Origin of the sequence: Marichromatium sp. AB31 (assembly GCF_003718685.1) — a bacterium.
GTDB lineage: Bacteria > Pseudomonadota > Gammaproteobacteria > Chromatiales > Chromatiaceae > Marichromatium > Marichromatium gracile.
In genome coordinates this window covers 1-46,600 of record NZ_RHFI01000025.1, presented here as the reverse complement: position 1 = coordinate 46,600, position 46,600 = coordinate 1, and the positions used below count along the sequence as shown (strand labels likewise).

Here is a 46,600-nt window from a genome sequence, read left to right as displayed (position 1 = left end):
GATGAGATAGAGAAGAAGATAGAAAATTATACATTAATATCCACATACTTTGAGTCAACAATTAGATCAACAGACAAAAATCTAATCAAATTCAGTATTGCATTAAATTCTGGGCTTATAAACTCATTACTTCAGAATCTTTTATCTGCGACAGATAGGACTGCCCTCGATAGAAGCACAATTGTAGGAATGTTGGTAGGCAATAAGATTAAACAAGATACGAAAAGCTACATTTATCTGTTAATTGCATTGCTAATTCATTTAAGTATGTCTGTATTTAGCGTTGTAAATATTAATGTATATCTAATAACCGGCCTAATTTTTCTGATTGGCGCACTCTCAATTAATCAAAAAATCACCGAATATAGAATTCGCAAAGGTTATTATGGCGGCACACCATATGAGGCTAGAGAAATAATTAGATATATAGAAGACCATTCCAATAAGAATGATTTCACAGATGGTGATGGTAAAAAGAAATTATTTCAGAACGCAGAGGAAAGTACAAAGAAAGAAGTAATTGTATATGGAGGCGCATATCAATGAATGAATGGAAGGATAAAGCATCTGCGATTATAAAGATTTCAACTGATATTTTATTTGTTAGAAACCCGGTCGGCACAAGCATGGGTGTTGTTTTCGGTATTGTTCTGCATGCCATTACAAGCTTATTTACACCTTTTTTGCAATCAATAGAATTCATTAAATTATCGGCATTAAATATTCTTCACTATATGGCTTTGGGGGTCTTTGGATTTAATGTTAAGCACTTTAAGAATCAGCACAAAATCAACCCAGAAATTGAAGAAGCTATAAAATTTATTGAAAATCAAGAAGCAAAAGGAAATATTTCAAAACTAGAAGCCAAGCTGCGCTATCGCGAACTAGTTTCTAAAGTAGTAGAAAATGTTCAACTAGACAAAAGCACGAAACAAGCAGTCGAAGCAATTAGAGGACTGGAGGAATAGTTATAATATGTTTGCCCTAACAAGGCGCTCGTTCGGACGCAAACTACGCTGCGCTTCGTTAGCGCCGCACAGCTAATACGTTACAGCTAGGAAGTCTGATGCAAAATAAAACGATAACCAGCTGGAGTGATTTTGATCGAATCGTCGGTAGAAAGCACTTTCGCAAGTGGATTTTTAGAGGACAGTCTTCTGCTGACTGGGCTCTTGAGAGTTCATTGCATCGCGCATTTGAAGAAGCTCAGTCAATACATAAACTGAAAAGCGGAAAAGAGAAGAGTCTTAACCGGATTGAACATGAAAAGGCAATGATAGACCGTTTCAAATGTAATGCTCATTTGTACCTAGATCATCTCCCACAACCTGAAGATCTCCTAAGTTGGCTGTCCTTGATGCAACATCATGGGGCTCCAACCAGACTGTTAGACTTTTCATTTTCTCCCTATGTGGCATTGTTCTTTGCCTTAGAGTCCGGCGAGGATGATGCTGCTGTCTATTGTATCAATCATGATGCCATTCGAAATGATGATGATGAATATTTCGGGAAGAATAGGCTCGAAGTATATTCAAGAATACTTGACCCTATAAATGGAAAAGATGACCCATGTCTTTTCGCATTTGAGCCTACGTTTTCCAACCAGCGGTTATTATCTCAGCAAGGCCTATTCGTTGCGACAAACACGCTTGACATAAGCCATGGAAAAATTTTGAATGACTACGATATTCAAGATGCTGATGTAATTAAAATTATAATACCGGCCAAGCATAGATTTGAGGGAATTAGAAAGTTGAACAAAATGAACATAAACTCTTCGAATATATATCCAGGATTGGACGGCTTCTGCAAGAGTATGCGTCGGCAACCAGTTTTCGGTCTGGAATGGCAGAAAAGAATCGGCAATGAGCTGTAACAAAGCATTGCAGCGGACAAGCCGCTGAATGCGGCGTTCGGCGTCACTGATACGATAGTGCCATGAAAATCGAATCCTCAGATCAAACGATCACCGACCTATTCAACTCTGGCTACTTTGTCATCCCCCGATTTCAAAGGCCTTACTCCTGGGATCAAGAAAACATTAGTGAATTCTGGGATGACATAGTTCGAAACAAGCCATCGGATTACTTCATCGGCTCAATGGTGGTCTACCGAATTGCAGATCGACGATTCGGTGTTGTTGACGGGCAGCAACGGCTGACCACAATTACCATTCTTCTTTGCGTCCTTCGAGATGCACTCAAGACAGAAGGTTTCGAACCGCTTGCCGACGGCCTTCACCAGCTCATTGAGCGAAAAAACATCGACAATGAAATGGAGTTTGTGCTCCAAACGCAGACTTCATACCCCTACTTTCAAGACCATATTCAAAAGCATGGTGAGCCGGAGTTAGACGCAAAAGTTCATCGTGAGGAAAGGCGCTTAGCTGCTGCGCATAGCCAGTTCAAGGAACTTGTAGCCGCCACAGTCGATTCGATTTCCTCTGACCCAAGAAACTCCGATGAAGATTTGCCGAAGCTGGTCAAGGAAGCACTCACTCAGATTCGCGACACACTCCTGAGTCTGAAAGTGATTTTCGTCCGTCTTGAGGACGAAGATGATGCCTATGTGATCTTCGAAACATTAAATACGCGCGGCAAGGACCTTGGACTAGCTGACCTAGTGAAGAATCACTTCACCAGGATGATCAAGGAAAAGAACAAAGGCCTAGACCACGCGAAAGATCAGTGGCAAAAGCTAAGGGAAACCGTAGAAGGATCGAAAATCGACCTATCCACAGATGCCTTCATCCATCATTACTGGCTGTCGAAGTATGAATACATCACGGCCAAAGCTCTTTTCAAGAGCTTCAAGAAACATGTCAAGAAGTCAAACGCCAAGTCAGAATTGACAAGGATGCTAGAGGACGCGGCGTACTACCGATCGCTTCACGACGTCGACTTCGGCAACTGGACAAAACAAGAATCTGAAATCTCAGAGGCACTGCGCGCCCTGATGCTTTTCCGCGTAAGGCAGCAGGTACCTTGCACCCTCAGCTTAGTCCGGGCTTACCGAAAGAAGATCATAAAGAAGAAGGCCCTAGAAGCAGCGCTCTGCACCATTGAGAACTTCCATTTCCAGTTTACAGCTATCACTTCGCAGCGATCGTCCGGTGGAATTTCAGGCATGTACGCCGCACTTGGTCGTCGTCTATTTTCAGCAAAAGATAGTCAGGAAGCTGCGGATATCATCAAGGATTTAAAGGATAAGCTTTCTGATAGGATTCCATCGGAAAGTGAATTTGTCGCGCTGTTCCCAGAGCTTCTGTACACCAACACGCTTTCGAAGCAGCGAGCACTGGTCAAGTATGTTCTGGTGAAGATCGCCAAATATGATCAGTTGGCGCTTCCGGGCAACTGGGATGATCTGACCATTGAGCATGTAATCCCGCAAGCAAATATTGATGATGGCACCTACGGTGAAGAAATTGTCGGGCAGATGGGCAATCTGCTCCTGGTGCCGTCAGCGCTAAATGAAAAGCTTAAGGACAAGCCTTTCAGTGAAAAGAAAAAGATACTTATCGATGCCAAGTATCCGCTGCCAGATGAGATGACTCAGGCGGCGGATTGGACACCTGAGCTTGTAGAGAAACGCACAGAGTCCCTTGCGTTGGAGGCCTTCCAGAAAGTCTGGCGCATATGACGCCGAACAAATCGCTGCAGGGGACGTTTGACCCGCTGCCCACTTTTGCTGCCGCAAACGAAGAAAAGGACACCCACTTATCGTTGACGCTCCCAAGGCGCTCTCCTACGCTTTTCCCAACCCCCAGCGGAGATGCCCCATGACTCGTCCCCGCGCCTCGCTCGTCTCCTTGTCCGATACGCCCTGGTATCACGTCGTCACGCGGTGCGTGCGCAGGGCGTATCTCTGCGGCTTCGATCGGTTGACCGGGCGGAGCTTCGAGCATCGACGCGGCTGGGTGGAGCTGCGGTTGCGTCAGCTCGCGGGGGTGTTCGCGATCGATGTCGCGGCCTATGCGGTGATGAGCAATCACGTGCATCTGGTGGTGCGGGTCGATGCCAATCGGGCGGCGGGGTGGTCGGATACCGAGGTGCTGCGGCGCTGGCGGTGTCTGTTCCGAGGGCCTATGGAGCGTAATAAAGGGACACCCACTTACCGTTGACGCTCCCAAGGCGCTCTCCTACGCTTCTCCCAACACCTCCAGCGGAGATGCCCCATGACTCGTCCCCGCGCCGCGCTCGTCTCCTTGTCCGATACGCCTTGGTATCACGTCGTCACACGGTGCGTGCGCCGGGCGTATCTCTGCGGCTTCGATCAGCTGACAGGGCGGAGTTTCGAGCATCGGCGCGGCTGGGTGGAGTTGCGGTTGCGCCAGCTCGCGGGGGTGTTCGCGATCGATGTCGCGGCCTATGCGGTGATGAGCAATCACGTGCATCTGGTGGTGCGGGTGGATGCCGATCGGGCGGCGGGGTGGTCGGATACCGAGGTGCTGCGGCGCTGGCGGTGTCTGTTCCGGGGGCCGATGGTGGTGGAGCGGTTTCTGTCGCCGTCGACGCGGGCGGGGATGACCGAGGCGGAGCTGGATGGGGTCGCAGGGTTGATCGCGACCTATCGGGCGCGGTTGGCGGATCTCTCGTGGTTCATGCGGGTGTTGAACGAGTCGATCGCGCGGGCAGCGAATCGGGAGGATGGGGTTCGGGGACGGTTCTGGGAGGGACGCTTCCGTTCGCAGGCGATCCTCGACGAGACGGCGTTGTTGGCGGTGATGGCCTATGTCGATCTCAACCCGATTCGGGCAGGGATCGCGGAGACGCCGGAGGAGAGTGCGCATACCGGGATTGCGGCACGGATCGCCGACTTGCGGGCGGGCGATGAGGGTAAGGCGACCGGGCAGCATCTCGACGTGGCGTACCGCCCGGATGTCGGGCCGGAGACACCACCAGAGGTCTCTCCCGATTCGCAACGACCGATTCTCCACCAGCGCAAGACACCAGCCAGTCACGCACCCACACCGCCCGAACCCGAGAACGACACCTCACCGGACGCCCGCAGCACCACCCTCTGGGAGACCACTCTGAACCGCCTGCCCCCTGCCCCACTACTGCCCTTCGGCAACCCCGCCGAGCTCCCGGCAACGATCCCCTTCACCTTCGACGGCTATTTGACCCTGGTCGACTCGCTCGGTCGCGCCCTGCATCCACGCAAGCGCGGGGCGATCCCGGCGGAGTTGCCCGAGATCCTCACCCGGCTCGGCATCGCGCCGGAGCGCTTCGTCGAGCACGCGGGTTTCCTGCTCAAGGGGTTCGGGTCGGCGATCGGCGCACCGCAGCGGCTGACGGCGCTCGCGGCACGGCGCGAGTGTCGTTATCTGCGGGGATTGCGGCGCGCCCGACTGTTGTTCTCGGCCGCCTGAAGGGAGGTCACACCAGCGTCTCAGGGGAGACTCGCAGCGGACCATCTTCCGCTCAAGGCCTCGGCATCACTCGACGGGGAACGCGCCCGTTCAGCCCGCGTGACCGAGGTAGCCCTCGATCATGGGCGTCCATTCCGGACTCTGGATCATGCGCAGAATCCATCGATTGACGGGCTCGCGTAGCTCGGTCTCCGGCGGAAGCGCGATGCCGTAATCCTGCCGCAGCAGAATGCCCGGCAGCACACGGAGTTCACCGGCATGCTCCGAGCTGACCAGGTGTCTCAGGATAGGCAGGTCATAGACGACGGCATCGGCCCGCCCGGCGGCGAGCGCCTCCAGTGCCTCGGAGACATCCGCGACCGACCTGTAGCGCACCAGCTTCTGGTCGAGGAAACGGGCGCTGGTGCTGTCCTCGGCCGTCACCACCCGCTTGCCGTAGAGGTCGCTGAGCCCGCTCACGTTCTGACCCAGCTCGCCCACGGTCAGCGAGCTTGCAATGGCCGCCGTGAAGCTGGAGACGACCACCACACTGGTGAACATCCAGACCAGCCCGATCAGCCGCCCGGCGAAGGTCACGGGGGCCTTGTCGCCATAGCCGACGGTGGTCATGGTGACGGCGGACCACCAGATGCCCGAGCCGATCCCCTTGGCCGGCTTGCCGGAGAACTGTTCGTTGTGGCGACGCTCGGCGAGCCAGACCAGGGCGCCGAGTAAGGTGAGGACACCCAGCAAGGCTGCCAAGGACTGCAAAAAGGCACCCGAGGCCACGCGCCTGAGCGCGGAGAACCAGGTCAGCTCGGGGCGCTGCGGGACCGCCACCCCGAGCCCGGAGGTGAAGAAGGGATGGGTGAAGTCGACCCGCTGCTCGCGCTCGGCGGTGATGGTCAGGGCGGCGGCGGCCGCATCCACCTCTCCAGCGGAGACCGCATCCAACATCTCATCGAGTCCCATTTCCTTGAACTGGACCCGGAACCCTTCCTCGTCGGCGATACGCCGGATCAGCTCGATGGTGATGCCATCCCAGCCCTTCTCCCGCTTGATGGCGAAGGGCGGCGCATCGCGCGTGGCGATGACGAGTTCGCGCTCGCCCGACGGCTCGTCGGCCCCGCCCTCTGCAGGCGTCATGAGCGACAACAACACGCTCAAGGCGATCAAGATCAGCGGTGATTGACGCCCTACGCTCTTCATGGCGGATACTCCTCGCACGCCTGTCTCGTCCGCCGCGAACCGGCCATGCGCCAGCGGTGCGGCTCTCGAACAGCAGCCATACTAACAGGAGCGTTGCAGCGATTGTCTGGCACCGGGAGAAAGGGCGCGCACGTACAGTTAGGCGCCTGCCTGATGCCGCCGTCTCGACATCGCGTCCGAGCGTTTCGTCAAGCACACCGGTTTCCCGCTCAAGGATTTTGGATCAGCGAGAGTGTTGCGATCTGGCGAGGGTTGCGGCGTGTTCGGGTGTGATTCTCGAGCACTTGAGGGGCGTCCCTGCCGGACGAGTAAGACGCCAACGCTCAGCGCAGCACGCCCTCGAGGATCGTCAAATTAAGGGACACCCATTTACCCACCGTCACCGGCGCCTACGCAACTATCGGGAGCTCATCAGCCGAGGTATCGTTGCGAAGGGCCGCCATCCACAGCTCGTAGAGCATCCTCTCTTGCTGGTCCATGAGCTTTCGGACCTGGGCAGGGGCAGGCGCTCGCCTGCTTCACGTACTCGGCCACGTCCTCCTCGTGGCGACGCGGCAAAGGACATGAATCCGCACTTGAGCAGCGCTGTTCGCGCGACATTGCTCATCAACCCGCCGAAGACGGGGGCGAACGGACTTCCCTCTCGCGCTACGGTTTCCGGAGCGAACACAGCAGCACCCCTTAAGCCGAAAAGAACTGCAGAGCTTCTTGGGCTGGCCTCCAGTCGACCTCGTCACAGGTGGCCACGAACTTCTCAATCGCGGCCAATCCCTGACCACCGGCCAGACTCAGAGGATCTTGAGCTTGCAGCGTCTGCCCCACCTCAATGGCGTTGCGAGTTGCAGCGTCGCCAACCTCGCCGACCTGCAGGCTGCCGACCTGCGCTCGCATGGCTGCCAAACGGTTGACCGCCAAGGGATGCGTGCGAGATTCGCCGGTTCGCAGCACGTCGATGTACGTGTACAGATGCAGCACAAACGCCGCCGCATGGACCATCGGCAGACGAAACCCAGCAGGGACTTGGTCAAGCGCATACTTGTCCGCGAATAGCTCCTCCTCCTGGCGCGCATCAAGCTCTTCGGCCACTGCGAACTCCCACGTGGTCGTCGACCTGGACTGCGCACGCTGGTACTCAACATGACCCAGCTCGTGCAACAGCACAAACATCAGCGCCGCCTCGACCACCACATTTGCCTTCCTGACCATCTGCGCATCGAGCGCGGCGACCGCATTCGGGACTCGGCGCGCTTCCAGGTGCGCGAGTATGGCGCTCGCGATCAGGTAGGCAATCATCTGCTCGAGCAGCTGCAACGCTTTGCCGGCAGCCTCCGCCCCCATGGCCGCCTCAAGCCTTTTCGAAGCCTTCAGCATTTCAAGCGCTGAGCGCAGTTGCCCAGCGACGCAGCTCAGCCGAAGCGCCTCCACCAGCCCGAGGCTGAGCGCCACGGTATAGCCCTGCGCCCCCGCATACAGCGCGGCGATGCTACCTGGCACCGGCAGGAAGACGAACTCAACTCCCTTGGCCTGAAAGGCGGCCTCCCCCAAGATGCCCCGCGCAGCTTGTCGCCGGTCATCGAGGAACGCTGCAGAGAGCGCCGAAAGCTCCTCTCGTGTCAGCCCGCTATGCGCGATTCGGACTTTGAGGGCAGACGCACCAAGAGGAAGCGCGCCAACCCCAGCGCTGGGCGCCGTCAAGGTGTCGATGACGGCATGGACATGCCGTGGGTCCACCGCCTTCATCGAGCAGTCCGCTACTTGGCCTTCGGAACGGCCGCCGCGCGAAGCTTGACCTCAAGGGCCGCCTTGTCCTGCGCGTCTTTGGCCGTCAAGGGGGTCTCGTTAGCCACGCACTGAGCAGATGGACTGGCCTGGAAGGCGTTGTAGACCACGTTGCCCAGAACTCCGGCGGCAACGTTCAAGGAGAACGTCAACACTGCGGTCACTACCTGCTCACGTGTGACCAACGCGTTTGTGGAGTCCAGGAAGACGTCATCCACCTCGACATCGCCTCCCTGCGCCGCAAGCTTCTTCAGCAACGCTTCGAGCACCTTCGCTTCGGCCTCGTTTGAGGTGACAAAGGTGAGTTCGATTGTCTGAACCGGTGCCATACGCCTTCCTGCTAGTTACGAACCGAGCCCAAGATTATCAACATCCCAGCAGAACCAACAATAGTCCGAGTGAGTGCTGAAATCGCGATTAAAGGCGATGGATTAAAGTGACCCCCAGAGCGCCGGGAAAAGCCGGCAAGAGATTGGAGGTGAAAGCCCTCTCCCCGGAAAGGTGTAGCGAACCGCCGGGACCCCGAGTCATGGGCCGGTCTGTCCGCGAGGGCAGCGGTTAAGCGTTGACAGGGGCATGCATAGGCTCGGTATGGAGCTCCGAAATCAAGGTTGGGAACACTGACCGCGTTGGGTGAGCGGGAAGGCAAGACGAGCGGTCGCGTCAGCGCAAGTGGCCGATCGGTTCCCCGGAGTCGAAGACCCGAAGCATGTGCGGATGTCTCTTGCGCGGAACCCGGGAGGCCTTGGTCACGGCCCGAGAAAGGGGCACGGCCCGGCGGAAGGTGAAGAACCGACACGTCAGCCGCAGTGGCCAAAGAGTCGGACAGGGTCATAGTAGTGAAGAAGCGGACGAACAACTCGACGACGACAGCAGTCGGCGCACAAGCCGCGCCGAGGCGGAGCCCGTGGAGCGAAGGACCCTGGCGAAGAGGAATTCCTGCGCACCCATCCGTGACCGGGACCCAGTGCCCGGGGCAAGCGAAGCGTGGCTGCGACAGGGTACGTAGAGCAGCACAACGGGACCGCACGCTGCAATTCACCAACCTGATGCACCACCTCAGCCGAGCCCGACTCCACGACGCCTATCTGGCGCTCAACCGTCAGGCGGCAACCGGAGTCGATGGCACCCACTGGCGGGCCTACGGGGAGGGTTTGGAGCAATGACTCGAGGCGCTCTATGTAGCCATCACACAACGCAAGGTAAGCTGGATCCTGGACGCGTGAGCTTTCCCCCGAGCACATCGACGTGAGCATCGCGATCCGCGGGGCTATGGCTTGCCCGGGTGTCGTCCTCGACCGCCTGAGTGGAGACCGCGCCGGCATCCCTGCCGAACGCGTACGCCGCCAACGCTCAGCGCAGCGCGCCCTCGAGGATCGCCCGCACCTCGGCCGAACCGATGTCGCCGCGCTCACCGAGCGGCAGCAGGTGGTTGTCCTCCAGGCCGGCGACCAGGGTGTCGATCGCGGTGGCGTCGAGCCCGGCGTCGGCGAGCGAGGTCTCGACACCCATGCGCTGGAAGAACGCTCGGGTTTGCGCGATCGCCTGATCGATACGCGCCTCCGGCTCGCCCTGGTCGATCCCGAAGACCCGCTCTGCGTACTGCAGCAGCTTGTCGCGCTTGGCCGTGCGGCGGGCCTGCATCAGCGCAGGGAGCACGATGGTCAGGCTGCGCCCGTGGTCGATGCCGAAGTGCGCGGTCAGCTCGTGACCGATGCGGTGGGTGGCCCAGTCCTGCGGCACGCCACAGCCGATCAGGCCATTGAGCGCGAGCGAGGCGGCCCACATGATGTCGGCGCGCAGCGCCAGATCATTGGGGTCGTCGAGCGCCTTGGGGCCGGTCTCGATCAGGGTCAGCAGCAAGCCCTCGGCGAAGCGATCCTGCACCCGGGCATCGGCGGGATAGGTGAGGTACTGCTCGATGACGTGGACGAAGGCGTCGACCACCCCGTTGGCGATCTGGCGCGGCGCCAGGCTGAGGGTGGTGGCGGGGTCGAGGATGGCAAAACGCGGGCGCACCAGCGGGCTGTAGAAGGCGAGCTTGCGCTCCGCCCGGGTCACCACCGCGTTGATATTGGTCTCCGAGCCGGTCGCCGGGAGGGTGAGCACGCAACCCAGCGGCAGCGCCTCGCGCACCGGCGCCTGCTCGGCGAGGATCGCCCAGGGATCGTCGCCCGGATGGCACGCGGCGGCGGCGACGAACTTGGTGCCATCGATCACCGAGCCGCCGCCGACGGCGAGCAGATAGTCGAAGCCACCGGCGCGCACCCGCTCGACCGCGCGCATCAGCGTGTCGTAGCGCGGGTTGGGCTCGATGCCGCCGAAGGCTTCCCAGTCGAAGCCGGCGAGCGCCGCTGCCACCTGATCATAGACCCCATTGGATTTGATCGAGCCACCGCCATAGAGCATCAGCACCCGCGCCCCAGTGGGGATGGCCTCGGCCAGCGCGGCGATCTGGCCGCTGCCGAAGTGGATACGGGTTGGGTTCTCGTAGACGAAGTTGTCCATCGTGACTCCTGTGGATTCGGTACAAGGGGCATGCGTTGCCCGTGACCCTATCAGCCTACCCCGCGACTATCGCGGCCTGAACCGTCGATCCTGCCGATTACTTGCCTGATCCTGCTCAATCCGGGCGGATCGTCCACAAATCATGCCCGATAAAGGATAAGATCCTGCTTCCAGGCCATCACACAATACGACACCAGCATGCCGCCAGGACTTCAGCAACCGCTCGCGCGGCTGCGCGCCGCACACCAGGCACGTGCGCGCAGTGGCACCTTCGACACCGAGATCCCCGGGGTCCGCGTGTTCTGGACCGACGCCTCTGCGGCTCGCACCCCGATGATCTACGAGCCCGGGATCGTGATCATCGCCGGCGGCCACAAGACCGTCTATCTCGGGCGCACCCGCTTCGGCTACGACCCCAATCACTATCTGATCGTCAGCGTACCCTTGCCGCTCGAATGCGAGACCCACGCCAGTCCGAGCGATCCCCTGCTCGGGTTGTTCGTCGCCATCGACTGGACCCTGCTCCACGAGTTGGTCGCACTGGTCTGCGGCGGACTCGCGCCGCAGCGGCCGCAGACCGCCGGACTGCCGCGCGGACTCGCGCCGGTGGCGCTCGATGCCGAGATGATCGCCACCACAGCTCGACTGCTGCACGCGCTCGACTCGCCGCTGGAGTCGCAGGTGCTGGGCCGGGCGCTGGTGCGCGAGCTGCACTACCGCGCCCTCCTCGGCCCTCATGGTCCGGCGCTGTGTGCGCTCACCCAGCACCAGGATGCCGATGCACGCATCGCTCGGGCACTGGCGCGCATCCATCGTGACTATGCCAAGGCGCTGAGCGTCGAATCGCTGGCCACCGAGGCGCACATGGGCGCTTCGACCTTCCATCGCGCCTTCAAGCAGGTCACCGGCGAGACCCCGCTGCGCTATCTCAAGCGCATCCGCCTCGACCGCGCCCGGGCGCTGATCGCCGCCCAGGGGGTACGCGCGAGCGTCGCCGCCACCCGGGTCGGCTACCAGAGCGCCTCGCAGTTCAGCCGCGAGTTCAAGCGTCACTTTCGGGTCTCGCCGGCGGAGGTGCGACATGCCACGGCGAGCGTCGCCGGCCCGGTCCCCGACGACTCGCGGCCCTGAGCGGACCCGCTCAGTCGCCGTTGCCGCGCCAGTCGGCGAGGCGGATACCGACCAGGCTGGCCACCAGGATGGCGAGATAGAACTGCCCCACCACCGCCTCGATGAAGGCGAAGAAGCGCGCCAGCGAGGACACCGGCACGATGTCGCCGTAACCGACCGTGGTGAGGGTGATGAAGCTGAAATAGACCAGCTCGGGAAAGCCCTGGTACCAGGGACCGGGGCGTAGACCGGCGAAGGCGCTCGGCTCGAGCAGTGCGATCAACATGTAGAGCGTCGCCCAGACCAGCCCCATCAGCAGATAGACGCAGACCGCACCGACGATCTTGTTCCAGTCGACCGAATCGCCGCGCAGCACCTGCTCCATCGCCAGCCAGCTGGTGAGGATGAGATAGCCGAGCAGGATCAGCAGCCACACCACCGCCGTCTCCAGCCAGCGCCCGAGCAGGATCACCACCAGGCTGGCGAGGATCAGCCCCAGCCGGGTGCGGAACCAGTGGGTGCGCCGGTTCATCCCCCAGACCCCGAGCGCCAGCGCGGCGACGATCGCCAGCTGCACCAGCAGCTGACCGAGCCGCAGACCGAGCTCGTCGGCCAGCGCGGTACCGAACAGCAGCACCACCAGGGCGACGGTGAGATAGCCGAAGTTGTCGTGCTCGGTGAGTCGTCGTCTCATCTTCCCTCCGAAGGTGCCCGCCTTGCCCCGTGCCCGGGCGGCGACTAGCATCGATCCCTTTTCCGCGCCCGCGCATCCTCACCACAGGAGACCCCCGAGTGGAGCCTGCCGTCGACAGCCCCGATGAATTCTGGATGCGCCACGCGCTGCGCCTGGCCGAGCGCGCGGCGCAACAGGGCGAGGTCCCGGTCGGCGCGGTGCTGGTGCGCGACGGGCAGTGCATCGGCGAGGGCTGGAACCGCCCGATCGCCGACAATGACCCCAGCGCCCACGCCGAGATCCAGGCGCTGCGCGACGCCGGACGCCGGCTCGCCAATTATCGCCTGCCCGAGACCAGGCTCTATGTCACCCTCGAGCCCTGCGTGATGTGCGCCGGGGCCATCGTCCATGCCCGTGTCGGCGCGGTGGTCTATGGCGCGACCGACCCCAAGGCCGGGGCCTGCGGCAGCGTCTTCGACCTGCTGCCCTCGGATGCGCGCTTCAACCATCGCACCGAGTGTCGCGGCGGGGTGCTCGCCGCGGACTGCGGCGAGCTGTTGCGTGACTTCTTCCGCGCCCGACGCCGGGCCGCGCGCGCCGCCCGCGACGCGCTCAGGCCGTGAAGTCGACCACCACCGCGGTGACGTTGTCGTTGCCACCGGCCTCGCAGGCGGCCCGTACCAGCGCCTGAGCGGCGACCTCCGCGGGGTGGATCTGGGAGAGGATACGGGCGATCTCGTCGCCGGCGAGGTCGCGATTCAGCCCATCGCTGCACAATAGGTATCGATCGCCCGCGCGCAGCGACTCGGTACGCCGCTCGAACTCGAGCCGGGCGTCGGCGCCGACGGCGCGCACCAGCACGCTCGAGAGCGGGTGCAGCTCGGCCTCCTCGGGGGAGAGCAGCCCCATATCGACCAGCGCCTGGACCTGGGAGTGATCGCGGCTGAGCTGCTCGAGCACGCCGGCGCGCAACCGATAGATACGGCTGTCGCCGGCCCAGCACAGCGCAGCGCGATCACCAACGGCGAGCAAGGCCGCGACCGTGCTGCCGCAGAGCGCCTCGAGCACGCCCTCGGCGCTCACCACCAGCTCGCGGTTGACCGCACGCAGCGTCCGCTCCAGCGTCTCCAGCCCCGACTCCAGCTCGAGTGCGCGCTCCAGCCGTCCCAACCGACTGACGATCAGCCGGCTCGCCTCGGCGCCGTCGCGATGCCCGCCCATGCCATCGGCCACCGCCCAGAGCCCCAGCTCCGGACGATCCAGATAGGCGTCCTGATTGTCCCGCCGCACCCGACCGGCATCGCTGATACCGCCCGAGTTCCAACACAAGCCCTTCGACCAGGGAGCCATGATTCGATCCACCTCTCGTCCGCCGACCATGGCGGTTTCGATCTTCCATTGTGCTGCCGCCGACCCACGTTGCGTCGACGACGATCAAGCCGCATAGACTGTATAGCGAACGCCATGACGTCAATGCGGATGTACGATTGCGACCGGTGGAGGCAGCGGATGGGCCAGGAGATCGCCAGTGACCGGTTCAGCGAGGCCGATCTCGCGCGCTTCACCACCCGGCTGCGCGAGGAGACCGCGCTGCTCGCGCGCTGGTTCGCCGAGGGGCGGATCGCGCGCGCGCCCCCGATGCTCGGCTTCGAACTCGAGGCCTGGCTGGTCGACACCGCGATGTGCCCGGCCCCGCGCGCCCCGGCGCTGCTCGACGCGCTCGCCGACCCCCGGGTGGTCCCGGAGCTTTCGGTGTTCAACATCGAGTTCAACGGCACCCCGCTCGAACTCGGCGCGACGACCCTCTCGCAGCTCGCCACGACGCTCGGCGAGCCACTCGAGCGCGCCCAACGGCTGGGCGAGGATCTCGGGCTGCGGGTGGTCACCATCGGCACCCTGCCGACGATCGACGCCGAGCAGCTCGACATCGAGACGATGTCGCCGCTGGCGCGCTATCGCGCGCTCAACGCCCGTATCTTCGCGCTGCGCCAGGGGCGAGCGCTGTCGCTGATCATCGACGGCGACGAACCGCTCGAGCTGCACTGGCACGACGTCATGCTCGAGGCCGCCGGCACCTCCTTCCAGATCCACCTGCAGGTCGCCCCCGAGCACGCCGCCCGGGTCTACAACGCCTCCAAGATCCTCAGCGGCCCGCTGGTGGCGATCAGCGCCAACTCGCCTTTCCTGTTCGGTCATGCGCTGTGGGAGGAGACGCGGATCGCGCTGTTCGAGCAGGCGGTCTCGGTCGGCGGCGCGATTCTCCAGGAACGGGTCAACTTCGGCCAGCGCTATGCCGCGCACTCGATCCTCGAGACCTTCGAGGCCAATCTCGCGCGTTATCCGGTCCTGCTGCCGCAGTGCAGCGACGAGCCACCCGAGACGCTCACCCACCTGCGCCTGCACAACGGCACCATCTGGCGCTGGAACCGGCCATTGATCGGCTTCGACGACGACGGCCGCCCGCATCTGCGCATCGAGCACCGGGTGATCCCCGCCGGTCCCACGGTTGCAGACGCCATCGCCAACACCGCGCTCTATCTCGGTGCGGTGCACGCGCTCAGCCACGACCCGCGCCCCCCGGAGCAGCGACTGCCCTTCCCCCTGGCGATGGCCGGTTTCTACGACTGCGCCCGCGCCGGGCTCGGCGCGCGCATCCGCTGGCTCGACGGGCGCGAGCACCAGGTCGCCACCATCCTCCGCGACGACCTGCTGCCGCGCGCCCATCGCGGGCTGGAGGCGTTGGGGATGGGCGCGGACGAACGCGGACACTGGCTCGACATCATCGCCCAGCGTCTCGCCCGGCGACGCACCGGCGCGGCCTGGCAACGCGCCTGGGTGGCGCGCCACGGCCACGACATGTACGGGTTGACCGCCGCCTATCTGGCACGCCAGCGCGCCGGTCACCCGGTGCACCAATGGAGCATCGACTGAACCAGGGACGACCATCCCGAGGACGCAGAGACCATCGCCATGCTGCAACAGCTCGACCACCTGCCGGAGGGACTGCTCGAGACCCCGGCGCCCGGACTCGAGGCCCTGCTCGGCGGCCCGACCCTGATCCATCTGCCGGGACAGCGCCGGGCGCCGCTGTTCGTCTCGGTGCTGCTCCACGGCAACGAGACCGTCGGCTGGGAGGCGGTGCGCGCCCTGCTCGCCGCGCGTCTGACCCGCTACGGCGCGCTGCGCCTGCCCCGTGCGCTGAGCCTGTTCATCGGCAATGTCGCCGCCGCCGCCCACGGTGTCCGGCGGCTGCCCGGACAACCGGACTACAACCGGGTGTGGCCGGGCGCCGCACCCGACCACGGCCCGGAGCAGCTGATGATGGCCCAGGTGGTCGAGACCATGCGTGCACGCGCGCCCTTCGCCAGCGTCGACCTGCACAACAACACCGGGCGCAACCCGCACTATGGATGCGTCAACGTGCTCGAACCCCGGACACTGCAGCTGGCGAGCCTGTTCGCCCGCACCCTGGTCTATTTCACCAGCCCCACCGGGGTGCAGTCACAGGCCTTCACCGGCATCTGCCCGGCGGTGACCCTGGAGTGCGGCAAGGTCGGCGAGCAGGGCGGCGTCGACCACGCGCGCGAGTTCGTCGGCGCCCTGCTCCAGCTCACCGAGCTGCCCGCGCGCCTGCCGGCGGCGCGTGAGTTCGATCTGTTCGAGACCGTCGCCCGCGCCCGCATCCCGCCCGGGGTGCACTTCGGTTTCCCGCCCGAGCAGGCCGATCTGGTCCTCGACCCGGCGCTCGAACGGCTCAACTTCTGCGAGCTGCCGGCGGGCATGGCCTTCGGTCGGGTGCGCCCCGGCAAGGGGCTCTGTGTCGAGGTGCACGACGCCGAGGGCCGCGACCTGAGCGCGCAGTTCTTCAGGATCAGTGGCGAGGAGCTGCTGCTGCGCCGCCCGGCGATGCCCTCGATGCTCACCCGCAACGAGGTGGTGATCCGTCAGGACTGTCTCTGCTATCTGATGATCCGCCGCGAACCGCCGCTGGCCGTGCGCGACGATTGAGCGGACTCAGCCCGAGAGCGGGCGCGGCGCGCCCGCGACCAGGCGGCGCAACCGATACCACAGCCAACCGAGATGCTCGTGGAGGGCGTAGTAGCTGACCACGAAGCCGCGCGCCGAGGGCAGCCAGTCACGATAGTTCCAGTCATCCGGATCGGGGTCGTGGAGAAACCCGGTGGGCGCGGCGATCGGCGCCAGACCGACCTCCTCGAACACCCGCAACGCACGTCTCAGGTGCCAGGCATCGGAGACCAGCAGGATGCGTCGATGGCCGTCGCGCGCGAGCAGCGGCGCCGAATAGGCGGCGTTCTCCCAGGTGTTGAGGCTCCGCGCCTCGACCCCGGCGACGGCGATGCCGTAATCCTCGAGCAACACCTCGGCCATCAGCCGCGCGATCGGCGGGGCCTCCGGCGGCGGGCTGCCGCCGCTGACATAGAGCGGCAGACCGGTGGCGCGCTGCAGGTGCGCGGCATAGCGCAGACGACGCAGGGTGGCGCTGTCGACGCTCTCGCCGCCGTACTCCGGGGCCGCGCTCGTACGTCCGGCGCTGAGCACCAGGATCGCCTCGGCATCGGCCGGGATCGGGTGACCGGGGGTGGCGAGCGGCGCATGCCGCTCCAGCGGCGCCATCAGCCAGGCGCCGACGGCCGGCAGGCTCATCGCCGCGAGCGCCAGGGTGGCGGTCAGCAGCAGCCCCCGCCCCACCCCGCCCTGAACCAGCAGCGCGGCCAGCAACAACGCCAGCACCAGGATGCCGGGCGGCATCAGCAGGCTCTTGAGTACGCTGTAGAGCACGCTCATGCGCGCCGGGGGCGGCGACTCACAGCGGCGCCTGCAGGTCGGCATGATAGGAGGAGCGGACCATGGCGCCGCTGGCGACATTGCGAAAGCCCATCGCCTCGCCATCTTCGCGCAGGGCGTCGAACTCCTCCGGGGTCCAGTAACGACGCACCGGCAGGTGCGCGCGCGAGGGCTGCAGATACTGTCCGAGGGTGAGCATGTCGCAGCCGTGCTCGCGCAGCGCGCGCATCACCTCCAGCACCTCGTCGCGGGTCTCGCCGAGTCCGAGCATCAGCCCCGACTTGGTGAGCACATCGGGGTGGCGCGCCTTGAACGCCTCGAGCAGTCGCAGCGAGCCGGCATAGTCGGCTCCGGGCCGGGCCTCGCGATAGAGCCTGGGCACGGTCTCGAGGTTGTGGTTGAAGACGTCGGGCACCGCGTCGTCGACGAAGCACTCGAGCGCGACCGACTCGCGACCGCGGAAGTCCGGCACCAGCACCTCGACGCGGATTCCCGCCTCCTGGGCGCGCACCGCGCGCACGCAGGCGGCGAAGTGAGCCGCGCCGCCATCGCGCAGGTCATCGCGATCGACCGAGGTGATGACCACGTAGCGCAGCCCCATCGCCGCGATCGAACTGGCCAGGTGCTCGGGCTCGGCGGGATCGGGCGGCTCGGGACGACCGTGAGCAACGTCGCAGAAGGGACAACGGCGGGTGCAGACATCGCCGAGGATCATGAAGGTGGCGGTGCCGTGGTTGAAGCACTCACCGAGGTTCGGGCACATCGCCTCCTCGCACACGGTGGCGAGCTTGTGCTCGCGCATCAGCGCCTTGATGCGCCGCACCTCGGCGCCGAGCGGGGCGCGCGCGCGGATCCAGGCGGGCTTGCGCAGCACCGGGGCATCGGTCGCGACCTTGACCGGGATGCGGGCGAGCTTGTCGCGGCCACGCTGGTGGGTCTCTGGGGTCGCGCGCGAGGGCGCGCGCAGCGGATCCTGATCTGACATGGACGGGTTCCCGGCCTCGCGCTCACACGAGGCTGTTGCGGTTGACGACATCCGCATCATCATCGGGGAGACGAGGCAGCGAAACAAGCGCGACCAGAGTCAGGTCGCGCCGGGCAACGGAGGACGGGAATCAGTCCTCGGGCGGCAGCAGCCGATCGACGAGGATCGCAAACCAGGGGGTGAACCACTCCGGGTGCATGCGCAGGGCGCGACGGATCGCCGCCACCGACATCCACCGCCAGGCGCCGACCTCGGAGGGGTCGGGCTGCGGGTCATCGGTGAAGTGACCGTGGTAGATGTGCAGATATTCGTGCTCGATCAGGCCCGAGGCCTGATCCTCGGCGCGATAGATCAGCTCGTTGCGCTCGGTGAGCGGGACGCGGAAGCCGAATTCTTCCTTGAGCCGGCGGCCGGCACCGGCGACCGTGGTCTCGCCCGGGCGCGGGTGACCGCAGCAGGTGTTCGACCAGCGGTTGGCGAAGTGATACTTGGCATCGGCGCGGCGCTGCAGCAGCAGCTCGCCACGGGTGTTGAACACCAGGATCGAGAAGGCGCGATGGAGTCGGCCGTCGACGTGCACCTCCAGCTTGCCGGCCGGACCGATCTCGCGATCCTCTCGATCGACGACGATCAGCTGCTCGCTGGCATCGCGTCGGGCGACCTGCTCGAGTTCGGCGGCGTTCAGGGGCGGAAGGACTTGGGCGGTCAAGGTCTCACCTCCAGCACGCTCCCGCCCCACCAGGCGCGCGACGAGGTGCGGGAGACGTCGTTCGGATTCAGGGTCGGATCGGGACGCCGACGACTCAGCGCGTCCCGAAGGCGTCGATGGCCGCGCGCAGCTCGACGTGCTCGGCGGCATAGTCTAGCAGGGGAACGCCCCGGGCGATCGCCTCCCAGGCCTGACGAATGCTCGCCGCACCACCGCGCGGGCCATGCGGATGGCCGAACACGCCCCGCCCCGGCACGAAGCCGAAGTCGACGGTACCGAGCTTCTCGTGGACGCCGCCGAGGGTGAGGGCGTTGTCGCTGCCCCCGGGGACCGGCAGGCTGGGCAGCAGCTCGCCCATGGGCTCGAGACAGGCGGCGGCGTTGGCGCGCACCTCGTCGTCGGAGGTGAACATGCGCGAGCCGAAGCCGGGCATGATGACGACATCGAACCCGGCCAGACGCTGCAGCTTGGCAAACACCCGCGAGTGGATGCCGAAGCGCTCCATGCGACTGAAGGGCGCGATGAAGGGGAAGTGGGCGACCAGCGGCACCTGGGTGTGCTCACGCAGCATGCGCACCGCGCTCAGGCCCACCGGCATGGCGTTGACCAGCAGCGCGTTGGCGCCGCGGGCAACGGCACGATCGTGCAGCTCGATCAGGTTCTCGACCTCGTCGGTGACATTGGCGAGATAGATCTTGGGGGTGCCGGTCTCGGCCTCGGCGCGACGCCGCGCGGCGCCGAGCAGCTCGGCGCGACGCTCGAGCGGACACCAGTCGGTGTCGGCGAGCATCTCGTCGTCCTTGGCGATGTCGAGCCCTCCGAGCCAGCCCTGGTAGCCGAGTTCGCTGAAGGCCTCGGGCGGCAGACCGATGTTGGGCTTGATGACACCGAAGAAGATCGGCCGATCATAGGCCTGGAGCTGCTCGCGCAGCCCCTGGACGCCGAACTTGGGACCGGGGAACTGGGCCAGATAGGCCGCCGGAAAGTGGATGTCGAGCAGCTTGACCACCGGCGCGCCGGGCGAGAAGAAGGTGCCCTCGCCGCACACCGCGCTCAGCAGGTTGGGAATGCGCGGGCCGAAGTTGCGATGGGGATGGGCGATGCGCACCCGGCAGGCGGAGACGCCCTCGGTGACCTCGGGCTCGACGCCATAGCTGAAGCCCGGGCGGTCCTGTTCCAGCACCTCGAGTTCGACGGCGCGCGCACCGAAGCGCGGGCGCAGGTCCTCGTCGCTGCCGACACGACGCCACTGCGCGGTGGATTGCTCGGCGCAGAAGTGCGCGACCGCCTCGCGCGGATCGCCGCTGCACTCGAGGTAGTAGTCGAGCAGGATGTAGTCGTCGGCCACCAGCTCGTCGAGCGTGGCGAAGAAGCCCTCGCAATCGGCAGGGGTCATGGGGTCAGCGGACTCCGGAGATCTGGATGTTGAGGGTGCGCGACTCGCGCGGTCCGTCGAGTTCGACGAAGAAGATCGACTGCCAGCGACCGAGCAACAGCTCGCCGTGGTGCACGGGGATGGTCTCGGAGGCGTTCATGAACAGCCCGATGAGATGGGCGTGGGCGTTCTCGCGACCGTCGATCGGCGCCTGGTCGTGACCATAGCCCGCGCTCTTCGGGGCGAGGCGCGAGAGGAAGGCCAGCATGTCCTGCTGGAGCATGGTCTCGCGCTCGTTGAGGGCAACGAAGGCGGTGGTGTGCGGGGAGTGGATGGTGACCTGTCCCTCGCGCACCGAACTCTTCTCGAACACCTGCCGGATCTCGGCAGTGATATCGATGATCTCGATCGGGGAGGCCGTTCTCAACGGCAGGCGTTCGTGATGGAAATGCATAACAAGATGACTTCGATCTCAGCGGCCACGAGCGGGAAGGCTGCTCGCCCTCCTCGCCCGCGTCCGCAACCAGCCGCTTTCGCTTCAGAGCGTCGGCATGGCCGACATTCCTGCGACAGCCACCGGAGCAGCCTCCGAACCTTGCAGCCAGCCAAAGCCCGGGGAGCTGAGCAGGATGAGGTGGATCAGCAGCGCGAGCACGAACAGGAACCCACCCATGGCGACCAGGGTCATGCGCGGATCAAAGGTCTGCCAAATCTTGTGCATTGGTTGTCTCCTACATACATGGCACGGGACGCGGCAGCACACGAAGGCTGCCAGCCTCCCGTCAAATCCGCTGTGCGGCGGAGGTCTGGCTGATTACAGCCAGGGACGCCACAGCCACGCGAGGATGTGAGCCACGACCACGATGCCGAAGAAAGTGGTCATGCTCTGCACGAAGATGCCGTGAAACTCCTTCGCCTCTTCCTCGGTCAGCCCGGTCATGCTTTTCTCATCAGCCATGGAATTACCCTCACTTTTCATGTTAGGCCGATTAGGCCGTTACCGCGATCTACCCCGCGGCGGGGAATGATTCGGTGCGTCCATGGGCGGCCGAGGCCTGACCCGGGGACGCAGCCGTTGCCCGGGACTCGGACTTAAGCAGCACCGCCGAGCCAGTTGAAGGCCGGGCTGCTGAGCAGGATGAAGTGGATCAGCAGTGCCAGCACGAACAGGAACCCGAACAGGGCGACCAGGGTTCTGCGCGGATCAAAGATCTGCCAAATCTTATGCATGGTTCTCTCCAGTTTCATACAGAGTGGGTGTTACCGAGCTGACGGCCACCCGAGCGGTCATCGACCAAAAGACCCTTGGCCGTTACAGCCAGGGACGCCACAACCACACGAGGATGTGTGCAACGACAACGATCCCCGTGAACGCGACGAAACTGGACACGAAGATGCCGTGAAATTCCCTGGCTTCGTCTTCGGTCAGTCCAGACATCGAGCGGTTTTCCTGAGCCATTGAATGCCTTCCTCTCGATCGTCACCTTAGGCGATCGACTTCGCCGGTGTTGCGTCCCCGGGGGGGGCGTGCCGTGGCACGGTCCCCTCGGCTTGGGCGCCGCCGGGGCGGATGCCTCCGGCGCCGTCTAGGGCGTCCTTGCCCAGATCACGAGCGAAGTCCGAGTTCGCCCGTTACAGCTGCTGAGTATCCGCCTCGGCCGGAGCAGCCTCCTGCTCGGCCTCCGCTGCCTCGGTCTGACGACCCATGAGGCCCGGATAGTCCTTCAGCATCTTCGCACCATAGAGCGGCTTGTAGGCGCCCTGGTGGCAGGTCTTGCAGCTGACGCGGAAGGGGTCGCCATAGGGCCCCTTGCGCGACTCGGGCAGCACCTCGTTGAGCGGCCACAGGTAGTCCTGGTTCATCTCACGCACATGGCGGATCGCGTACCAGGCGGTGGTCCGCTTGGGCGTACTCTGATCCCAGGCGAAGAACGACCGGCTGTTGTGACAGTAGGTGCAGTTCACGCCCAGCGCTTCCGAGATGTGCATCATCAGACCATAGGTCCACTCGGCCTGCTTGATCGAGTTGGTGTTACCCGAGGGCAGCGCGGTGTTGCCGATGACGCGGATCTCGTTGTCGTTGTCGAGGAACGGGGTCATCGGATCGAACGGCAGCGACGAGTAGGCCGCGGTCACCATGCCAGCGGCGTTCTGCCCGGTCGGCACCACACCGGACGGGTGGTCCGGACCCGGATCGGTGGTCCAGACATACTCCGGCACCGGGTTGCCGCGGTGACAGGTGTAGCAGGTCACACCGGTGTCGGCCACGTGATCCTTCCACGCGCCGTTGGCCTGACGGGTCATCTCGAACATCCGCCGCGACACCACCTTGGTGTAGATGTCGTCGGAGGCGAAGTCACCGGGGACGTGGCAGTAGTTACAGCCTTCCTCGGGCGAGACCCACATGGTCACGGCGACCATGGTGCGAGTGAACTCGGCCATGGTGAGGTCGTCGAGGACCTGGACATTCTGGTAGATGTCGGTCGCCATCGGACCACCGGGTGCCGCGGCCGGGATCACCTCCGGCGGCACGTTCTCCCGGAAGCTGGCCTCGAGCAGACGGGGGTTCTTGACGTGCTCCATCGCCAGACCGCGGTAGCCGCCCTGCTCGACTTCTGGTGGCGGACGCTCACACCCGAGGAGCACCACCGAAGCAACGAGTGCTACCGCTGGGATGGATGCATGCTTGCCAATATTCATTGCGACACCCCCTGCAGCATCAATGGGTCTTGCACGGTGGTTTCGATCGGATAGCTCGGCGCAACGCCGTGCTTGACCGCCCAGAGGTACCAGTTGTCGACAACGGTGCCGGTCAGCAGGATGCCGATGCCAGCCGTGATCACGGTCAGGACCGCGCACCACCAGGCCCAGCGGTGGATCGACTCCATGGTCGCGTTGAAGCCCATGGTCCAGCGCCAGAACAGCGCCGCACGCTCTGCAGCAGTACCACGATCCACCACCTGATCGATCTCACGGTCGCCACCGAAGCGGCTCACGGCCAGGATGGTTGCACCATGCATGGCGAAGAGCAGCGCCGAACCATAGAGGAAGGCGATCGAGAGCATGTGGAACGGGTTGTAGTAAAGATTGCCGTAGCGAATCGAGAAGGCAGCCGTCCAGTCGAGGTGCGGGAAGATGCCGAACGGCACCGCCTCGGCCCAGCTCCCCATCATGATCGGGCGGATGAAGCCCAGGCTCAGATAGAAGAAGATGGCTGCGGCGAACGCCCAGGACAGATACTGGCTCATGCCGAGGTCGGCCGCGCGCTTGTAGGTGCGCACCCACCACAGCAGGATCGAGGCCGTCAGGAAGAAGCCGGCCATCAGCCACCAACCACCCTCGGTGAGCGGCGGAATGCTCAGTCCGTACTGCGGTGCCGGCGGCTCGAGCGCGAGCCAGAAGAAGTTCCTGACGAACTCGATCGGATTCCAATCGACCGTCGCCATCATGTTCAGGCCGATGATCAGAATCGCGACGAAACCGAAGATCAGCGAGAGGGTACCGGTGAAGCCGAGGTAGATGGGACCGAACTGAGCGTCACCGATCTTCCCGAGCCAGTAGGAGAAAATGGGCTTTCCGAGACGTGGCAGCTTGCCTTTCGGCAGCGGCACACCCGGATAGGCCGGGCAGCGCACTTGCACGCTCGTAAAAATGTTCTGATATTCAGGCATTGTAGTCTCCTAGATCCTACCAGAGCGGAAGCTCAAGCCACCAGTTCCACCATTCAGGCCAACCGCGGGTCCAGAAGGGTCCACTGATAACGATACACACCGCGCTCCAGAAGACGGCGCTCAGCGCCAGGAACAAGCCCAGACGGTGGATGCCGAGTGCGCCAATGGAGTAGCCCACGAGGTCACGGAAGAAGGTGTTCTCATGCTCGCCGGTCTTGACCGGCTCACCCTTCTGCGGATTGGTCACCGACAGGATCAGCGAGCCGTGCATCGACAGCGCCAAGCAGGTGGTGAAGAAGAAGGTGATGCCGAGCATGTGAGCCGGGTTGTAGTGGAAATGCAGGAACTGATACCCCACATTCGAAACCCAGTCGAGGTGGCTCAGGATCCCGTAGGGGAAACCGTGACCCCAAGCGCCCATCAGCACCGGGCGAACGACCACGAGCGTCAGATAGGCGCCGATCGCGAACGCAAATGCAAAGGGGATGTGGAAGCCGATGCCGAGCTTACGGCAGATTTCGACCTCTCGGAGAGCCCACGACACAAAGGCACCGGTGGCACAGATTGTGATGATTTGCCACAACCCGCCCTCGGTCAGCGGCGCCATTCCCAGACCGTAGCTCAGGTCCGGCGGCGCGATGCTGATCTGCCAAATGTTGTAGGTCTGGAGTTCGGCGTTAGGACCGATGGTCGCACCCCAAACGATCAGGAGCACGCCCAACAATGCGAAGAAGAAGCCCGTCACCCCGAAGAAGCCGACATAGAACGGCCCCACCCAGAAGTCGAATAGGTCTCCCCCTATCAGCGTCCCGCCACGGACGCGGTATTTTCTCTCAAAACTGAGCATGGCCATCGTAAAATCCTCTGCTGGGGAGGCACCCGAGGCGGCTGCCTCCTCTTAGCACTGTCGGCGGTAGGAGGGGCCGACCAGCTTGGCCGAGCCTCGCCTGCCGCCCCCATCAGGGACGTTATTGGTGCTGCGGCACAACCGGCGTCACCTGCTGGACCGACGAGGCCGGAACACCGTCTTCGAGCCAGTTGAACTCGGCGGTGCTCAGCAGAATCATGTGGATGGCGAGACCCAGCACGATCAGGAAGGCGAAGAGGGCGATGAGGATGCGACGCGGATCGATGAGCATCCAGATCTTCCACAGGGCTTCGGTCGGGAACATAACTAATTCTCCTAAAGAAATCGTAAAGGTCGTGCAGCACTTGCTGCCCAGGCGGCCCCGATGGGCGCCTGTGCACCTACGCTCGGATTACAGCCAGGGGCGCCACAGCCAAGCGAGGATGTGCGCGACGACCACGATGCCGAAGAAGGCAGTCATGCTCTGCACGAAGATGCCGTGGAACTCCTGTGCTTCCTGCTCGGTCAGACCGGTCACGCTGGTGTTGTCAGCCATTGGATAAATCCTCCGAATTTGGAGCTAAACCTCAGTTACGCCGCACTTGCCCCGTGCGGCGAGGGGTGCCGTGAGAGTGTCTGCCACGGCTGAGAAGACACCCGATGCCTGTCGGGCGAAATCCCATCGTGCCGATCGCCCCGCGACGGGGGAGATCGTCAATTCGATCCGCCACCCCTGGTGCGCTCGCACCCTCGGCCTCGCTCACTCTCAAACTCAGGAGTGCTGATCGAGGCTAGCGTCATTCGCGTGGTTCACAGAGGACTCACGACAGCGCGGGCTCGAAACACGATGGCCCTACGGGCTGGCTGGATTTTGGGTGTCAGTCTAGCTTGACTGGCAGAGATGTCAATCTACATTTACACCGGATTTTGACCCAGCCCTGCCCCGGATCAGGATTCCTTCCCAATGGGGCCTGAAGGCTGCCGGATAGCGACGCGCAAAGCGGTGTGAGGAAGGCCGCTGGCACGACAGCGCCCACCGGGAAGGCGGGCACGGAAGGGTGATGAGAGAGTGCCGACAGGCACCGTCCGGGCCGCCTCAGGCCGCCCGGACGACACCCTCAGCAGCGGCCTCAGGCGCCGGAGACGGCGCCGCGCGACTGCTCCACCTGGGCGACACCGACCTGCTCTAGACCCGCGGTCCGGGCAGCGCGCTCGGCAGCGTCGCGCAACCGCTTGGCCGCCGAGATCCGCACCAGCACCGGCTGCGCCTCGACGATCCGGTCGAACAGCGCCCGCGCCTCTTCCGCCCAGGGCAGCTCGCGATGCATTCGCGCCGGAGTAGGATCGACGCGATCGAGATCGCTGCCCAACGGCAGGATGTTGAACAAGGCGTCGAACAGCGCGTTGCACACCTCCTGGACCAGATAGGTCGCCCCGGCGTAGCCCATGAAGGGGGTGCCGGTATGACGCCGGATCACCGTGCCCGGGAAGGAGGCCGGGATATAGGTCGCGCGAGCGCCGATCTCGGCGAGATACATCCGCTCGTTGTAGCTGCCGAAGACGATCAGCGGCGTCTTCTCCTGCACCGCGGTGCGGATCGCGTCGTTGTCGATCTTCACCCCGGCGCACCGCGAGAAGGCGAAGTTGCAGGGCAATCCCAGCTCGTCCTCGAGGAAGTGGCGCAGCCCGCGACTATAGGTCTCGCTGGCCGCGACACCGAAGCTCGCGGTGGTGAAGAAGTCCTGGGTGACCGAGCGCCACAGGTCCCAGATCGGCTTGATCGTGGTGTGCTTCTCGCGCTCGATGAAGGGCTCGGGGTCGAGCCCGAGCAGCTCGCCGAGGGTGCGCAGGAACTTGGTGGTGCTGTGCAACCCGATCGGCGCCTGCAGATAGGGCCGCTCGAGCGCCTCGCACAGCGCCCGACCGCTCTCGCGGTACATGCACACGTTGACGTCGGCGTCGGCAAGCCTGGGGATCTCCGAGAGCTCGCAGCCGAGCGGGAAGGTCAGGTTGACCTCGGCGCCGATGCCCTCGATCAAGCGCTGGATCTCGGCCAGATCCGAAGGCATGTTGAAGGTGCCATACATCGGACCGATGATGTTCACCTTCGGGCGCTCGTCGGGGCCGCGCTCGCGGCGCTTGACCGCCTTGCCCTTCTTCGGCCCGTACTGGGTCCACAGCCAGTACATCGCGCGGTTGGCGCTCTGCCACTGGTCCTCGTCGATGGTGCGCGGCAGGAAGCGCTGGATGTTGGTGCCTTCGGGGGTCACGCCGCCGCCGATCATCTCGGCGATCGAGCCGGTCACCACCACCGTCGGCAGCTTCGGATCGAGGCTCTCGAAGGCCCGGCGCATCGCCTGCTCGGTGCCCTCCTGTCCCAGCTCCTCCTCACCCAGCCCGGTCACCGCCACCGGCAACTCGTGCGGCGGCAGACCATCGGTGTAGTGCAGCACCGCCGTCACCGGCAGGTTCTCGCAGCCCACCGGGCCGTCGATGATCACCTGCAGGCCCTTGACGGCGGTGAAGACGTAGACAGAGCCCCAGTAACCGCCAGCGCGGTCGAGGTCGTTGATCAGCATCGGTAAGGCGTCCTCAGTGCGCGGCTCGGGTCGGCTTGGCGCGGCGTGTGCCGGGCGCGACGGGCCAGACCCCGCTCGTCGCCCCTTCCCCGACCCCGGCGAAGAACGCCTTCATGGTGTCGAAGCGGGCACGATTGCCCAGCGCGGCGTTGATCACCTGCGCCAGCGAGCCGGCCCCGGCGGGCCCCATCAGCGGGCGCGCCGAGATCAGATTGGTGAAATAGAGCGCGGGGATGGTCATCTCCTTGGCCGCCTGCACCACCGGCGTGGTGCCGATGGCCAGGTCCGGCTCGAGCGCCTTCACCGCGGCGAGGTCCTGCTCCAGCGAGGCGCGGAACTGCACCGGCACGCCGCGCTCCTCGAGCCAGGCAAGATCCGGTTCCGACCAGGGGGTGCGCGGACAGGCGGTGCCGACATAGGGCACCTCGGCACCGGACTCGATCAACAGGCGCGCGACCAGCAGCTCCGAGCCCTCGTAGCCCGAGACCAGCACCCGCCCCTTGATCGGCGCGCCGGCGAGCGCGCCCTTGATCGCCGGCAGGAAGCGGTTCTTGGCCACGTCCACGGTATCGCGCGCAATCCCGCAGGCCGCGCCGATGGCATCGAGCCAGGCGGCGGTGCCCTCGACCCCGACCGGGGCCGAGCCCACCACCGGACGCCCGGCGGCGGCGAACTCGCGCGCGCTGGCGGCATAGTGGGGATGGATCGCCGCGGCGGCGGCGCAGTCGAGCGCGGCATAGAGCTCGCGCCACTCGCGGGTCGGGATCACCGGACCGGCGGCCAGCCCCAGCGGTTCGAGCAACATGCCGATACCGACCGGGTCGGCCGGGAACATCTCACCGAGCAGGGTCACCGTGGGGCGCTCGCTGCGCCCACCGCGCGGGGCCTGCACCGGGCCCTGCTCGGCCTCGCGACGGGCGTAGTTGAGCATCGCCCCGGCGAGCACGTCCTTGGCCTCGGCATGGGTCGGCACACCGAAACCGGGGATGTCGATACCGAGCACGCGCACCCCGTTGAGCTCCTTGGGCAGCAGCCGCAGCGGCACCCCGGAGGCGGTCGGCACGCACAGATTGATCACCACGATGGTGTCGTAGCGCTCGGGGTCGGCGAGCGTGTCGACGGCCTCGCGCACGTCCTCGTAGAGCTGACCGGAGACCAGGCTCTCGGAATCGAACGGGATATAACCGATCGAGCGGCGCGCGCCGTAGAAGTGGGCGGTGAAGCTCAGGCCATAGACACAACAGCCGGAGCCGACCATCAGCATCGCGGTACGACGCATCCGCAGCCCGACGCGCAGCGCGCCGAACGAGGGACACATGGTCTGCGGCTGATCGTGCGGCGCCGCCACCGCGTTGGCGTCGAGCCGCGCGATCAGCGCGCTGTCGCCGGCGGCCTCGGCGGCACGGCGCAGCACGTCACGGTGCTGACACCCCCCCTCCCCGGGTGCGGCAACGGCCTGCGAGCCGCGGGGCGCGTCCTGGTGCTGCTCAGACATCGTCGTAGACCACCTCGAGCGAGGGCCGCTCGATCGCGGCGGTACTGCACATGTCGGTCGGCTGCGCCGGCTCGAGCACGACGTTGCGACCGACCTCATCGCCCTTGAACAGGCCGAGCAGCGACTCGTGGTCGAGCGGCTTGGGACGACGCGGCGGCGCCTCGGCGACATTGGTCGCCAGCTCCTCGAACAGCGGCCCCCAACGCTCGCCGGGGCGACCGATGATCTCGTAGTTGGCGCTCTTGCGACGGATCTCCTCGTGCGCCGGGATGGTGGCGAGGATCGGGATATCGGCGGCGTGGGCAAAGGCCTGGGCCTCGCCGGTACCGTCGTCCTTGTTGATCACCATGCCGGCGACGCCGACGTTGCCGCCGAGGCTGGCGAAGTACTCCACCGCCGAGCAGACGTTGTTGGCGACGTAGAGCGACTGCAGGTCGTTGGAGCCGACCACGATCACCTTCTGACAGAGATCGCGGGCGATCGGCAGGCCGAAGCCGCCGCAGACCACGTCGCCGAGGAAATCGAGCAACACATAATCGAAGTCCCAGTCGTTGAAGCCGAGACGCTCGAGCAGCTCGAAGCCGTGGATGATGCCGCGACCACCGCACCCGCGACCGACCTCGGGGCCGCCGAGCTCCATCGCGAACACGCCATCGCGCTTGAAGCAGACGTCACTGATCACGACCTCCTCGCCAGCGCGCTTCTTCGCCGAGGAGGTGCCGAGGATGGTCGGGCAGGAGCGCCCGCCGAACAACAGCGTGGCGGTATCGCTCTTGGGGTCGCAGCCGATCAGCAGGACCTTCTTGCCCTGCTGCGCCAGCATGTACGACAGGTTGGCGAGCGTGAAGCTCTTGCCGATGCCACCCTTGCCGTAGATGGCGATGATCTGCGTCTCCTTGACCGCGGGTGCCGCACTGCTCGAGGCGGGTGTGTTGACGGATACGCTCACGAAATCGCTCTCCAATCCAGAATCATCTTCAGGCACATCGGGTCGCCGAAGGCGGTGCGATAGGCGCGATCGGCCTCGGTGGCCGGCTCCCGATGCGTAATGAGCCCGTCCAGGGACAACCGGCCGGACTCGACCAGTTCCTTGACTGCGGCCAGGTCGGCGGGATGCCACTGCGCCGCCACCCGCAACCGCGCCTCGCGCATGAACGCCGGCGGGAAGGTGAACGACAGCGGCTGGCTGTAGAAGCCGGCGAGCACGATCTCGCCCTGCGGGGCGAGCCGCGCGATCAGCTGATCGAGGATCTGCGGATCGCCGCTGACGTCACAGATGCTGCGATAGTCGCGCCGCTCGTCATTGGCCGGATCGACCACCTCGTAGTCGAAGCCCTCGGCGCCGCTGGCACGCTCGGGATTGACCTCCCAGACCACCGGACGGCTGCCCTCCTCGGCGAGCGCGGCGATGCGCGCCAGCAGCCGACCGAGCACCCCGTGACCGACGATCAGCTCGGCGTGCGGCGCCTTGCCGGGGGTGGCGATGGCGTGATAGGCCGTCGCCGCCAGCGCCAGCAGCACCGCACGCTCGCCGAGGGCCTCGTCGACCGCGAGCAGCCGCGCGCCGGGCACCACCACCCGCGCCGAGGCACCGCCGAACAGGCCGTTGACCTCGCCATAGCAGCGGGCACCGGGGACGAAGACGAAGTCGCCGGCCTTGACCCCCGACTCTGGACCGGCCTCGACCACGCGACCGACCGACTCATAGCCGGGCACCAGCGGATAGCCCATGCCGGGGAAGGGGGGCATGCGCCCGGACCACAGCAGACGTTCGGTGCCGGTACTGATCCCGCTCCAGTCGATCTCGACCACCGCATCGCCCGCCTCGGGCGGGGTGAGCTGCAATCGTTGAAGCGAAAGACGTTCGGGCTGTTCGAGGACAACGGCGAGGGTTTCGAGGTTCACGGTGCGGCACGCATTCGAGTTGTTACGGACGAGCCTCGCAGTTTAACGGATGTGACCGACCCGTCCACCGCGAGAGCCCAGGGATATTGATCTGCATCGGCAAAAGCGATCGCCACGGGACGTGGTGGAACGCGCTCAGTCGGACGCCCGGCGTGCGAGCAGCGCACGGGTGAGGATCGGGCGGTTGGTTGGCAGCTCGCGCGTCTGCTCGAACCCGGCGGCGGCGAGCATCGCCTCCAGCTCGGCGGCGGTGCGTGGGCGACCGCTGCCCATTGCCAGCAGGTAGAGACCGAAATAAGCGTCCCCCACCGGCTCGGCACCACGGGTGCCGGACATCGGCTCGGCCACCAGCAGCGTACCGCCGGGGGCGAGTGCGCGATGCGCCGCGGCGACGAAACCGGCGGCACGCTCGTCGTCGTGATCGTGCACCACCCGCACCAGCGAGACCACGTCCGCCCCCTCGGGCAGCGGATCGCGCAACACGTCACCGCCGACGGCACGGGCGCGCTCGGCGAGGCCCTCGCGGACGAAGCGCGCCTGGGCGCGCTCGGCCACCGCCGGCAGATCGAACAGGATCACCTGCAGGTGCGGCCAGCGCTTGGCCACCTCGACCAGGAAGGTGCCATCGCCGCCGGCGATGTCGAGCAGACAGTGGTGATCGCGGAAGGAATAGGCATCAAGCACCTCCTCGGCGATCATCGCCTGGGAGTCGGCCATCAGCGCCGAGTAGCCGTCCACCGCCGCGGCATCGCTGCGCGCCGGCGCACTCGACTCGGCATAGGCCCAATAGTCGGCGAGCGCGCGCTGCGGACGCTCGCCGCGCAACAACGCCAGCGGGTCCTCGAGATCGGCATAGAGCATCGCGTGGTGCTCGACCATCGCGGCGATGCCGCGGTTGCCGAGCACCACGGCACCACGCTCGCCGAGAGCGAAGCGGTCCGCCCCGCGCTGCTCGACCAGACGCAGGCTGGCCGCGGCGAGCAGCAGACGGCGCGCACCCTCCTCCGGCAGCCCCAGCGCCGGGGCAAGCGCGGCGCTGTCGCTCGGACCACGCTCGTCGAGCAGCTCGAACAGGCGCGCGCGCACACAGGCATAGAGCACCTGGGAGTAGACGAAACCGGCAACGATGTCGAACAGCTCACGGGCGTGACGCCGGGCGAGCGGGCGGGTCAGCGGGAAGCGGGCGGCCCAGCGCTGAAAGCGCGGGCTGGAGAGGAGACGATTGCGTAGCTTCAGCCAGTCGTCACGAATCGGCACGGGGTCCCTCCGGTGCGCGCCCGGCGCGCGCCGCACGGGCGCGCGCGACAGACGCCATCAGGCAGCCTGCTGGGCGAGGCTCTTGGGCATGATGTGGCGCGCCTCGTGCACCAGCACCTCGGCAAAGCGCTCGCGCCCGGGGCACTCGGGGATGGCGTCGACAGCCTCCTGCACCAGCCCCTTGAGCCGGGCCACGGCCCCCTCGACACCGAGTTCGCCGGCGGCGCTGGGACGGTTGAGCAGGGCATCGCGTCCGACCGGCTTGCCGACCTCCTGGGCGCTGGCGGCAACATCACGCAGATCATCGGCGACCTGGTAGGCCTCGCCGATCTTGTCACCGACCACCCGCCAGGCATCGGCGTCGGCGCCGGCGACCTGGGCACCGGCGGCGGTCGCCGCGGCGAACAGCGCGCCGGTCTTGGCGCGGTGATAGTGCTCGACCGAGACCTTGGGCTCGCACTCCCAGGCCTGACCGGCGGTGATGCCGTGCGGCATCCCCGCCGAGCGCCCGACGGTGAGCAACAGCGGGGCGAGCAGTGCGGGCTTGTCGCTGAGCTGACGGGCGAGGTGCTCGAAGGCGAGGATGATCAGCGCATCGCCGGCGAGTACCGCCAGCGGCTCGCCGTAGGCGCGGTGCACCGAGGGCACCCCACGACGCAGCGGCGAGTCGTCGAAGCAGGGCAGATCGTCGTGCACCAGCGAGGCGCAGTGCAGCAACTCGATGGCGCTCGCCGCGGCATCGGCCGAGACCACGTCCTTGCTGCCACAGGCGGCGGCCACCGCGATGCACAGCCGCGGGCGCACCCGCGCACCGCCCGGGAAGACCGCGTGACGCACCGCCTCGGCCAGCCGCGGGGGACAGCCGGAGACGACCACATGTTCAATGGCCTCGGTCAAGGCCCGCTCGATTCTCGCTGCGGTGGCATCCATCTCTGCTTCCCCGGCAACTGGTGTTCGTCTGAAAAAGTGTAAGGATTAGTTGACACTAATTTGTGTCATGTACAATAGACATCAACGCACGAGGCGTCAACGTGAATCACAGGAGGTCGCTGTCCGATGTCAACGCAATCGGTGGTCGTCATCGGAGCAGGGATCGGCGGCCTGGCAACGGCCATCCGTCTCGCCGCTCGCGGACTGCAGGTCAGGGTGTTCGAGCGCGCCGCCGGCCCCGGCGGCAAGATGCGGCAGCTGCAGGTCGACGGTCAGGCGATCGACGCCGGGCCCACCGTCTTCACCATGCGCTGGGTGTTCGACGAACTCTTCGCCACCGCCGGCGCGCGACTCGACGATCATCTCAGACTGCAACCGGCCGAGATCATAGCACGCCACGCCTGGAGCGCCGACGAGCGTCTCGACCTCTACGCCGACCACGAGCGCTCGGTCGCGGCCATCGGCGACTTCGCCGGCGCCGCCGAGGCCGAGCACTACCGCGCCTTCTGCAAGCGCGCGCGCGCCGCCTACGAAACCCTGGAGCAGAGCTTCATCCACGCCTCCCGTCCCAGCCTGATAGGACTGATGAGTCGCTGCGGGGTCAGCGGCATGGCCGGCTTGCGCGGCATGCGTCCCTACGACACTCTATGGCAGGCGCTCGGCGAGCACTTCGCCGATCCCAGGCTGCGCCAGCTGTTCGGACGCTACTCCACCTACTGCGGCTCGTCACCCTTCGCCGCGCCGGCGACGCTGATGCTGATCGCCCATGTCGAGCAGCAGGGCGTGTGGCTGGTGCGCGACGGCATGCATCGCGTCGCACGCGCGCTCGCCGCGCTTGCCGAGGGGCTGGGGGTGGAACTCCACTATGGCCGCGGGGTCTCGGAGATCGAGGTGACCCGGGGGCGAGCCAGCGGCGTGGTCCTCGAGGACGGCGAGCGGGTGAGTGCCGACGCGGTGGTCTGCAACGCCGATCCGGCGGCGCTCTCCAGCGGACGCCTCGGCGCCGAGGCGATCGCCGCCCTGCCCCGCCTGCCGGCCTCCCGTCGCTCGCTCTCGGCGATCACCTGGGGGCTGGTGGCACACACCGAGGGCTTTGCCCTCGAGCGCCACAACGTCTTCTTCGGCCGTGACTACCAGGCCGAATTCGACGATATCTTTCGTCATCGACGGGTCCCGCGCGAGGGGACCGTCTATATCTGCGCCCAGGACCGCGGCGAGGGCAACATCCCGTCGGGTCCAGAGCGCCTGTTGTTGCTGCTCAACGCCCCTGCACGGGGCGACATGCAGCCATTCGACGCTTCGGAGATCGAGCAATGCGAACGGCGGGTATTCTCCCTGTTGGAACGATGTGGCCTGAGGGTGGCGCGACACCCGGAGCGCTGCCAGGTCGTCACGCCGAGGGACTTCGAGGGGTTGTTCCCGGCGACCGGGGGAGCGCTCTACGGCCCGGCGATCCACGGCTGGCGGGCATCGTTCAATCGACCGGCCTCGCGGACCCGGATCCCGCGGCTGTATCTGGCGGGCGGGAGCACACACCCGGGCGCGGGCGTGCCGATGGCGGCGATCTCGGGGGAGCTGGCGGCGACGAGCCTGCTCGCGGACCTCGCTTCGACCTGAGCATCACCCCCGGCGGCTATCTGTGGTGGTATGTCGACGCGCTGAGCGACGACGGCCAGCACGGGCTGACCGTCATCGCCATGCTCGGCAACGTCTTCTCGCCCTACTACGCCTGGCGCCGACGTCGCGCCGCACCCGACCTCGACCCCTTCGATCACTGCGCGCTCAACGTGGTGCTCTACGGGCGTGACGGCAAGAAACGCTGGGCGATGACCGAGCGTGGTCGCGGCGCACTGCACCAGAGCGCCGATACCCTGCGCATCGGCCCGAGCGGCCTGCACTGGGACGGCGAGGCGCTGACCATCGACGTCGACGAACTCACCGTCCCCCTGCCCTCGCGACTGCGCGGACGCATCCGCGTCCATCCCAGCGCCATCAACCCGCAGGACTTCGTGCTCGACGGCAAGGCTCGTCATCGCTGGTGGCCGATCGCCCCGGTCGCGCGGGTCGAACTCGACTTCCAGAATCCCGGCCTGCGCTGGAGCGGCGCCGGTTATCTCGACTCCAACCGCGGCGAGGAGCCGCTGGAGGCCGGATTCCAGCGCTGGGACTGGTCGCGTGCGGCGCTCAGCGACGGTGCCGCCACCCTCTACGATGCCACCGAGCGCGATGGTCGCAACAGCCAGCTGGCGCTGCGCTTCGCGCGCAACGGCGAGGTCGAGCAGGTGGCGCCGCCGCCACGGGCGGCGCTGCCGACGGCCAGCGTCTGGCGGGTCGGACGCGGCACCCAGTGTGAGGCCGGCGATCAGGCGCGGGTGGTGCAGACGCTGGAGGACACCCCCTTCTACGTCCGCTCGGTGGTCGAGACCCGACTCTGCGGCGAGCGCGTCGAGTCGGTGCACGAGAGCCTCGATCTCGACCGCTTCGCCGCCAACTGGGTACAGATGCTGCTGCCCTTCCGCATGCCGCGCAAGACCTGGGACTGAACCCACGCATCCTCGGCGTACTATTTAATAAGGTGTCACACAACAACGCCGCGCCGGATCCGATCCGGCGCGGCGTTGTTGTCTCGACGGGCTGCGACAGCCGATCAGCCGATCAGCCGCGCGCCGAGGACATCGCCAACTGACCGGCGCGGGCACGCGCGGCCTCGCTGGCGGCGCGCTCACGCGCCTCGAGCTCCTCGAACAACTCGAGCACCCGTACCACCTTGCCGCCGACGCCCGTGTTCTGCGCACGCATGTGCACCGGGGTGGCCTCGACCACGGCATCGACCAGGAAGCGGGTCTCCTCCAGCGCAGGCGCCGCGACATAGCGCGCGGTCAGCATGGTACTGCCAAGGATCGGGGCGAGCAGCTGCATCTTGCGCGGTGCCGGCACCACCGCGCGACTCGTGATCGAGTCGAGCCCCTGGCGCTCGAGCTGACGCCCGATCTCGGCATAGAGATAGCGCGCGGCGTTGATCCCGGCGCGACACCCTACCGGCAACCCGGCGATGCCGACGTCGGCGCGCCGGTAGAGCGCGTCGGCGGTATCCAGCATGCGTCGGATCACCGAGGCCAGGGCGTCGTTGAACACCGGGTCGGCGAGCCAGGCATCGGGGTCGATACCGGCCTCGCGCATCCACTGCTTGGGCAGATAGAGCCGACCGGCGCGGGCATCCTCGCCGACGTCGCGACAGATGTTGGTCAGCTGCATGGCGACGCCGAGGTCACAGGCACGGGCCACCTGATCGGCCTCGCGTGCACCCATCAGGGTCGCCATCATCGCGCCGACGGTCGAGGCGACCCGGGCCGAGTAGGCATAGACCCCGGAGATGTCCTCGAAGCGACGCTCCTCGGCATCCCACTCGAAGCCCTCGAGCAGGGCCTCGAGCAGCACCTTGGGCATGGCGTACTGGACCACCACGTCGGCCAGCGCGCGATCGGCGGGATCGTCGATCGGGTTGCCGTCGTAGATGCGGTCGAGCCGCGCACGCAGCCCGGTGAGGGCGCGCGCCTTGCCGGCGGCATCGGGCACGAAGTCGATCGCGTCGTCGGCGATCCGGCAGAAGGCATAGAGCGCGATCGCCGGCTCGCGGATGCGCTGCGGCAACAGGAAGGAGGCCGCGTAGAAGGAACGCGACCCACAGCGCAGCAGCTCCCGGCAGGCAGCGAGATCGTCCGCCGAGGCGTGACCCGGCGACGGATTCAGGGCATTAAGCGAAGGCTGAAACATCGGGCACCACCGTATCGAGGACACGGGCCGAGGAGATGACGCCGGGAATCCCTGCACCCGGATGCGTCCCCGCACCGACCAGATAGAGACCTTTGACGTCCTCACTGACATTGTGCGGGCGGAACCACGCACTCTGGGTGAGGGTCGGCTCGAAACTGAACCCGGCCCCGAGATAGGAGTTGAGCCTGTCCTGGAAGTCCTGCGGCGTGGTGACCAGCGAGGTCGCGATCTGGTCCTCCAGGCCGGGCAGCACGGTGTCGCTGAGATAACGGGCGATCTTGGCCCGATACTCCTCGGCCACCGTGGCCCAGTCGGTGCCGCTCTCGAGGTGCGGAACCGGGGACAGGGCATAGAAGGTGTCGCACCCCTCGGGGGCGAGACTCGGATCGGTCGCCGTCGGGCGATAGAGGTAGAGGCTGAAGTCCTCGGCCAGGCGCTTGTGCTGGAAGATGTCCTCGATCAGCTCGCGATAGCGCGGGCCGAGCAGGATGGTGTGGTGCTTGACGTCGGGGTACTGGCGCTTGGTGCCGAAGTACCAGACGAACAGCCCGGCGGAGAACCTGGAACGCTCGACCTTGCGATCGGTCCAGTGACGACGCACCGTCGCCGGCAGCAGCCGACGATAGGTGTTGGCCGCGTCGGCGTTGGAGACCACGATGTCGGCGGCGATCTCCTCGCCCGAGGTCAGCCGCACGCCGGTGGCGCGCCGACGCGAGTCGACCATGATCTGCTCGACCTCGGCCTTGTAGCAGATCTCGCTGCCCTGCCCCTCGATCAGGTCGACCATGCCGCGCACCAGGGCACCGGTGCCGCCCATCACCGAGTGCACGCCCCACTTGCGCTCGAGGAAGGAGATCAGGGTGTAGATCGAGGTGACCTTGAAGGGGTTGCCACCGACCAGCAGCGGGTGGAAGGAGAGCACCTGGCGGATATAGGGGTCCTTGATGTACTTCGAGACCATGCCGTAGACGGTGCGGTAGCTCTGCTTGAGCACCATGTCCGGCACGATCTTGGCCATATCGGTCCAGGAGGTGAAGGGGATGTGTGCGAGGTCCTCGAAGCCGACCTTGAACACCCCCTCGCTGTACTTCATGAAGCGATCGTAGCCCTCGACGTCGTCCGGCGAGTACTGCGCGATCTGCGCCTTCACCGCCTCGGGATCGCCGCTGTAATCGAACACCTTGCCGTCGTCGAAACGGATCCGGTAGAAGGGATCCATCAAGCGCAGATCGATGTCGTCGGAGAACTTGCGCCCGCACAGCGACCACAACTCCTCGAGCAGGAAGGGAGCGGTGACGATGGTCGGGCCAGCGTCGAAAGAGAAACCGTCGCGATGGTGCATGTAGGCACGCCCGCCCGGCGCGTCGAGCCGTTCGAGCATGGTGACCCGATAACCGCGCGCGCCAAGGCGAATCGCCGCGGCCAGACCACCGAACCCGGTGCCGATCACGATCGCGTGGGGCTTGGCGCCCGTCACGCCCTTGGAAACCTGTGGAGCCGCAAGTGTCAAGTCTCTAATACCCAATCTAGTGTCAAGATGGCTTGACATTATAGCAGCATGACCGCCCCGTCCACCCCGGCGGCGCCTTTTGAAACTTGATCGGAATCAGCTCGGATCGGGCAGCAGACCAGCCCGCCCGAGCAGCTCGCCGATCAGCACCGCGACATCCTGCGGACGCTCCTCGTGAGCCAGGTGCCCGAGCCCGGACAGACGATGGATCTCGGTGCTCGGCAGCCGCTCGCGCACCCGCTCGGCCTCGCGCGGCGAGACCGTGCCGTCGTTCTCGCCGACGACCAGAAACAGCGGCGGCGCGAGTTCGGGGAGTGCCCGGGCGAGCGGCTCCAGGTCCCAGTTGGCCATCATCGTCAGGGTGGCGCGGATATGATCGGGATCGGCGACCAGCCGTCGGTAGAACTCGATCCCGGCCTCGTCGAGCCGCGAACCGGTATTGGCCACCAGTCCCTCGATGGCCTTGCGGTCGAGCGCATGCCAGGAGAGAAAGCGCGAGACCACCGGCACCGAGGCGAACAGCTGCGCGGTCGGCGAGAACACCCGCCCGGGCACCCCGCGCCAGGGCAGCAACGCGCCGTTGAGCGCGACCAGGGCATGCGGTACGAACCGCGCCTCGAGCACGGCACGCACCATGATCGCCGCCCCGGCCGAGTGCCCGATGACTGCGACGGGGCGGTGTCCGATACGTTCGAGCAGCGCGCCGAGCGCGGCACTCATCCCCGGCAGCGACATCTGCGCGTAGGGCAAGGCCTCGGTGAAGCCATGACCGGGCAGGTCGGGGGCGATGATGGTGAAGCGCTCGGCCAGCAGCGGCGCGAGATCGCGCCAGGAGTGGGTCGAGGCGCCGGTGCCGTGGAGCAGCAGCAACACCGGCCCCTGCCCCATCAGCTGGACGTGCCAGCGGATCCCGCCGGCGGTGACGAAGCGACTGGCGCCTCGATTCGGCCAACTGTCGCCGTCGCGCGTCCAGTCGAGCCGTCTGGTCAGGGTGAATCGCATCCCTTTCACCTCCTTCGGCAAGACGTTCGGCAAACCCGATGAACGCTCGCGCCCGACCATCTCTGGGGTGGTCGGGCGCGAGCGCGGGGCCTCAGCCGGTCGCCACGCGAACCGCCTGGTTCAACGCACCGGCATCGGCATGCGGCAGCGGCAGGTAACGCGCACCCATCTCGGCGGCGAGCTCGCGCCCCTGCTGCTGCGGACGTGGCGAGGTGTCGATCACCATGGCGCTCATCTCCTGCGCCCGCACCGCCCGCGCCGCGGCCTTGGCCTCGTCGAAGGCGCGCGCCCGACCACCGGCGCCGTCGCGCGCCACGTTGGCGCGACCGTCGGTCATCAGGATCAGGATCGGGGTACCGCCACGACGCTGGATCGAGTCGGCCATCATCATCCCCAGATCGATCCCCGAGGCCAGCGGCGTACCGCCGCCACCGGGCAGCCCGGCGAGGGTGCGCTTGGCACGCACCAGCGAGCGGGTCGGCGGCAGCAACACCTCGGCGCCCTTGCCGCGGAAGGCGATCAGGGCCACCTGGTCACGGCGCACATAGCAGTCGGCCAGCAACATCTCGACGGCACCCTTGGCCTCGGCGAGACGGTGCAGCGCCGAGGAGCCCGAGGCGTCGACCATGAAGATGGTCGTGGTCTCGGAGCGGTGCTTGAAGCGAGTGATGCGGAAGTCGTCCTGACGCACCTCGATGCGCGAGGACTCGATGCCGCGTCGCGCCCGCTCCTCGCGCCGCAACCGCTGCCAGGGCGCCGCGGCGCGCAGGGTCTCGACGACGTTGAGCTTGAGCCCGGAACGCAGCTCGCCGCGCAGCACCCCGGCCGGACGACCGCGGGTCGGCGCGTTCTGTATCGCACCGGCCTTGCCGGTGGCGCGCGAACGCGAGCGACGCAGGGTGCCGAGCTGGAGCTGCGAGAGCAGATCGGCGGGGATCGCCGCCTTGGCCGCATCGAGCACGGTGTCCTCGAGTTCCTGCGGCTCTTGCTGCTGCTCCTCGGACTGGTTCTGCTCCTGCTCCTCGGGCTCTTCCGGCGGTGGCGGCGGCTCCTCGGGCGGCTGCTCCTCGCTCGGCGGCAGCTGGGTGGCACGCGGCGCCAGCACCAGACGCGCGGCGACGGCCAGGTCCTCGGCCTCCACCTGGTCGCGACCCTCGAGCGCCGCCGAGGCGCAGGCGACCCGACAGGCGAACAGCGATGCACGCAGCGAGGGGATACCGAGCGCCAGCGCGGTACCGCACAGCGCCTCGAGCTGCTCCTCGTCGAGGGTCAGCCCGGCGAGACGCGCGCGCGCCTGCACCACGTCCTCGGGATCGTAGTCGCAGGCGATCGCCTCGTGGACGCGGATGTGGGTGAGATCGACGTGGAAGGCGAGACGATCGAGCAGCGCATTGAGCAGCCCCTCGTCCTCGCCCACGCCCTCGTCGAGCGCGACCACCGCGAAGCGCGACGGGGTGCGCATCGCCAGGCCGTCGCGTTCGAGCACCACCTCGCCCGAGTCGAAGGCCATGGTCAGGCGCGCGGCGGTATGGGCCGAGATGCGCTCGGCCATCGCCAGCTCCACCAGACCACCATCGGCCTCCACCAGCAGGCCACGTTCGGCGATCGGGCGACCGGCGTTGAGGGTCGCGGCCAGATCGAGGCCGCCGAGCAGGCGACCGTCGGAGACGTGCAGCGGGATGCGGCGATGCGGCGCCTCGGGCGGCTGCAGATCGCGCATCAGGCTCAGCCACTGCTCACGCACCGGGCCGGCGAGGGCCCGTAGCGCGACGCCGCCGGTCCCGACCGGATCGACGCTCATCAGGGCCGCAGCCAGCACCGCATCATCCCACGCGGACAGGCCCGCCCCGGCCGGGGGCGGACCCGCGTCGACGCCTTGATCGGCGGCGGGATTCGCGGCGGTCATGTTCATTCCTCGAACAGTTCCGCCACGGCGCGCTCGACCCGGCTGGTGGAACCGGACTCGTCGAGCGGATCGCGACGCAGACGGTGACGCAGCGCCGAGGTGGCGACCTCCTTGAGGTGGCGGTCGACGACCTCGGTGTCGCCCTGCAGCGCGGCCAGGCCACGCGCGGCGCGGATCAGGGTGAGCTCGCCGCGCAGCCCGTCGGTGCCGAGCTTCATGCACAGTTCGCCGGCGCGCTCGAGGGTCGCATCCGGCACCTCGACGCTGGGCAGCAGCTCACGCGCCTTCTGGATCTGGCGACGCACCTTGCCGTCCTGACGCTTCCACTTCTCGACGAAGGCGTTGGGATCGCGCTCGAAGGCGTCGCGCAGCCGCACCACCTTCATCCGGGTGGGCAGGTCCTGCGGGGTCTTGACCTCGACGGACAGACCGAAGCGATCCTGCAGCTGCGGGCGCAGCTCGCCCTCCTCGGGGTTACCGGAGCCGACCAGCACGAAGCGCGCCGGGTGACGGACACTCAGGCCCTCGCGCTCGACCAGGTTCTGACCCGAGGCGGCGACGTCGAGCAGCGAGTCGACCAGATGGTCCTCGAGCAGGTTGACCTCGTCGATGTAGAGGAAGCCGCGATGGGCACGCGCCAGCAGACCCGGCTCGAAGGCCTTCTCGCCCTTGGTCAGGGCGCGCTCGAGGTCGAGGGCGCCGATCACGCGGTCCTCGGTGGCACCGAGCGGCAGGTCGACCACCGGCACCGGCACCTGACGGCTCTTCAGCGTCCGCCCCGCGGCACGCTTGGCGCGGCAGTCCTCACACAGGACGTCATCGCTGGCCTCGGGGTCGCACTGATAGGTGCAATCGACGGCGCGCATCTTCGGCAGCAGGGCGGCCAGGCCACGGATCGCGGTGGACTTGCCGGTGCCGCGGTCGCCGAATACCAGTACACCGCCGATCGAGGGATCGATGGCAGCGATCAATAAGGAGCGTTTCATCTCCTCCTGGGCGACAACGGCGGAAAACGGGAACGGGATGGGCATAACGCTGCAAACCTTGTTGCTTAGTCTGTTCGGCGCAAACGGCCAGATTGAGCGGACACGCCCAAGACCGTCGCGCACACAGGCGCTTGCTGGACGTTGTCCCGATGAACCATGGAGCCGGTCGCGCGGCGCGCAGCCCGCCCCAAGCCTTATTCGATCAAGTTCGCGACCCTAGCGCCCCTGCTCGACCGTGGTCAAGCCGACAGGATCAATCACCGGCGAGAATCCCCGAAAGGCGCGTGGTTTCCATGACCGGGGCCGATGGACTGAGCGCGACCATTTGCGGCAGACTGCACGCCGCCCACGGCGGTCCCCCGACGACCGCCCTCCAAGCCACTCCGGGCAACGCCCGGCGCAGACCGACGCGCGCGGCGTGCCCATCGACCACGAGGAGATCCAGCATGCCGATCCGTCATCCCGCAGCCAGCCAGCACTCGCACGAGGCGCAGCGATGAATCAGTCCGCCGCCCCCGTCGCCGAGGGCCCGTCCAAGGGCATGGGTCAGATCTCGCTGCTCAGCAACGACGAGCGACTCCAGGGTCGCCCCCGTCTGTGCAGCGACTGCGGGCTGTGCGACAGCACGCTCAAGCCGCAGATGACCCAGGCGTGCATGTTCGTCAACAACCAGACCGACGCCATCGAGCAGCGCCTGTTCGGTCGCAGCCGCGGCGACGGCGACGAGCTGCTGTTCGGCTGCTACCGCGCCACCTATGCCGCGCGCATGCGCGCCCCGCGTCCCGGCGCACAGTGGAGCGGCATGGTCACCACCCTCGGCGCGCGGCTGCTCGAACGCGGCGAGGTCGAGGCGGTGATCACCACCGCCGCCGCCCCCGGCACCCGCTTCAAGGCCCAGCCGATCCTCGCCCGTACCCCCGAGGAGGTGCTCGCCACCGCCGGCAACAAGCCCAGCCTGTCGCCCAACCTCGGGCTGCTCGACCTGGTGCGCGAACAGGGCATCAAGCGCCTGGCCTTCATCGGCACCGGCTGCCAGGTGCACGCGCTGCGCGCGATCGAGTCCGAGCTCGGACTCGAGGCGCTGTACGTGATCGGCATCCCCTGCAGCGACAACGTCTCCTACCCCGATCTCGAATACTTCCTCGAGCAGATCTCGCGCTCACCCAAGACCGTGGTCCATCACGAGTTCATGCAGGACTTCAGCCTCTGGCTGCGTCACGAGGACGGCGCGGTCGAGCGGGTCAACTACATCGACTTCCCGATGGACAAGCTCCACGGCATCTTCCCCTCGGCCTGTCTGTCCTGCTTCGACTACCCCAACGCGCTGAGCGACCTGACCATCGGCTACATGGGCGCGGAGCTCGGTTGGCAATGGGTGATGGCGCGCACCGAGCGCGGCGAGCGGATGTTCGAGATGCTGCGCCCCGAACTCGAGTTCGGCACCCTCACCGAGGGCGGCGACCGCACCCGCGGCATGCCGCGCTTCATGGAGCGGCTCAACCACCCGCCCGGCACCGGGCGCCCGCCGCTGCTCATCCGCAAGCTGGTCGCCTGGCTGCAACGCAACCGTGGACCACGCGGGCTGGAGTTCGCCCGCGCGGTGATCGAGATGAAGCTGCTGCGCAACCTCAACCACGTGCGCAGCAAGTTCGAGCGTCAGGAATCGCGGGTGGTGCCGGGCTTCGTCTATCGCGCCCTCGCCCCCTACGCCGAGCACTATCGCGAGCTGTTCGATCGCGACCTGGCCCCGCGCGACTGACCCCGGCTCAGACGACCGGCGCCGCGCGCGCCGGCGTCGGCTCCTGGAACTGCAGCGCGGCGAGGCGCGCATAGAGCCCGCCCTCGGCGATCAGCGCCTCGTGGCCTCCGGCGGCGGCGATGCGTCCGCCGTCGATCACCAGGATGCGGTCGACGTTGCGCACCGTCGCCAGCCGGTGAGCGATGACGATGCTGGTGCGCCCGCGCATCAGCTCCTCGAGCGCCTGCTGCACCAGGCGCTCGCTCTCGGCGTCGAGCGCGCTGGTCGCCTCGTCGAGCAGCAGCAGCGCCGGGTCGCGCAGGATGGTGCGGGCGATGGCGATCCGCTGGCGCTCCCCCCCTGAGAGCTGCACCCCGCGCTCGCCGAGATCGGTGTCGAAGCCCTGCGGCAGGCGATCGAGGAACTCGGTCGCGTGCGCCGCCTCGGCGGCGCGACGCACCTCGGCGTCGGTCGCCGACTCCATGCCGTAGCGGATGTTCTCCCAGGCACTGGTGGCGAAGATCACCGGGTCCTGCGGCACCAGCCCGATCCGTCCACGCAGCTCGCGCGGGTCGAGTGCGCGCAGATCGACGCCATCGAAACACACCCTGCCGGCGCTCGGGTCGTAGAAGCGCAACAACAGCTGGAACAGGGTCGACTTGCCCGCCCCCGAGTGCCCCACCAGCGCCACCCGCTCGCCCGGGCGCACCACCAGCGAGAGCGCATCCAACGCCGGGGTATCGGGACGCGAGGGGTAGCAGAAGCGCACCGCGTCGAAACGGACCTCGCCGCGCGCCGGCCGCGGCAGCGCCACCGGGTCGCTCGGCGCGGCGATCGCCGGGCGTGCCTCGAGCAGCTCCATCAACCGCTCGCTGGCTCCGGCACCGCGCAGCAGCTGGCCGAGCAGCTCGCTGAGCGAACCGACCGCACTGGCCACCAGGATGGCGTAGAACAGGAAGGCCGAGAGTTCGCCGCCGCTGAGGGCCCCGTCGAGTACCTGGTGACCGCCGATCCACAGCACCACACCGATCGCGCCGAAGGTCAGCAGGGTGGCGATCCCGGCAAGCAAGGCGCTGGTCAGCGAGCGCTGACGGGCCACCTCGAAGGCCGACTCCACCTGCTCGCCGTAACGACGCCGATCGAGCGGCTCGTGACCGCAGGCCTGCACGGTGCGGATGCCGTGGATCACCTCATCGACATAGGCCGCGACATCGGCCACCCGATCCTGACTGGCGCGCGAGAGACGGCGCACCCGATGCCCCAGCAGCCAGGCCGGGCCGATCACCAGCGGCACCCCGAGCAGCACCAGCCCGGTCAGGCCCGGGCTGGTCACCGCCAGCATGGCGATGCCGCCGAGCATCATCAGCGAGGTGCGCAGCGCCATCGCCAGGGTCGAGCCCACCACCACCTGCAGCAGCGCGGTATCACTGGTCAGTCGCGAGATCACCTCGCCGGTGCGGGTGGTCTCGAAGAAGCCGACATCGAGTCCCAGCACCCGATCGAAGACCGCGCGCCGGATGTCGGCAACCACCCGCTCGCCGATCCAGTTGAGCAGATAACTGCGCGCCATCATCGCCCCGGCGGTGAGCACCACCACGGCGAGAAACAGCAGCAACGAACGATCGAGCGCCACCGCCGAACCGCTCGACAACCCGCGATCGACCACCACCCGGATCACCTGACCGAAGGCCAGCACCGACCCGGCGGCGAACAGCAACGCGGCGAGCGCGGCGAGCAGGCGCCAGCGATAAGGCAGGGTGAAGCGCAGCAGACGCGCCAAGGCACGCAGATCGCGGGTGCCCGGACGATCGGGCGCGACGGAGGATGATCGGGACATGGGATTCCTTACAGCAAAGCGGACAACGAAAGGAGAACGACCGAGGGCCGGGACTCAGCCGCGTTCGAGCGCGCGCCACTGGCGCAGCAGCAACAGCGCCGCCCAGAGCAGCGCGGCGAGCATCAGCAGGGCGCCGAGCAGATGACTGGCCTGAGCGAGCGCACGATCGAGATGTAACAGCCCGGTCTCGGTTAATAGGTATTCCCAGTCGTGAAATCCATAGGGCGCGGTCTGTCCGGTGTTGCCGCCGAGCAGCGGCAACACCCCGGCGCGGGCATCGGCGACATAGGGCGCGATATCGAGGAAGTTCTCCCCGAACCACCACAGACAGACGCTGGCCCCGAAGGGGTCACGAGTACGCAGCAGCAGCACCAGCAGACAGATCAGCGGCATCAGCAGCTGCCCCAGGGTGCCGCCGAGCGAGCCGATGAAGTCGCCGAGCGGGGCGAAGATGACGTGCCCGGCCTCGTGGAAGGGCAGATTGACCAGATGCAGCAGCGATTCGCCGACAACATTGCTCGACACCGGCGCGGCCATCAGCCGCAGCCCCCAGACCAGCAGCACGCACCAGAGCAGGACGCGGAGCGCCAGCACCGGCGCGCCGCCGACCGGGGGCGCGCCGAGCAGCAGCTCGCTCACGCGCCCCGACGCCCGCC

45 protein-coding genes and 1 pseudogene are annotated in these 46,600 nt (G+C 66.0%); 13 read left to right on the top strand and 33 right to left on the bottom strand.

Annotation, left to right across the window (positions count from 1 at the left end):
- The 6 genes and pseudogenes from EBL84_RS17115 to EBL84_RS14395 all read left to right on the top strand — a co-directional run.
- The coding region (locus EBL84_RS17115) for a hypothetical protein (protein WP_190287978.1) at positions 1-546 on the top strand (546 nt) is incomplete at its 5' end.
- Positions 543-968, top strand: a complete 426-nt coding sequence (locus EBL84_RS16940; RefSeq protein ID WP_148040305.1) for a hypothetical protein — start codon at positions 543-545, stop codon at positions 966-968. The genes EBL84_RS17115 and EBL84_RS16940, both read left to right, overlap by 4 nt.
- 98 nt (positions 969-1,066) lie before the next feature.
- Positions 1,067-1,876, top strand: coding sequence for an FRG domain-containing protein (locus EBL84_RS14410; protein ID WP_123141447.1), 810 nt, complete (start codon positions 1,067-1,069; stop codon positions 1,874-1,876).
- A gap of 62 nt (positions 1,877-1,938) precedes the next feature.
- Positions 1,939-3,642, top strand: a complete 1,704-nt coding sequence (locus tag EBL84_RS14405; protein ID WP_123141446.1) for a DUF262 domain-containing protein — start codon at positions 1,939-1,941, stop codon at positions 3,640-3,642.
- A 139-nt stretch (positions 3,643-3,781) separates the two neighbouring features.
- A pseudogene (locus EBL84_RS14400) lies at positions 3,782-4,090 on the top strand (transposase); the annotation flags it as partial.
- Positions 4,091-4,177: 87 nt separating this feature from the next.
- A complete protein-coding gene (locus EBL84_RS14395) occupies positions 4,178-5,374 on the top strand; it encodes a transposase (RefSeq protein ID WP_123141445.1) in 1,197 nt (398 codons plus the stop codon).
- A 90-nt stretch (positions 5,375-5,464) separates the two neighbouring features.
- Here EBL84_RS14395 and EBL84_RS14390 read toward each other — a convergent pair whose 3' ends face one another.
- The 4 genes from EBL84_RS14390 to EBL84_RS14375 all read right to left on the bottom strand — a co-directional run bounded on the left by EBL84_RS14390 (position 5,465) and on the right by EBL84_RS14375 (position 10,849).
- The gene (locus tag EBL84_RS14390) at positions 5,465-6,562 is read right to left on the bottom strand and encodes a transporter substrate-binding domain-containing protein (RefSeq protein ID WP_123141443.1); all 1,098 of its coding nucleotides are present in this window, start codon (positions 6,560-6,562) and stop codon (positions 5,465-5,467) included.
- A gap of 681 nt (positions 6,563-7,243) precedes the next feature.
- Positions 7,244-8,302, bottom strand: coding sequence for a hypothetical protein (locus tag EBL84_RS14385; RefSeq protein WP_148040304.1), 1,059 nt, complete (start codon positions 8,300-8,302; stop codon positions 7,244-7,246).
- 11 nt (positions 8,303-8,313) lie between these two features.
- Positions 8,314-8,670 (bottom strand): hypothetical protein, encoded by a 357-nt coding sequence (locus EBL84_RS14380; RefSeq protein WP_123141441.1) that lies wholly within the window; start codon positions 8,668-8,670, stop codon positions 8,314-8,316.
- A 1,024-nt stretch (positions 8,671-9,694) separates the two neighbouring features.
- Positions 9,695-10,849 (bottom strand): iron-containing alcohol dehydrogenase, encoded by a 1,155-nt coding sequence (locus EBL84_RS14375; RefSeq protein WP_123141440.1) that lies wholly within the window; start codon positions 10,847-10,849, stop codon positions 9,695-9,697.
- A 198-nt stretch (positions 10,850-11,047) separates the two neighbouring features.
- Here EBL84_RS14375 and EBL84_RS14370 point away from each other — a divergent pair, with 198 nt between their 5' ends.
- On the top strand, positions 11,048-11,980 hold the full coding sequence (locus EBL84_RS14370; RefSeq protein ID WP_123141439.1) for an AraC family transcriptional regulator: 933 nt from the start codon (positions 11,048-11,050) through the stop codon (positions 11,978-11,980).
- A 10-nt stretch (positions 11,981-11,990) separates the two neighbouring features.
- On the opposite strand, the gene EBL84_RS14365 is transcribed toward EBL84_RS14370, so the two are convergent.
- Positions 11,991-12,653: a potassium channel family protein gene (locus EBL84_RS14365; RefSeq protein ID WP_165913433.1), complete on the bottom strand. Its 663-nt coding sequence runs from the start codon at positions 12,651-12,653 to the stop codon at positions 11,991-11,993.
- A 98-nt stretch (positions 12,654-12,751) separates the two neighbouring features.
- On the opposite strand from EBL84_RS14365, the gene tadA reads away from it, so the two are divergent.
- Positions 12,752-13,255 carry a tRNA adenosine(34) deaminase TadA gene (gene tadA, locus EBL84_RS14360; protein ID WP_123141437.1) on the top strand — a complete coding sequence of 168 codons (504 nt, stop codon included), beginning with the start codon at positions 12,752-12,754 and terminating at the stop codon, positions 13,253-13,255.
- On the opposite strand, the gene EBL84_RS14355 is transcribed toward tadA, so the two are convergent.
- Complete coding sequence (locus EBL84_RS14355) at positions 13,245-13,982, bottom strand: PP2C family serine/threonine-protein phosphatase (RefSeq protein ID WP_123141450.1); 738 nt, start codon at positions 13,980-13,982, stop codon at positions 13,245-13,247. The two genes, tadA and EBL84_RS14355, sit on opposite strands and share 11 nt — an antisense overlap.
- 159 nt (positions 13,983-14,141) lie before the next feature.
- On the opposite strand from EBL84_RS14355, the gene EBL84_RS14350 reads away from it, so the two are divergent.
- Positions 14,142-15,563, top strand: a complete 1,422-nt coding sequence (locus EBL84_RS14350; RefSeq protein WP_123141436.1) for a glutamate-cysteine ligase family protein — start codon at positions 14,142-14,144, stop codon at positions 15,561-15,563.
- Between the two features lie 39 nt (positions 15,564-15,602).
- On the top strand, positions 15,603-16,640 hold the full coding sequence (locus tag EBL84_RS14345) for a M14 family metallopeptidase (RefSeq protein ID WP_123141435.1): 1,038 nt from the start codon (positions 15,603-15,605) through the stop codon (positions 16,638-16,640).
- A 6-nt stretch (positions 16,641-16,646) separates the two neighbouring features.
- Here the strand turns inward: EBL84_RS14345 and EBL84_RS14340 are convergent, their stop codons facing one another.
- The 20 genes from EBL84_RS14340 to EBL84_RS14245 all read right to left on the bottom strand — a co-directional run bounded on the left by EBL84_RS14340 (position 16,647) and on the right by EBL84_RS14245 (position 33,191).
- Positions 16,647-17,483 (bottom strand): YdcF family protein, encoded by an 837-nt coding sequence (locus EBL84_RS14340; RefSeq protein WP_223807028.1) that lies wholly within the window; start codon positions 17,481-17,483, stop codon positions 16,647-16,649.
- Positions 17,458-18,423 carry a lipoyl synthase gene (gene lipA, locus EBL84_RS14335; RefSeq protein ID WP_062272597.1) on the bottom strand — a complete coding sequence of 322 codons (966 nt, stop codon included), beginning with the start codon at positions 18,421-18,423 and terminating at the stop codon, positions 17,458-17,460. The genes EBL84_RS14340 and lipA overlap by 26 nt, the downstream gene beginning before the upstream one ends.
- A 130-nt stretch (positions 18,424-18,553) precedes the next feature.
- Entirely contained in the window at positions 18,554-19,132 is a 579-nt protein-coding gene (gene idi, locus EBL84_RS14330; protein WP_062272594.1) for an isopentenyl-diphosphate Delta-isomerase, read from the bottom strand.
- A gap of 94 nt (positions 19,133-19,226) precedes the next feature.
- Positions 19,227-20,528 carry a RuBisCO large subunit C-terminal-like domain-containing protein gene (locus EBL84_RS14325; RefSeq protein ID WP_123141433.1) on the bottom strand — a complete coding sequence of 434 codons (1,302 nt, stop codon included), beginning with the start codon at positions 20,526-20,528 and terminating at the stop codon, positions 19,227-19,229.
- 4 nt (positions 20,529-20,532) lie between these two features.
- Positions 20,533-20,961, bottom strand: a complete 429-nt coding sequence (locus EBL84_RS14320; protein WP_123141432.1) for a secondary thiamine-phosphate synthase enzyme YjbQ — start codon at positions 20,959-20,961, stop codon at positions 20,533-20,535.
- A gap of 84 nt (positions 20,962-21,045) precedes the next feature.
- A complete protein-coding gene (gene pufA / locus EBL84_RS14315; RefSeq protein WP_123141431.1) occupies positions 21,046-21,228 on the bottom strand; it encodes a light-harvesting antenna LH1, alpha subunit in 183 nt (60 codons plus the stop codon).
- A gap of 93 nt (positions 21,229-21,321) precedes the next feature.
- Positions 21,322-21,465: a light-harvesting antenna LH1, beta subunit gene (gene pufB, locus EBL84_RS14310; RefSeq protein WP_062272586.1), complete on the bottom strand. Its 144-nt coding sequence runs from the start codon at positions 21,463-21,465 to the stop codon at positions 21,322-21,324.
- A gap of 134 nt (positions 21,466-21,599) precedes the next feature.
- A complete protein-coding gene (gene pufA, locus EBL84_RS14305) occupies positions 21,600-21,737 on the bottom strand; it encodes a light-harvesting antenna LH1, alpha subunit (RefSeq protein ID WP_082805927.1) in 138 nt (45 codons plus the stop codon).
- 82 nt (positions 21,738-21,819) lie between these two features.
- Entirely contained in the window at positions 21,820-21,966 is a 147-nt protein-coding gene (gene pufB, locus EBL84_RS14300; RefSeq protein WP_062272584.1) for a light-harvesting antenna LH1, beta subunit, read from the bottom strand.
- A gap of 173 nt (positions 21,967-22,139) precedes the next feature.
- A complete protein-coding gene (gene pufC, locus EBL84_RS14295; RefSeq protein WP_223806133.1) occupies positions 22,140-23,207 on the bottom strand; it encodes a photosynthetic reaction center cytochrome PufC in 1,068 nt (355 codons plus the stop codon).
- Positions 23,204-24,178: a photosynthetic reaction center subunit M gene (pufM, locus tag EBL84_RS14290; protein ID WP_123141430.1), complete on the bottom strand. Its 975-nt coding sequence runs from the start codon at positions 24,176-24,178 to the stop codon at positions 23,204-23,206. The genes pufC and pufM overlap by 4 nt, the downstream gene beginning before the upstream one ends.
- A 16-nt stretch (positions 24,179-24,194) precedes the next feature.
- Complete coding sequence (gene pufL, locus EBL84_RS14285; protein WP_123141429.1) at positions 24,195-25,031, bottom strand: photosynthetic reaction center subunit L; 837 nt, start codon at positions 25,029-25,031, stop codon at positions 24,195-24,197.
- A gap of 115 nt (positions 25,032-25,146) precedes the next feature.
- Positions 25,147-25,350 carry a light-harvesting antenna LH1, alpha subunit gene (pufA, locus tag EBL84_RS14280; protein ID WP_123141428.1) on the bottom strand — a complete coding sequence of 68 codons (204 nt, stop codon included), beginning with the start codon at positions 25,348-25,350 and terminating at the stop codon, positions 25,147-25,149.
- Positions 25,351-25,437: 87 nt separating this feature from the next.
- Positions 25,438-25,581 (bottom strand): light-harvesting antenna LH1, beta subunit, encoded by a 144-nt coding sequence (pufB, locus tag EBL84_RS14275; protein ID WP_062272574.1) that lies wholly within the window; start codon positions 25,579-25,581, stop codon positions 25,438-25,440.
- A gap of 574 nt (positions 25,582-26,155) precedes the next feature.
- Entirely contained in the window at positions 26,156-27,604 is a 1,449-nt protein-coding gene (gene bchZ, locus EBL84_RS14270; protein ID WP_123141427.1) for a chlorophyllide a reductase subunit Z, read from the bottom strand.
- 13 nt (positions 27,605-27,617) lie between these two features.
- Positions 27,618-29,099 carry a chlorophyllide a reductase subunit Y gene (gene bchY / locus EBL84_RS14265; protein WP_123141426.1) on the bottom strand — a complete coding sequence of 494 codons (1,482 nt, stop codon included), beginning with the start codon at positions 29,097-29,099 and terminating at the stop codon, positions 27,618-27,620.
- Entirely contained in the window at positions 29,092-30,048 is a 957-nt protein-coding gene (locus tag EBL84_RS14260; protein WP_062272639.1) for a chlorophyllide a reductase iron protein subunit X, read from the bottom strand. The genes bchY and EBL84_RS14260 overlap by 8 nt, the downstream gene beginning before the upstream one ends.
- On the bottom strand, positions 30,045-31,004 hold the full coding sequence (gene bchC, locus EBL84_RS14255) for a chlorophyll synthesis pathway protein BchC (protein WP_123141425.1): 960 nt from the start codon (positions 31,002-31,004) through the stop codon (positions 30,045-30,047). The genes EBL84_RS14260 and bchC overlap by 4 nt, the downstream gene beginning before the upstream one ends.
- Positions 31,005-31,139: 135 nt before the next feature.
- Positions 31,140-32,261 (bottom strand): methyltransferase, encoded by a 1,122-nt coding sequence (locus EBL84_RS14250; protein WP_123141424.1) that lies wholly within the window; start codon positions 32,259-32,261, stop codon positions 31,140-31,142.
- Between the two features lie 57 nt (positions 32,262-32,318).
- On the bottom strand, positions 32,319-33,191 hold the full coding sequence (locus tag EBL84_RS14245; protein ID WP_062272565.1) for a polyprenyl synthetase family protein: 873 nt from the start codon (positions 33,189-33,191) through the stop codon (positions 32,319-32,321).
- 126 nt (positions 33,192-33,317) lie between these two features.
- Between EBL84_RS14245 and crtD the strand changes: the two genes are divergently transcribed.
- Both crtD and EBL84_RS14235 read left to right on the top strand, forming a co-directional pair.
- On the top strand, positions 33,318-34,808 hold the full coding sequence (crtD, locus tag EBL84_RS14240) for a 1-hydroxycarotenoid 3,4-desaturase CrtD (RefSeq protein ID WP_123141423.1): 1,491 nt from the start codon (positions 33,318-33,320) through the stop codon (positions 34,806-34,808).
- Between the two features lie 80 nt (positions 34,809-34,888).
- Entirely contained in the window at positions 34,889-35,734 is an 846-nt protein-coding gene (locus tag EBL84_RS14235; protein WP_223806132.1) for a carotenoid 1,2-hydratase, read from the top strand.
- A 112-nt stretch (positions 35,735-35,846) separates the two neighbouring features.
- Here EBL84_RS14235 and EBL84_RS14230 read toward each other — a convergent pair whose 3' ends face one another.
- The 5 genes from EBL84_RS14230 to bchI form a co-directional block, all read right to left on the bottom strand.
- Positions 35,847-36,965, bottom strand: coding sequence for a phytoene/squalene synthase family protein (locus tag EBL84_RS14230; protein WP_123141422.1), 1,119 nt, complete (start codon positions 36,963-36,965; stop codon positions 35,847-35,849).
- Positions 36,946-38,475 carry a phytoene desaturase gene (locus tag EBL84_RS14225; RefSeq protein ID WP_123141421.1) on the bottom strand — a complete coding sequence of 510 codons (1,530 nt, stop codon included), beginning with the start codon at positions 38,473-38,475 and terminating at the stop codon, positions 36,946-36,948. Before EBL84_RS14225 ends, EBL84_RS14230 begins: the two co-directional genes overlap by 20 nt.
- A gap of 96 nt (positions 38,476-38,571) precedes the next feature.
- Positions 38,572-39,477 (bottom strand): alpha/beta fold hydrolase BchO, encoded by a 906-nt coding sequence (gene bchO / locus EBL84_RS14220; protein ID WP_123141420.1) that lies wholly within the window; start codon positions 39,475-39,477, stop codon positions 38,572-38,574.
- Between the two features lie 91 nt (positions 39,478-39,568).
- Positions 39,569-41,389: a magnesium chelatase subunit D gene (locus tag EBL84_RS14215; protein WP_123141419.1), complete on the bottom strand. Its 1,821-nt coding sequence runs from the start codon at positions 41,387-41,389 to the stop codon at positions 39,569-39,571.
- Positions 41,386-42,414, bottom strand: coding sequence for a magnesium chelatase ATPase subunit I (gene bchI / locus EBL84_RS14210; RefSeq protein WP_123141418.1), 1,029 nt, complete (start codon positions 42,412-42,414; stop codon positions 41,386-41,388). The genes EBL84_RS14215 and bchI overlap by 4 nt, the downstream gene beginning before the upstream one ends.
- Before the next feature lie 451 nt (positions 42,415-42,865).
- Between bchI and EBL84_RS14200 the strand changes: the two genes are divergently transcribed.
- Positions 42,866-44,128: a Coenzyme F420 hydrogenase/dehydrogenase, beta subunit C-terminal domain gene (locus EBL84_RS14200; protein WP_123141416.1), complete on the top strand. Its 1,263-nt coding sequence runs from the start codon at positions 42,866-42,868 to the stop codon at positions 44,126-44,128.
- A gap of 7 nt (positions 44,129-44,135) precedes the next feature.
- On the opposite strand, the gene EBL84_RS14195 is transcribed toward EBL84_RS14200, so the two are convergent.
- Together EBL84_RS14195 and EBL84_RS14190 are read right to left on the bottom strand one after the other, a co-directional pair.
- On the bottom strand, positions 44,136-45,944 hold the full coding sequence (locus EBL84_RS14195; protein ID WP_123141415.1) for an ABC transporter transmembrane domain-containing protein: 1,809 nt from the start codon (positions 45,942-45,944) through the stop codon (positions 44,136-44,138).
- A gap of 54 nt (positions 45,945-45,998) precedes the next feature.
- On the bottom strand, positions 45,999-46,600 hold a 602-nt coding region (locus EBL84_RS14190), incomplete at its 5' end, for a zinc ribbon domain-containing protein (RefSeq protein ID WP_123141448.1).

Bases quoted from the DNA above. Each gene is read 5' to 3' on its own strand.
- EBL84_RS14385 (WP_148040304.1), bottom strand. From the start codon at position 8,302: ATGAAGGCGGTGGACCCACGGCATGTCCATGCCGTCATCGACACCTTG.
- pufA (WP_082805927.1), bottom strand. From the start codon at position 21,737: ATGCATAAGATTTGGCAGATCTTTGATCCGCGCAGAACCCTGGTCGCC.
- EBL84_RS14395 (WP_123141445.1), top strand. From the start codon at position 4,178: ATGACTCGTCCCCGCGCCGCGCTCGTCTCCTTGTCCGATACGCCTTGG.
- EBL84_RS14375 (WP_123141440.1), bottom strand. From the start codon at position 10,849: ATGGACAACTTCGTCTACGAGAACCCAACCCGTATCCACTTCGGCAGC.
- EBL84_RS14390 (WP_123141443.1), bottom strand. From the start codon at position 6,562: ATGAAGAGCGTAGGGCGTCAATCACCGCTGATCTTGATCGCCTTGAGC.
- pufB (WP_062272586.1), bottom strand. From the start codon at position 21,465: ATGGCTGATGAGAAAAGCATGACCGGGCTGACCGAGGAAGAGGCGAAG.
- pufL (WP_123141429.1), bottom strand. From the start codon at position 25,031: ATGGCCATGCTCAGTTTTGAGAGAAAATACCGCGTCCGTGGCGGGACG.
- EBL84_RS14200 (WP_123141416.1), top strand. From the start codon at position 42,866: ATGAATCAGTCCGCCGCCCCCGTCGCCGAGGGCCCGTCCAAGGGCATG.
- EBL84_RS14235 (WP_223806132.1), top strand. From the start codon at position 34,889: ATGCTCGGCAACGTCTTCTCGCCCTACTACGCCTGGCGCCGACGTCGC.
- pufM (WP_123141430.1), bottom strand. From the start codon at position 24,178: ATGCCTGAATATCAGAACATTTTTACGAGCGTGCAAGTGCGCTGCCCG.
- pufB (WP_062272584.1), bottom strand. From the start codon at position 21,966: ATGGCTCAGGAAAACCGCTCGATGTCTGGACTGACCGAAGACGAAGCC.
- pufC (WP_223806133.1), bottom strand. From the start codon at position 23,207: ATGAATATTGGCAAGCATGCATCCATCCCAGCGGTAGCACTCGTTGCT.
- EBL84_RS16940 (WP_148040305.1), top strand. From the start codon at position 543: ATGAATGAATGGAAGGATAAAGCATCTGCGATTATAAAGATTTCAACT.
- bchO (WP_123141420.1), bottom strand. From the start codon at position 39,477: ATGCGATTCACCCTGACCAGACGGCTCGACTGGACGCGCGACGGCGAC.
- EBL84_RS14215 (WP_123141419.1), bottom strand. From the start codon at position 41,389: ATGAACATGACCGCCGCGAATCCCGCCGCCGATCAAGGCGTCGACGCG.
- crtD (WP_123141423.1), top strand. From the start codon at position 33,318: ATGTCAACGCAATCGGTGGTCGTCATCGGAGCAGGGATCGGCGGCCTG.
- EBL84_RS14410 (WP_123141447.1), top strand. From the start codon at position 1,067: ATGCAAAATAAAACGATAACCAGCTGGAGTGATTTTGATCGAATCGTC.
- pufB (WP_062272574.1), bottom strand. From the start codon at position 25,581: ATGGCTGACAACACCAGCGTGACCGGTCTGACCGAGCAGGAAGCACAG.
- EBL84_RS14365 (WP_165913433.1), bottom strand. From the start codon at position 12,653: ATGAGACGACGACTCACCGAGCACGACAACTTCGGCTATCTCACCGTC.
- pufA (WP_123141431.1), bottom strand. From the start codon at position 21,228: ATGCACAAGATTTGGCAGACCTTTGATCCGCGCATGACCCTGGTCGCC.
- EBL84_RS14345 (WP_123141435.1), top strand. From the start codon at position 15,603: ATGCTGCAACAGCTCGACCACCTGCCGGAGGGACTGCTCGAGACCCCG.
- EBL84_RS14245 (WP_062272565.1), bottom strand. From the start codon at position 33,191: ATGGATGCCACCGCAGCGAGAATCGAGCGGGCCTTGACCGAGGCCATT.
- EBL84_RS14350 (WP_123141436.1), top strand. From the start codon at position 14,142: ATGGGCCAGGAGATCGCCAGTGACCGGTTCAGCGAGGCCGATCTCGCG.
- EBL84_RS14320 (WP_123141432.1), bottom strand. From the start codon at position 20,961: ATGCATTTCCATCACGAACGCCTGCCGTTGAGAACGGCCTCCCCGATC.
- lipA (WP_062272597.1), bottom strand. From the start codon at position 18,423: ATGTCAGATCAGGATCCGCTGCGCGCGCCCTCGCGCGCGACCCCAGAG.
- EBL84_RS14325 (WP_123141433.1), bottom strand. From the start codon at position 20,528: ATGACCCCTGCCGATTGCGAGGGCTTCTTCGCCACGCTCGACGAGCTG.
- EBL84_RS14230 (WP_123141422.1), bottom strand. From the start codon at position 36,965: ATGTTTCAGCCTTCGCTTAATGCCCTGAATCCGTCGCCGGGTCACGCC.
- bchZ (WP_123141427.1), bottom strand. From the start codon at position 27,604: ATGCTGATCAACGACCTCGACCGCGCTGGCGGTTACTGGGGCTCTGTC.
- EBL84_RS14380 (WP_123141441.1), bottom strand. From the start codon at position 8,670: ATGGCACCGGTTCAGACAATCGAACTCACCTTTGTCACCTCAAACGAG.
- pufA (WP_123141428.1), bottom strand. From the start codon at position 25,350: ATGTTCCCGACCGAAGCCCTGTGGAAGATCTGGATGCTCATCGATCCG.
- EBL84_RS14355 (WP_123141450.1), bottom strand. From the start codon at position 13,982: ATGGCTCCCTGGTCGAAGGGCTTGTGTTGGAACTCGGGCGGTATCAGC.
- bchI (WP_123141418.1), bottom strand. From the start codon at position 42,414: ATGCCCATCCCGTTCCCGTTTTCCGCCGTTGTCGCCCAGGAGGAGATG.
- bchY (WP_123141426.1), bottom strand. From the start codon at position 29,099: ATGTCTGAGCAGCACCAGGACGCGCCCCGCGGCTCGCAGGCCGTTGCC.
- EBL84_RS14340 (WP_223807028.1), bottom strand. From the start codon at position 17,483: ATGCCGACCTGCAGGCGCCGCTGTGAGTCGCCGCCCCCGGCGCGCATG.
- EBL84_RS14195 (WP_123141415.1), bottom strand. From the start codon at position 45,944: ATGTCCCGATCATCCTCCGTCGCGCCCGATCGTCCGGGCACCCGCGAT.
- EBL84_RS14370 (WP_123141439.1), top strand. From the start codon at position 11,048: ATGCCGCCAGGACTTCAGCAACCGCTCGCGCGGCTGCGCGCCGCACAC.
- EBL84_RS14405 (WP_123141446.1), top strand. From the start codon at position 1,939: ATGAAAATCGAATCCTCAGATCAAACGATCACCGACCTATTCAACTCT.